The sequence below is a fragment of the Maribacter ulvicola genome, assembly GCF_900155985.1.
GTDB lineage: Bacteria > Bacteroidota > Bacteroidia > Flavobacteriales > Flavobacteriaceae > Maribacter > Maribacter ulvicola.
The window spans coordinates 57,672-115,342 of the sequence record NZ_FTMA01000002.1; the positions used below are offsets into that span (position 1 = coordinate 57,672).

59 protein-coding genes and 1 riboswitch (2 of these 60 cut by a window edge) are annotated in these 57,671 nt (G+C 34.6%); of the genes, 34 read left to right on the forward strand and 25 right to left on the reverse strand.

Going from position 1 to position 57,671, the window contains the following annotated elements:
* Window positions 1-1,144, forward strand: partial view of a tRNA (N(6)-L-threonylcarbamoyladenosine(37)-C(2))-methylthiotransferase MtaB gene (mtaB, locus tag BW936_RS08885; protein WP_076548049.1) — the 3' portion only. Its footprint begins 185 nt before the window's first position; the window shows 1,144 of its 1,329 coding nt (coding positions 186-1,329); the start codon falls outside the window, past its left edge; its stop codon occupies window positions 1,142-1,144.
* Window positions 1,145-1,178: 34 nt separating this feature from the next.
* Here mtaB and BW936_RS08890 read toward each other — a convergent pair whose 3' ends face one another.
* Entirely contained in the window at window positions 1,179-1,475 is a 297-nt protein-coding gene (locus BW936_RS08890) for a GNAT family N-acetyltransferase (protein ID WP_076548050.1), read from the reverse strand.
* A gap of 171 nt (window positions 1,476-1,646) precedes the next feature.
* On the opposite strand from BW936_RS08890, the gene BW936_RS08895 reads away from it, so the two are divergent.
* Together BW936_RS08895 and BW936_RS08900 are read left to right on the forward strand one after the other, a co-directional pair.
* On the forward strand, window positions 1,647-2,315 hold the full coding sequence (locus tag BW936_RS08895; RefSeq protein WP_244156195.1) for an alpha/beta hydrolase: 669 nt from the start codon (window positions 1,647-1,649) through the stop codon (window positions 2,313-2,315).
* A 64-nt stretch (window positions 2,316-2,379) separates the two neighbouring features.
* A complete protein-coding gene (locus BW936_RS08900) occupies window positions 2,380-3,336 on the forward strand; it encodes a lytic transglycosylase domain-containing protein (RefSeq protein WP_076548051.1) in 957 nt (318 codons plus the stop codon).
* A gap of 2 nt (window positions 3,337-3,338) precedes the next feature.
* Here BW936_RS08900 and BW936_RS08905 read toward each other — a convergent pair whose 3' ends face one another.
* Window positions 3,339-3,854, reverse strand: coding sequence for a hypothetical protein (locus BW936_RS08905; RefSeq protein ID WP_076548052.1), 516 nt, complete (start codon window positions 3,852-3,854; stop codon window positions 3,339-3,341).
* Between the two features lie 266 nt (window positions 3,855-4,120).
* Here BW936_RS08905 and rpmH point away from each other — a divergent pair, with 266 nt between their 5' ends.
* Together rpmH and carB are read left to right on the forward strand one after the other, a co-directional pair.
* Window positions 4,121-4,282 (forward strand): 50S ribosomal protein L34, encoded by a 162-nt coding sequence (gene rpmH, locus BW936_RS08910; RefSeq protein ID WP_036155072.1) that lies wholly within the window; start codon window positions 4,121-4,123, stop codon window positions 4,280-4,282.
* An 89-nt stretch (window positions 4,283-4,371) separates the two neighbouring features.
* Window positions 4,372-7,224: a carbamoyl-phosphate synthase large subunit gene (gene carB / locus BW936_RS08915; protein ID WP_076548053.1), complete on the forward strand. Its 2,853-nt coding sequence runs from the start codon at window positions 4,372-4,374 to the stop codon at window positions 7,222-7,224.
* 48 nt (window positions 7,225-7,272) lie between these two features.
* Here carB and BW936_RS19890 read toward each other — a convergent pair whose 3' ends face one another.
* On the reverse strand, window positions 7,273-7,896 hold the full coding sequence (locus BW936_RS19890; protein WP_244156196.1) for an AMP-binding enzyme: 624 nt from the start codon (window positions 7,894-7,896) through the stop codon (window positions 7,273-7,275).
* Entirely contained in the window at window positions 7,853-8,899 is a 1,047-nt protein-coding gene (locus BW936_RS19895; RefSeq protein WP_244156197.1) for an AMP-binding protein, read from the reverse strand. Before BW936_RS19895 ends, BW936_RS19890 begins: the two co-directional genes overlap by 44 nt.
* Window positions 8,900-9,183: 284 nt before the next feature.
* Between BW936_RS19895 and BW936_RS08925 the strand changes: the two genes are divergently transcribed.
* Entirely contained in the window at window positions 9,184-10,395 is a 1,212-nt protein-coding gene (locus BW936_RS08925; protein WP_244156198.1) for a hypothetical protein, read from the forward strand.
* A 39-nt stretch (window positions 10,396-10,434) separates the two neighbouring features.
* On the forward strand, window positions 10,435-11,655 hold the full coding sequence (locus tag BW936_RS08930) for a Pycsar system effector family protein (protein WP_076548055.1): 1,221 nt from the start codon (window positions 10,435-10,437) through the stop codon (window positions 11,653-11,655).
* A 10-nt stretch (window positions 11,656-11,665) separates the two neighbouring features.
* Here the strand turns inward: BW936_RS08930 and BW936_RS08935 are convergent, their stop codons facing one another.
* Together BW936_RS08935 and gndA are read right to left on the reverse strand one after the other, a co-directional pair.
* The gene (locus tag BW936_RS08935) at window positions 11,666-12,004 is read right to left on the reverse strand and encodes a GIY-YIG nuclease family protein (RefSeq protein ID WP_076548056.1); all 339 of its coding nucleotides are present in this window, start codon (window positions 12,002-12,004) and stop codon (window positions 11,666-11,668) included.
* 162 nt (window positions 12,005-12,166) lie between these two features.
* Window positions 12,167-13,567 carry an NADP-dependent phosphogluconate dehydrogenase gene (gene gndA / locus BW936_RS08940; RefSeq protein ID WP_076548057.1) on the reverse strand — a complete coding sequence of 467 codons (1,401 nt, stop codon included), beginning with the start codon at window positions 13,565-13,567 and terminating at the stop codon, window positions 12,167-12,169.
* 185 nt (window positions 13,568-13,752) lie between these two features.
* On the opposite strand from gndA, the gene zwf reads away from it, so the two are divergent.
* Window positions 13,753-15,285 carry a glucose-6-phosphate dehydrogenase gene (gene zwf, locus BW936_RS08945; RefSeq protein ID WP_076548058.1) on the forward strand — a complete coding sequence of 511 codons (1,533 nt, stop codon included), beginning with the start codon at window positions 13,753-13,755 and terminating at the stop codon, window positions 15,283-15,285.
* Window positions 15,286-15,319: 34 nt separating this feature from the next.
* On the forward strand, window positions 15,320-16,045 hold the full coding sequence (gene pgl / locus BW936_RS08950) for a 6-phosphogluconolactonase (RefSeq protein WP_076548387.1): 726 nt from the start codon (window positions 15,320-15,322) through the stop codon (window positions 16,043-16,045).
* Here the strand turns inward: pgl and BW936_RS08955 are convergent.
* From BW936_RS08955 to BW936_RS08980, 6 genes are all read right to left on the reverse strand, one after another.
* Window positions 16,026-16,571, reverse strand: a complete 546-nt coding sequence (locus tag BW936_RS08955) for an acyl-CoA thioesterase (protein ID WP_208611117.1) — start codon at window positions 16,569-16,571, stop codon at window positions 16,026-16,028. The genes pgl and BW936_RS08955 overlap by 20 nt on opposite strands.
* Window positions 16,572-16,601: 30 nt before the next feature.
* Window positions 16,602-16,967 (reverse strand): 6-phosphogluconate dehydrogenase, encoded by a 366-nt coding sequence (locus BW936_RS08960; protein ID WP_076548060.1) that lies wholly within the window; start codon window positions 16,965-16,967, stop codon window positions 16,602-16,604.
* Between the two features lie 38 nt (window positions 16,968-17,005).
* Window positions 17,006-18,349, reverse strand: coding sequence for a DNA recombination protein RmuC (gene rmuC, locus BW936_RS08965; RefSeq protein ID WP_076548061.1), 1,344 nt, complete (start codon window positions 18,347-18,349; stop codon window positions 17,006-17,008).
* Window positions 18,350-18,461: 112 nt separating this feature from the next.
* On the reverse strand, window positions 18,462-19,247 hold the full coding sequence (locus tag BW936_RS08970; RefSeq protein WP_317042886.1) for an ABC transporter ATP-binding protein: 786 nt from the start codon (window positions 19,245-19,247) through the stop codon (window positions 18,462-18,464).
* Between the two features lie 12 nt (window positions 19,248-19,259).
* Entirely contained in the window at window positions 19,260-20,288 is a 1,029-nt protein-coding gene (locus tag BW936_RS08975; RefSeq protein ID WP_076548063.1) for a FecCD family ABC transporter permease, read from the reverse strand.
* Window positions 20,289-21,461, reverse strand: a complete 1,173-nt coding sequence (locus tag BW936_RS08980) for an ABC transporter substrate-binding protein (RefSeq protein WP_317042884.1) — start codon at window positions 21,459-21,461, stop codon at window positions 20,289-20,291. It abuts the gene before it with no gap.
* Window positions 21,462-21,507: 46 nt separating this feature from the next.
* A riboswitch (cobalamin riboswitch) is annotated at window positions 21,508-21,714 on the forward strand.
* A gap of 34 nt (window positions 21,715-21,748) precedes the next feature.
* Here BW936_RS08980 and BW936_RS08985 point away from each other — a divergent pair.
* Both BW936_RS08985 and BW936_RS08990 read left to right on the forward strand, forming a co-directional pair.
* Entirely contained in the window at window positions 21,749-23,575 is a 1,827-nt protein-coding gene (locus tag BW936_RS08985; protein ID WP_076548065.1) for a TonB-dependent receptor plug domain-containing protein, read from the forward strand.
* 2 nt (window positions 23,576-23,577) lie between these two features.
* Complete coding sequence (locus BW936_RS08990) at window positions 23,578-24,996, forward strand: Calx-beta domain-containing protein (protein ID WP_084182037.1); 1,419 nt, start codon at window positions 23,578-23,580, stop codon at window positions 24,994-24,996.
* A gap of 191 nt (window positions 24,997-25,187) precedes the next feature.
* Here BW936_RS08990 and BW936_RS08995 read toward each other — a convergent pair whose 3' ends face one another.
* The gene (locus BW936_RS08995) at window positions 25,188-26,657 is read right to left on the reverse strand and encodes a S41 family peptidase (RefSeq protein ID WP_076548066.1); all 1,470 of its coding nucleotides are present in this window, start codon (window positions 26,655-26,657) and stop codon (window positions 25,188-25,190) included.
* Between the two features lie 27 nt (window positions 26,658-26,684).
* On the reverse strand, window positions 26,685-28,220 hold the full coding sequence (locus tag BW936_RS09000) for a S41 family peptidase (RefSeq protein WP_076548389.1): 1,536 nt from the start codon (window positions 28,218-28,220) through the stop codon (window positions 26,685-26,687).
* A gap of 212 nt (window positions 28,221-28,432) precedes the next feature.
* On the opposite strand from BW936_RS09000, the gene BW936_RS09005 reads away from it, so the two are divergent.
* From BW936_RS09005 to BW936_RS09030, 6 genes are all read left to right on the forward strand, one after another.
* Window positions 28,433-28,942, forward strand: coding sequence for an RNA polymerase sigma factor (locus tag BW936_RS09005; RefSeq protein ID WP_076548067.1), 510 nt, complete (start codon window positions 28,433-28,435; stop codon window positions 28,940-28,942).
* On the forward strand, window positions 28,929-29,366 hold the full coding sequence (locus BW936_RS09010; protein WP_076548068.1) for a hypothetical protein: 438 nt from the start codon (window positions 28,929-28,931) through the stop codon (window positions 29,364-29,366). Before BW936_RS09005 ends, BW936_RS09010 begins: the two co-directional genes overlap by 14 nt.
* Before the next feature lies 1 nt (window position 29,367).
* Entirely contained in the window at window positions 29,368-29,922 is a 555-nt protein-coding gene (locus BW936_RS09015; protein WP_076548069.1) for a DUF4252 domain-containing protein, read from the forward strand.
* A gap of 111 nt (window positions 29,923-30,033) precedes the next feature.
* Entirely contained in the window at window positions 30,034-30,576 is a 543-nt protein-coding gene (locus tag BW936_RS09020) for a DUF4252 domain-containing protein (RefSeq protein WP_076548070.1), read from the forward strand.
* A 68-nt stretch (window positions 30,577-30,644) separates the two neighbouring features.
* Window positions 30,645-31,184: a DUF4252 domain-containing protein gene (locus BW936_RS09025; protein WP_076548071.1), complete on the forward strand. Its 540-nt coding sequence runs from the start codon at window positions 30,645-30,647 to the stop codon at window positions 31,182-31,184.
* A 162-nt stretch (window positions 31,185-31,346) separates the two neighbouring features.
* On the forward strand, window positions 31,347-32,156 hold the full coding sequence (locus tag BW936_RS09030) for a mechanosensitive ion channel family protein (protein ID WP_076548072.1): 810 nt from the start codon (window positions 31,347-31,349) through the stop codon (window positions 32,154-32,156).
* A gap of 150 nt (window positions 32,157-32,306) precedes the next feature.
* On the opposite strand, the gene BW936_RS09035 is transcribed toward BW936_RS09030, so the two are convergent.
* The 3 genes from BW936_RS09035 to BW936_RS09045 form a co-directional block, all read right to left on the reverse strand.
* Window positions 32,307-33,188, reverse strand: coding sequence for a mechanosensitive ion channel family protein (locus tag BW936_RS09035; protein WP_076548073.1), 882 nt, complete (start codon window positions 33,186-33,188; stop codon window positions 32,307-32,309).
* A gap of 125 nt (window positions 33,189-33,313) precedes the next feature.
* A complete protein-coding gene (gene purB, locus BW936_RS09040) occupies window positions 33,314-34,657 on the reverse strand; it encodes an adenylosuccinate lyase (RefSeq protein ID WP_076548074.1) in 1,344 nt (447 codons plus the stop codon).
* A 130-nt stretch (window positions 34,658-34,787) separates the two neighbouring features.
* The gene (locus BW936_RS09045; RefSeq protein WP_076548075.1) at window positions 34,788-35,342 is read right to left on the reverse strand and encodes a hypothetical protein; all 555 of its coding nucleotides are present in this window, start codon (window positions 35,340-35,342) and stop codon (window positions 34,788-34,790) included.
* Between the two features lie 33 nt (window positions 35,343-35,375).
* On the opposite strand from BW936_RS09045, the gene BW936_RS09050 reads away from it, so the two are divergent.
* Complete coding sequence (locus BW936_RS09050; protein WP_076548076.1) at window positions 35,376-35,849, forward strand: heme-binding domain-containing protein; 474 nt, start codon at window positions 35,376-35,378, stop codon at window positions 35,847-35,849.
* Here BW936_RS09050 and BW936_RS09055 read toward each other — a convergent pair.
* Complete coding sequence (locus BW936_RS09055; RefSeq protein ID WP_076548077.1) at window positions 35,818-36,504, reverse strand: SIR2 family NAD-dependent protein deacylase; 687 nt, start codon at window positions 36,502-36,504, stop codon at window positions 35,818-35,820. The genes BW936_RS09050 and BW936_RS09055 overlap by 32 nt on opposite strands.
* 47 nt (window positions 36,505-36,551) lie before the next feature.
* Here BW936_RS09055 and BW936_RS09060 point away from each other — a divergent pair, with 47 nt between their 5' ends.
* Genes BW936_RS09060 through BW936_RS09070 form a run of 3 tightly spaced genes read left to right on the forward strand, consistent with a single transcriptional unit; the run spans window position 36,552 to window position 38,144 of the window.
* Window positions 36,552-37,208 carry a TrmH family RNA methyltransferase gene (locus BW936_RS09060; protein WP_076548078.1) on the forward strand — a complete coding sequence of 219 codons (657 nt, stop codon included), beginning with the start codon at window positions 36,552-36,554 and terminating at the stop codon, window positions 37,206-37,208.
* Window positions 37,209-37,248: 40 nt separating this feature from the next.
* Window positions 37,249-37,776 carry an SRPBCC family protein gene (locus BW936_RS09065; protein ID WP_076548079.1) on the forward strand — a complete coding sequence of 176 codons (528 nt, stop codon included), beginning with the start codon at window positions 37,249-37,251 and terminating at the stop codon, window positions 37,774-37,776.
* Window positions 37,777-37,778: 2 nt separating this feature from the next.
* A complete protein-coding gene (locus BW936_RS09070) occupies window positions 37,779-38,144 on the forward strand; it encodes a VOC family protein (RefSeq protein WP_076548080.1) in 366 nt (121 codons plus the stop codon).
* A 4-nt stretch (window positions 38,145-38,148) separates the two neighbouring features.
* On the opposite strand, the gene BW936_RS09075 is transcribed toward BW936_RS09070, so the two are convergent.
* From BW936_RS09075 to BW936_RS09095, 5 genes are all read right to left on the reverse strand, one after another.
* Window positions 38,149-39,840, reverse strand: coding sequence for an alpha-amylase family glycosyl hydrolase (locus BW936_RS09075; RefSeq protein ID WP_076548081.1), 1,692 nt, complete (start codon window positions 39,838-39,840; stop codon window positions 38,149-38,151).
* Window positions 39,841-39,891: 51 nt separating this feature from the next.
* A complete protein-coding gene (locus BW936_RS09080) occupies window positions 39,892-40,662 on the reverse strand; it encodes a carboxypeptidase-like regulatory domain-containing protein (protein ID WP_076548082.1) in 771 nt (256 codons plus the stop codon).
* Between the two features lie 74 nt (window positions 40,663-40,736).
* Entirely contained in the window at window positions 40,737-42,554 is a 1,818-nt protein-coding gene (locus BW936_RS09085) for a DEAD/DEAH box helicase (RefSeq protein WP_076548083.1), read from the reverse strand.
* A 158-nt stretch (window positions 42,555-42,712) separates the two neighbouring features.
* Window positions 42,713-43,357, reverse strand: a complete 645-nt coding sequence (locus BW936_RS09090; RefSeq protein WP_076548084.1) for a DUF4337 domain-containing protein — start codon at window positions 43,355-43,357, stop codon at window positions 42,713-42,715.
* The gene (locus BW936_RS09095; protein ID WP_076548085.1) at window positions 43,344-43,931 is read right to left on the reverse strand and encodes a non-canonical purine NTP diphosphatase; all 588 of its coding nucleotides are present in this window, start codon (window positions 43,929-43,931) and stop codon (window positions 43,344-43,346) included. The genes BW936_RS09090 and BW936_RS09095 overlap by 14 nt, the downstream gene beginning before the upstream one ends.
* A gap of 59 nt (window positions 43,932-43,990) precedes the next feature.
* On the opposite strand from BW936_RS09095, the gene BW936_RS09100 reads away from it, so the two are divergent.
* The 5 genes from BW936_RS09100 to BW936_RS09120 all read left to right on the forward strand — a co-directional run bounded on the left by BW936_RS09100 (window position 43,991) and on the right by BW936_RS09120 (window position 49,294).
* On the forward strand, window positions 43,991-44,443 hold the full coding sequence (locus BW936_RS09100) for a methyltransferase family protein (RefSeq protein ID WP_076548086.1): 453 nt from the start codon (window positions 43,991-43,993) through the stop codon (window positions 44,441-44,443).
* A gap of 97 nt (window positions 44,444-44,540) precedes the next feature.
* Entirely contained in the window at window positions 44,541-45,146 is a 606-nt protein-coding gene (locus tag BW936_RS09105; protein ID WP_076548087.1) for a SatD family protein, read from the forward strand.
* Window positions 45,147-45,148: 2 nt separating this feature from the next.
* Window positions 45,149-45,844, forward strand: a complete 696-nt coding sequence (locus BW936_RS09110; protein WP_076548088.1) for a DUF3307 domain-containing protein — start codon at window positions 45,149-45,151, stop codon at window positions 45,842-45,844.
* 566 nt (window positions 45,845-46,410) lie between these two features.
* Window positions 46,411-48,303, forward strand: coding sequence for a phosphoglycerate dehydrogenase (gene serA, locus BW936_RS09115; protein ID WP_076548089.1), 1,893 nt, complete (start codon window positions 46,411-46,413; stop codon window positions 48,301-48,303).
* Between the two features lie 172 nt (window positions 48,304-48,475).
* A complete protein-coding gene (locus BW936_RS09120; protein ID WP_076548090.1) occupies window positions 48,476-49,294 on the forward strand; it encodes a type IV pili methyl-accepting chemotaxis transducer N-terminal domain-containing protein in 819 nt (272 codons plus the stop codon).
* Window positions 49,295-49,319: 25 nt separating this feature from the next.
* Here the strand turns inward: BW936_RS09120 and rlmH are convergent, their stop codons facing one another.
* On the reverse strand, window positions 49,320-49,793 hold the full coding sequence (rlmH, locus tag BW936_RS09125) for a 23S rRNA (pseudouridine(1915)-N(3))-methyltransferase RlmH (protein ID WP_076548091.1): 474 nt from the start codon (window positions 49,791-49,793) through the stop codon (window positions 49,320-49,322).
* A gap of 65 nt (window positions 49,794-49,858) precedes the next feature.
* Between rlmH and nadC the strand changes: the two genes are divergently transcribed.
* From nadC to priA, 4 genes are read left to right on the forward strand one after another with little or no spacing between them, the layout of a single operon-like run.
* Window positions 49,859-50,716, forward strand: a complete 858-nt coding sequence (nadC, locus tag BW936_RS09130) for a carboxylating nicotinate-nucleotide diphosphorylase (RefSeq protein ID WP_076548092.1) — start codon at window positions 49,859-49,861, stop codon at window positions 50,714-50,716.
* Entirely contained in the window at window positions 50,716-51,684 is a 969-nt protein-coding gene (locus BW936_RS09135) for a YihY/virulence factor BrkB family protein (protein WP_076548093.1), read from the forward strand. The genes nadC and BW936_RS09135 overlap by 1 nt, the downstream gene beginning before the upstream one ends.
* Window positions 51,681-52,121, forward strand: coding sequence for a DUF2147 domain-containing protein (locus BW936_RS09140; protein ID WP_076548094.1), 441 nt, complete (start codon window positions 51,681-51,683; stop codon window positions 52,119-52,121). Before BW936_RS09135 ends, BW936_RS09140 begins: the two co-directional genes overlap by 4 nt.
* A 2-nt stretch (window positions 52,122-52,123) precedes the next feature.
* Entirely contained in the window at window positions 52,124-54,580 is a 2,457-nt protein-coding gene (gene priA / locus BW936_RS09145) for a replication restart helicase PriA (protein WP_076548390.1), read from the forward strand.
* A 56-nt stretch (window positions 54,581-54,636) separates the two neighbouring features.
* Here the strand turns inward: priA and BW936_RS09150 are convergent, their stop codons facing one another.
* A complete protein-coding gene (locus BW936_RS09150; protein WP_076548095.1) occupies window positions 54,637-55,329 on the reverse strand; it encodes a LytR/AlgR family response regulator transcription factor in 693 nt (230 codons plus the stop codon).
* A gap of 229 nt (window positions 55,330-55,558) precedes the next feature.
* Between BW936_RS09150 and rpsF the strand changes: the two genes are divergently transcribed.
* From rpsF to BW936_RS09170, 4 genes are all read left to right on the forward strand, one after another.
* Window positions 55,559-55,900, forward strand: coding sequence for a 30S ribosomal protein S6 (gene rpsF, locus BW936_RS09155; protein ID WP_076548096.1), 342 nt, complete (start codon window positions 55,559-55,561; stop codon window positions 55,898-55,900).
* Window positions 55,901-55,905: 5 nt separating this feature from the next.
* Window positions 55,906-56,202, forward strand: coding sequence for a 30S ribosomal protein S18 (gene rpsR, locus BW936_RS09160; protein ID WP_027067300.1), 297 nt, complete (start codon window positions 55,906-55,908; stop codon window positions 56,200-56,202).
* 13 nt (window positions 56,203-56,215) lie between these two features.
* Window positions 56,216-56,668 carry a 50S ribosomal protein L9 gene (gene rplI / locus BW936_RS09165; protein ID WP_076548097.1) on the forward strand — a complete coding sequence of 151 codons (453 nt, stop codon included), beginning with the start codon at window positions 56,216-56,218 and terminating at the stop codon, window positions 56,666-56,668.
* A gap of 103 nt (window positions 56,669-56,771) precedes the next feature.
* Window positions 56,772-57,671: the 5' portion of a TonB-dependent receptor gene (locus tag BW936_RS09170; protein WP_076548098.1), read on the forward strand. Its footprint extends 2,208 nt past the window's final position; the window shows 900 of its 3,108 coding nt (coding positions 1-900); its start codon is at window positions 56,772-56,774; its stop codon lies beyond the right edge, outside the window.

Consider the following 57,671-nt stretch of genomic DNA (forward strand, 5'->3'; position numbering starts at 1 on the left):
AAAAAAGGCACAAAAAATAAATCCTGATGCTTTTGTAGCGGCTGTAGGTTGTTATGCGCAATTGAAACCGGAAGAATTGGCTGATGTTGACGGGGTGGATTTGGTTTTAGGGGCTACGGAGAAATTTAAGATTACAGATTATATAAATGATTTAACCAAAAATGATCACGGTAGGGTGCACTCTTGTGAAATTGCCGATGCTGATTTTTATGTTGGTAGTTATGCAATTGGTGATAGAACAAGGGCTTTCTTGAAAGTTCAGGATGGGTGCGATTATAAATGTACCTATTGTACAATTCCATTAGCTCGTGGTATTTCTAGAAGCGATACTTTGGATAATGTTCTTAAAAATGCAGCAGATATTTCAGCGCAAGGAATTAAGGAGATTGTATTGACCGGGGTAAATATAGGAGACTACGGTAAAGGAGAATTCGGTAATAAAAAACATGAACATACTTTTTTAGATCTAGTAGAAGCGTTGGATGATGTAGATGGTATTCATCGTTTACGAATTTCTTCAATTGAGCCCAATCTATTAAAAAACGAGACCATTGAATTTGTTTCTAGAAGCAAAACCTTTGTACCTCATTTTCATATTCCTTTGCAAAGTGGAAGTGATGATCTTCTAAAATTAATGAAGCGTCGTTATATGACGAATCTTTATAAGGAGAGAGTAGAAAAGATCAGGGAGGTAATGCCACATTGCTGTATTGGTGTTGATGTTATTGTAGGGTTTCCGGGAGAAACCGAGGAACATTTTCTAGAGACGTATCATTTTTTGAATGATTTGGATATTTCTTATTTGCATGTTTTTACGTATTCTGAAAGAGATAACACGCCAGCTGCTACAATGGATGGTGTAGTTCCTAATAAAGTTAGAAGCAAAAGAAGTAAAATGTTACGTGGATTGTCTGTTAAGAAAAGACGTGCATTTTATGAGAGCCAGTTAGAAAATGAACTTTCAGTTTTATTTGAAGGAGAAAACAAAGAAGGGTACATTCATGGATTTACCGAGAATTACGTAAAAGTAAAATCACCGTGGAATCCTGAACTGGTAAATACGTTACACAAGGTAAGACTTACTACAATTGATAAAGATGGTCTAGTTCGTTTTAATTTTGTGAATGAAAAAGTAAAAGCATAAAAAAAAGCCTTTCAAATGAAAGGCTTTTAATTTTTTAGATTCGAATACCAATAGGTAACATTTCCTTGTATTGTCTTCTGTTCTTGCGAAGAAATCCTGCTATATGAGGACTTGTAGGAACAACTCTAAGATTTTTTTCTTGAATAATACTTAGAACGGCTTTGATAAAGTTTTCTTTAAAACCTTCATCTGTAATTTCTTCAGGAACAACTAATTTAGTAAGAAAAACTTTTCGCTCTTGAGAAGAATATTCAATTTTGGCCAAATGACCTTCTACGGTTGTCTCAAATTGGCGTAGAAAAGAATTGTCATTAATGATAACATCGTTCATATAGATAATTTTAATGTTGCTTTTAGACAAAAAAAATACGATGTTCTCATATCGTAATTAGTCTTTAGTAAATGTTGTATAGGATATAACACATAGAAATAGATGTGTTTTTCACATTCTTTTACAAAAGTAGTTAAAAATTACATAATTTCCTAGTTTTTACTACGTTTCATGGCTATACTAGCTATTATGATTCACGTGTATTGTATGCCGGGTATGGCGGCAGGTCCTGAAATTTTTGAGTATATAAAATTACCAAAAGAAAGCTTTGAGCTTCATTTTTTAGAATGGAATGTTCCTTTAAGGAATATTTCGTTTAGTGATTATGCTCTAGATATGAGTAATAATATACAGCATAATAATGTGGTGTTGTTAGGGGTGTCATTGGGCGGACTACTGGTTCAAGAAATGAGTAAATTTATTGATGTGAGAAAGGTGGTAATTGTTTCTAGTATAAAAACAAGATATGAGCTACCAAAACGTATGTTGTTTGCAAGATACACCAGTGTGCATAAACTGCTTCCTACAGGTTTAATTAATAATGTAGAATTACTTGCTAAGTATGCTTTTGGTGAAAGTGTAACGAAACGACTTTCGTTGTATGAAAAGTATTTATCCGTTAGGGATAAAAGTTATATAGATTGGTGTATACATGAATTAGTTAATTGGAAGCAAGAAGTGCCATGCAAGAAATTGGTACATATACAAGGTGAAAAAGATACTGTTTTTCCCATTGAAAATATTAATAATTGTATACCAGTAGTTAATGGAACACATACTATGATCATACACAGGGCAAGATGGTTTAATGAGAACTTGCCAACAATTATTTTGGAATAAGAAAGTTCTATATATATCTTTGGTAGACTTGAGAATTGATAGAAATAATTAAAAAATAAAATGCATGAAAACTATTAAAAATATATTGATGTTGTTAGGTGTTGTATTCGTTGCGGGTACTTTAATATTCGCGGTGAGAAACACTGATGATGCTGTAAATAGTGATAAGATAGTAGTCAATGATAGTGTTCAGAAAAACGTATCTAAATCATACAAGATTTCTTCAATAGATATACCTGAAAATTTAAATTTTGCAGGAGAGATAGTGCCTCAGTCCGATCCAGAAATATTAGAACGTATTGATCGTGAGTTTTTGGTAAACACCTATTGGCAATCAAATGCGGTTCTTTTGATAAAAAGAGCAAATAAGTTTTTTCCTATTATAGAGCCAATTTTAGCTAAAAATGGTATCCCTGATGATTTTAAGTATTTAGCCGTTGCTGAAAGTGCATTGACAAATGTAGTATCACCGGCAGGGGCAACTGGTTTTTGGCAGATAATGAGAGAAACGGGTAGAGAGTATGGCTTAGAGGTGAACTCAAATGTAGATGAGCGTTACCATTTGGAAAAGTCAACAGAGGTAGCTTGTAAGTATTTAAATAGATGGAAAAATAGGTATGGTAGCTGGGCATTAACAGCTGCAGCTTATAATGCAGGACCTGGTGCTATCAATAAATATATGGGCATTCAGCAGGTAGATAATTATTGGGACCTATTGCTAGGTAGTGAAACTGGTAGATATGTTTTTAGAATTATGGCGATAAAAGAAATCTTGTCTAACCCAGAGAAGTACGGTTTTCATATAGAGAAAGAAGATATGTATGAAGCCGTACCAACATTCAATGTTGAAATAGATAGGCCAGTTAGTGATTTTGCTGATTTTGCACAAGAATATGAAATCAACTATAAAATATTAAAGCGCCACAATCCATGGTTAAGAGAGGCGCATTTAAATAATAATTCTCGTAAAAAATACACTATTGAAATTCCTAATAAAGGATATTATAGGGAAACTAAATAAAATTAGATTTTCTTCATTTGTTGCTGCATCATTTTAATTTGATCGGTCAACATGTTGTTTTTATCTAGTTTCTTAGCTTCGTTAAGTAGCATTGTTGCTTCTCTTTTGCGGCGTTTTTGCATAGATATACCCGCTAAGCTTAATTTAGCCATAGCAACGTCATAATCCATAGTTAACCCAAGTTTTAGAGCTTTTTTAAAGAACTTTTCTGCTTGGGTTAAATTGGTTTGAGAGAAAATGATACCGTGTAAGTAGTTGTAGTACCCCTGTTGTTTAACCGTTAGTGCTGCTTCGGGATTTTTGATTTTATCTAACCAGTTCTTTGTTCCTGTTAAATCTTGCTTACGCATTTTTAGAAAGGCCAAAAGAATAATCTCGTTTCTAAAATAAAGAAAGATAAAAATTAAGGAGAATAGGATAAGAAAAATACCATTTCCTATATTGCCTTCAATAAATTGGTATATAGAATAAGCGATAATAAGTCCTGCTATTATTAATTTTAAATTTTTATTGAACATATTTTAATTTTTATATCTCTAGTGATGTGTTGGTAGTCTTTTTTGAAATAAATCGTAACCCTATATAAATAAAGCGTTTTCAGTACCAAATTTAAATTTGGGCAAAATTAATCAAAAGCTTCGTTTTGTGGCGTACGGATTTATAAAAATATTTTTTTTCATAACCCTTGCTAAAGCAAAAACTCTTTGTATATTTGCGCCCAGTTTTACCCGTCCAAATAAAAGGGCACATATCAAATAAATACAAAGCATTTAATATATAGGCGATGAGCAAGAGAACGTTTCAACCATCAAAGAGAAAAAGAAAGAACAAGCACGGTTTTCGTGAGCGTATGGCTTCCGTTAATGGAAGAAAAGTTCTTGCAAGAAGAAGAGCAAAAGGAAGAAAAAAGTTAACTGTTTCCTCTGAACCAAGCCATAAAAAATAATGATTTCATTGTTTTAAAAATTTTTAGGTGTTACTTTTTTGAAAGTAGCACCTTTTTTTTGTCCAATTCCCAAAATATACAGTTTTAAAATGCCAAAAAGAAAAGATTTAAACTCAATTTTATTAATAGGGTCAGGTCCTATTGTTATCGGTCAAGCATGTGAATTTGATTATGCAGGTAGTCAATCGTTACGTTCATTACGAGAAGATGGTATAGAGACTATTTTAATAAATAGTAACCCTGCTACGATTATGACAGATCCTACAATGGCGGATCATGTTTATTTAAAACCATTAACTACAAAATCTATTTTAGAGATTTTGAAAGCTCACCCTCAGATTGATGCGGTTTTACCAACTATGGGAGGACAGACGGCATTGAATCTTTGTATTGAAGCAGATAAAAAAGGAATTTGGGAAGATTTTGGTGTAGAATTAATAGGTGTTGATATAGATGCCATTAATATAACTGAAGATAGAGAGCAATTTAGAGAACTAATGTTGAAAATTGGTGTTGGCATGGCACCGCAAGCAACGGCAACATCATTCTTAAAAGGTAAGGAAATTGCTCAAGAATTTGGTTTTCCATTAGTAATACGAGCTTCATATACACTTGGTGGGGCAGGGGCATCGATTGTTTACAAGCCAGAAGATTTTGATGAGCAATTAAGTTATGGTCTAGAGATTTCCCCAATTCATGAGGTGATGATCGATAAAGCCTTAATGGGGTGGAAAGAGTATGAGTTAGAGTTGCTTAGAGATAAAAATGATAACGTTGTTATTATCTGTGCTATTGAGAATATGGACCCTATGGGTATTCATACCGGAGATTCTATTACTGTTGCTCCGGCAATGACACTTTCAGATAGAACGTATCAGAAAATGCGTGATATGGCTATACATATGATGCGTAGTATAGGTGATTTTGAAGGCGGATGTAACGTTCAATTTGCTGTTAGTCCAGATGAAGAAGAGGAAATTATAGCAATTGAAATAAATCCTAGAGTGTCAAGATCGTCAGCATTGGCTTCAAAAGCAACTGGTTATCCTATTGCAAAGGTGGCAACTAAATTAGCTATTGGTTATACGCTTGATGAGTTGGATAATCAAATTACCAAATCAACTTCGGCATTATTTGAACCAACCTTAGATTATGTAATTGTAAAAATACCACGTTGGAATTTTGATAAATTTGAAGGTTCTGACCGCACTTTAGGTTTGCAGATGAAATCTGTAGGAGAGGTAATGGGTATTGGGCGTTCTTTTCAAGAAGCCTTGCATAAGGCCACGCAATCTTTAGAAATAAAACGTAACGGCTTAGGAGCTGATGGAAAAGGCTACCGTAACTACGAGCAAATTATTAGTAAGCTTACCATACCTAGTTGGGATCGTGTATTTGTAATTTATGATGCTATACAAATGGGTATACCATTAAGTCGTATTCATGAGATTACAAAGATAGACATGTGGTTCTTAAAACAATATGAAGAATTATATAGCTTAGAAAAAGAAATTACAAAATTCACGATAGCCACTCTTTCAAAAGATTTATTATTGGAAGCTAAGCAAAAAGGCTTTGCGGATAGGCAAATAGCGCATATGCTAGATTGTTATGAAAGTGAAGTGTATAACAAACGCACAGAACTTAATATTAATAGGGTTTACAAACTGGTGGATACTTGTGCTGCAGAATTTAAGGCAATGACACCATACTATTATTCTACTTTTGAAGAAGAAATAGAAAAACCAGATGGTACGCGTTATGTTGAAAATGATAGTATAGTTACTGATAAGAAGAAAATTGTAGTGCTTGGATCAGGACCAAATAGAATTGGTCAAGGTATTGAATTTGACTATTGCTGTGTACATGGGGTACTGGCTGCTGCGGAATGTGGTTATGAAACCATTATGATCAACTGTAATCCAGAAACGGTCTCTACAGATTTTGATACCGCAGATAAATTGTATTTTGAGCCAGTTTTCTGGGAGCATATTTATGATATTATTCGCCATGAAAAGCCAGAGGGCGTAATTGTTCAGTTAGGGGGGCAAACCGCACTTAAACTTGCTGAAAAGCTATCTAAATATGGTATAAAGATATTAGGAACAAGCTTTGAGGCATTAGATCTAGCAGAAGATAGAGGTAGTTTCTCTGATCTTTTGAAAGCTAATGATATTCCGTTCCCTCAATTTGGAGTAGCGGAAACCGCAGACGAAGCCTTGACACTTTCAGATGAACTGGATTTTCCTTTATTGGTAAGACCATCATATGTTTTAGGTGGTCAGGGAATGAAAATTGTGATCAATAAAGAAGAGTTAGAAGAGCATGTAGTAGACTTATTACGTAAAATACCGAATAACAAGTTGCTATTGGATCATTATTTAGATGGGGCCATAGAGGCAGAGGCTGATGCTATTTGTGATGGAGAAGATGTGTACATTATTGGTATTATGGAACATATAGAACCTTGTGGTATACACTCTGGAGATTCTAATGCAACTTTGCCACCGTTTAATTTAGGCGAATTTGTTATGCAGCAGATTAAAGATCATACCAAGAAAATAGCCTTAGCACTAAATACAGTTGGTCTTATTAATATACAGTTCGCTGTTAAGGATGATATTGTATATATTATTGAAGCTAACCCTAGAGCATCACGTACGGTTCCTTTCATTGCAAAGGCATATAAAGAACCTTATGTAAATTATGCCACTAAGGTGATGTTAGGTGAGAAGAAGGTTAAAGATTTTAATTTTAATCCTCAATTGGAAGGCTTTGCCATTAAACAGCCAGTATTCTCTTTCAACAAATTTCCTAATGTCAATAAGAATTTAGGTCCTGAAATGAAGAGTACAGGGGAAAGTATCTTATTTATAGATAGTTTAAAGGATGATGAATTTTATAACCTTTATGCTAGACGTAAAATGTATTTAAGTAAATAGTCTGTATATTGGACTACTGTTGTAGGTAGGAGGGAAATTTTAATGAAATTAAAACTTTCCTTCTGCGTATAACTTCCTTATTTCTTTCTTGTCAAATTTACCAACACTTGTTTTTGGTACTTCATTAATCGTTACATATTTATCGGGAATTTGATAATTGGCAAAATCTTTGGATAAAAATTCTTTTAGTTCTTCAGAAGACACAAGTTCATTTTTATTAGCTAATACTAATGTAGCTAGAGGTCTTTCAGACCATTTTTTATCAGGTATGGAGATAACTGCGGCCTCCTTTATTTTTGGATGAGACATTAATGCCAATTCTAGCGAGACACTGGAAATCCATTCGCCTCCACTTTTTATTAAATCTTTAGTACGATCGGTTATTTCCATATAACCGTTAGCATCAATAGTACTAACATCTCCAGTTTTAAACCAGCCATCTTCTGTGAAATTGTCTCGGCTATGGGTTTTAAAATAAGATGCAATGACCCAAGCACCTTTTACTTGTAGTTCTCCCATTGTTTTGCCATCTCGTGGCGCTATTTTTCCATCATCGCCAACAATACGCATTTCTATGCCGGGAAATTCGATTCCCTGTTTGGCACGTATTTTAATTTGATCTTTTTGATTAAGGTTTTCGTGTTTTTTTTTGGAGTCTGCTTGCAGTTCCAAGTGGAGATGTCTCTGTCATTCCCCAAGCTTGAACTCCTTTTATACCAAAGTCCTTTTCAAAATTTTCGATGAGACTTGCTGATAATGCTGAACCTCCTACTAAATATTCTTCTAAGGCTAATTTTTTCTTTGGTGGATTTTTTTTCATTTCCTCATAAATACCTCTCCAAATAGAAGGTACGCCGTTAGCTTTATTAATATGCTCGCTTTCTAGAATTCTAATAATAGCATTTGGTTTAAGGTGTAAAGATGGCATCACCATATCTGAACCAGTTAACAGGCACATGTACGGAAAACCCCAGGCCATAACGTGAAACTGCGGTACAATAAGAAGAATAACATCTCTATTGCTATAATTTCCGGCATTAGGGGTAAGAATGGTCATAGCATGCAAATAGGTAGACCTGTGTGAGTATAAAACCCCTTTGGGCATACCTGTGGTACCACTAGTATAGCACATGCCGCTGGCGTCGTTTTCTTGTAGTTCAGGCCATGCTATAGTGTCTAATTGCTCTCCTATTAAATCTTCATAATGTATGGTATTTGGTAGTGTAGTGGTAAAACCTTTTGGGGCGTTGATAATTATGAACTTTTCAACGGTCTCTAGTTTTGGTGCAATTTTTTCCAGAAGCGGAACTAATGTAGCATCTACAAAAATGACCTTATCTTCAGCATGATTTATTATAAACTCTATTTGTTGAGATGACAACCTAATGTTTATAGTATGGCAGACCGCCCCTATACCAGGAATTCCATAATACAATTCCACGTGCTGATAGTGGTTCCAAGCAAAGGTGCCTACCATATCACCTTTGGTGATGCCAAGTTTATTTCTCATTGCATTGGCCAATTGACAACATCTTTTGTATAGTTGACCGTATGTATATTCATGTCTGCTTCCATCGGGCAGATAAGAGATTAACTTTTTGTCAGCAAAAGCACTCCTTGCATAGTTTAATATGGTAGTAGTGGTTAGTGGGTAGTCCATTATTAATCCTTTCATAAAAACATAGTTTAGGTTGAAAAAAAATGGTATTTCATTAAAAATAATCAAATTAGTGTAGTAAATCGTTAAAGTTTTAACATAAATAAGAGAGGCGTGTACGTAGCGGGTCAATAGATTAGTGGAGGTGCTTTTAGGTTAAAAAAATAATTTATCAGATAATAGACTGTAGCTCTTTATTCCTAATCTTGTTTCATTAAAAATTTAGAAGGGTAATGGTGAAGCGGATTGTGACAATTGTGGTTATTTTAATGTTGTTTTTTCTAGGATTAACCTATTGGTCAATGTCAAGCACTAGTAAAACTTTTGATACATGTGAAATTTTAGGACTATCTGATATTAAGGACATAGATTTTAATAAATATGATTCAGTATTAGTTGCTGCAAGTACATTATATGAGGGTAATAGTATTAAAAATGTCATGCAAGGCCAACAGTATAGGCAAGCTTGGTCTACACCTGTAAACGTACCTATTTTATACCTACAAGAGATTGGTGGGAATGCAAAAATTTTAGAAGAAGGGGGCGGAAAGCAGACCCATTCATTGAAATTACAAAAAGATGATGGTACCTTGTTGACCTTGCGTAGTGTCTCTAAAGATCCTTCACCACTAGTACCAAAAGTTGCCCAGATTTTAGGTTTAGAAAATATTATTGTAGATGGTATTTCTGCTCAGCACCCTTATGCGGCTTTGGTAGTAGCTCAACTTTCAGAGAAAGCTAAAGTATTGAATACCAAACCTAATTTGGTGTTTGTGCCTAAGCAGGATGAGTTGTTAAATTATAACGATAAATACGGAAACCGCCTTTTTCTTTTAGAATTTGAAACAAAGGGTAATGCAAATTGGATGGGTCTTAAAAATGTTGATTCATTGGTGGATACGGATAATCTGCAGAAGCTAAAATTAAAATATCCAGATAAAGTTGGTATTGATGAAAATTCATTGGTAAGAGCACGGTTATTTGATTTGTTGATAGGTGATTGGGATCGTCATTCTAAACAATGGGGTTGGGCAATTGAAAATATTGGAGATTCTATACAAGCAATTCCATTGCCATGTGATCGAGATAATGCATTTTTTAATATTGAAGGTGTATTACCAGCTATTATTACGAACAATTCATTTTTACCAGAAGTGCAATCTTTTGAAAAAGAAATTGATTTTTTACCAGGTTTGATCGCTCCCTTCGATGTTTATTTTATGAGAGATATACCCTTATCCGTATTTGAGAAAGAAGCAAGGGAATTACAATTATTATTAACAGATGAAGCTATTGAGTCTTCTTTTTCTGTTTGGTCTGATGAGATTTTTAAGTTGGATGGAAAAGAGCTAATTGCAAAAATTAAGAATAGACGAAATGCTTTACTTGATTATGCTGTTTTATTTCAGCAAGAATTGGCTAAAAGTGAAGAATTGACCGAAGCACTTAAAGGATCTGAAGATGTAAAAATGAATAATGAACAGAAAGCATGTTTTAACTGTGCCAGTGAATAGTTGCCGTTTTGAATATTGCAAATCAATGAACTTGAAATTATGAATGAAACTATAGTAATAAAAGCTGAAAAATATATTAAAAACTTGTTATCTGAGCAGATGAACAAGAATTTTCTCTTTCATAGTCAAGGTTATGCGAGTAAAACCTTTAGCAAAACCAAAAATATATTAGAATCTTCAAATTATGAAAGTGTTGAAATAAATAACGTGTTAATAGCTACATGGTTCATTCATGCCGGCTTTGCTGTAGATTATGAGAATCATATAGAGGAAAGTGTGAAATTTGCTACGGCTTTCTTAAAAGAAAATAATATCTCCCAGCCCAATGTTGAGGCTATAGTTCATCTAGTAGAGAGCGCCTGGCAAAGTGATAGGCCTAAGAATGATTCTGAAGCCATTATAAAGGATGCGGGTACATGGTTTTATGCATCTGAAGACTTTGAAGAAATGCTTCAATTATTAAGGTTAGAGTTAGAAAATTTTAACGAAACAGTTCCTGATTTAGATACATGGAGATTAGAGTATGTGGAAAAGCTAAGGATAAAACATCGCTATTATACCGACTATGCCAAAGAGAACTGGCAAGAACGAAAAGAAGATAATATTCTTTCTCTGATTTCTAGATTACAGAAAGCAGAAAAAACTGAAAAGAAAGAAATATTAAAAGCAAAGTTGAAAGATGAGAGTCCGCAACGGGCCATTCAATCTTTATATCGTATAGAACTTAGAAATCATATAAAGTTAAGTGACATTGCAGATACCAAGGCTAATATTCTACTTTCTGTAAATGCCATAATAATATCTCTTTTATTGGCAAATCTTATACCAAAACTAGATTCACCATCAAATTCTTATCTCATTTATCCTACGGTGATTTTTGTTCTATTCAGCATTGCGTCAATGATCATGTCAGTTTTAGCGACAAGACCTAAGGTAGACAATACAGATGTGGTAGAAGAAGAAATTAAGAAGAAGGATACTAATTTCTTGTTCTTTGGAAATTTCCATAGCATGGAGTTGAGCGACTTTAAATCTAAATTAAGGGATATTATAAAAAATAAAGAATCTATTTATGATTCATTGAGTATGGATTTATATTATCTAGGGAAAGTACTGCAAGAGAAGTATAGATTATTACGGTGGACGTATACCGTGTTTCTTATTGGCGTAATATTATCTGTTATAGCATTTGGCTTTGCATTAAAGTACTACGGTATGGAAGAAGAGCTACTAGATGCGGTAACACCGGTACCTAAATAAATATAGGTAGTTAATTAAACCAAACCGCATATTTTTTACGTCTAAGTTCAAGTGCCAACTGCTTTTCCATTTTCAAAGCATCCACTCTTGATTTTATAGGATCTATATGATTAAAAAGGCTACCGCGTAAGTACAAGCCGTATTTCTGTACAATTTTAGAAGAAATGCTGTGTCCTTTCTTACTCAGAGCACCATTTTTATGTTGATCAAAACGCTCTTTAGGAGTTTTGCTGGTCATGCCAACATATAAACATTCTAGTACACCGTTGAATTGTGGATTTGCTTCTCTAAATTTTCTGTTTTCGGAGAATACCTTTTTGGACAATTCTATGACATAAATAGCGTACATTGTATTTACAGTATGAAATATGGACTAATGCTCTGGGTTGCTATATTTTAAACTATAGCGATAAAAAAAAGTATTTGTCTTTTGAGCCTTTAAAAGTTGTGTAAACACTAGCTTATCAGAAAACCATAAAAAGACAAATACTGTTATGTACTTATAAAGGATTTAGTCTTCCCATTCTGTATGGAAAATACCATCACGATCTAAACGCTCATACGTGTGAGAACCAAAGTAGTCTCGTTGCGCTTGAATAAGGTTTAAAGGTAATTTACTGGACGTGTAGGCATCAAAATACGTAAGTGAGTTTGATAATCCTGGTAACGGAATTCCGTTTTGAGCACCAAAAGCTACTAACTCTCTAGCAGCACCTACCGTTTCTTTTACCTTATCTACAAAATTTGGAGAAAGCAAAAGGTTAGGTAATGTTGGTTCGGTTTTGAAAGCCTCCGTGATATCAGCCAATAAACCGGCACGTATAATACAACCTGCTCTCCATATTTTAGCAATTTCTGATATATCTAAGTTGTAACCGTATTCTCTTGAGGCATCGGCTAATTGATGTAATCCTTGAGAATAGGTGATAATGAATGAAAAGTAAAGTGCTTTTTCTGTAAGCTCCTCTAGCTTCTCTTTGTCCATATGGGTTACCGTTGGTCTGTCATATAGGGCATCAGCCTTAATTCTTTCGTCTTTCAATGCAGAAAGTTCACGCATACTTACAGCCACATCTATAGACGGAACGGGAATACCAAGATCCATTGCATTCTGGCTTGTCCATTTACCGGTACCTTTCTGTTTTGCTTTATCTAAAATCTGATCAACCAATCTTCCTTTGGCCAAGTCATCTTCTTGTTCGAATATTTCAGAAGTAATTTCAACTAAGAATGATTGTAATCTTCCAGCATTCCATTTTGCAAATGTGCTGTGTAATTCATCATTATTGAAATCTCCTCCTTTTTTAAGAACATCATAAATTTCAGAAGTCAACTGCATTAATCCGTATTCTATACCATTATGAACCATTTTCACATAATTCCCGGCAGATTTAGGACCTAAATAAGCAACACAAGGTTCTCCGTTGTACTTAGCGGAAACTGCTTCAAAAATAGGTTTTATGTGCTCATAAGCAGATTTTGAACCACCTGGCATAATACTAGGTCCTTTACGCGCACCTTTTGCGCCGCCAGAAACTCCTGCACCAAAAAAATTAATGCCTTTTTGTTGTAAATAAGCTTCTCTTGTATCCGTATCGGTAAAGAAAGAGTTTCCTCCGTCAATGATAATATCACCCTTGTCCATATGTGGTAATAGCGATTCTATAACACCGTCTACAATTTTACCTGCAGGTACCAACAGCATTATTTTGCGTGGTTGTTTTAGGTTTTTTACAAATGTTTTAATGTTACTGGAAGCACTTACTTTATCTAAATCTCCACCTAAAGTTTTTAAGGCCTCAACTTTTTCATCGTCTAAATCATATCCATAAGCAGAAAATCCGTTATCAGCTACATTAAGGATAAAATTTTGTCCCATTACTCCAAGACCTACTAAACCAAAATCATACATAAATTGAATGTTTTATAATTACAATACATTAAAATGTTACAATTCTTATTTTTTTACTATTAGTAACAAAATGTGAACCAAAAATAATTTAAAATATTGACTTTAAATCCAAATTGTATCTTAATAACGCCCAATAATGGCTTACTTTTTAAGATATTTGAACAATAAAAGAATATCATCCTAAAATGAAGAAGACAGAAAATCAGATGCTCGTAATATTCGGGGCATCTGGAGATTTAACAGCAAGAAAACTTATACCAGCTATATTCAATTTATACAAGGGAAATGATTTACCAGAAAATTTTGTAGTTCTTGGAGTTAGTAGAAGTGATTTAGGCGATTTAAAGTTTAGAAGTAAGGTAGTTTTAGAAAGCCCCTATTTAGAAAAAGAGCGAAAAGAATTTGATGCCGATTATATTCAAAAATTTGCTGACAAACTGTTTTATGAAGATTTAGGCTCAGATTATGATACCTCATATGAACGTTTAGAAAAAAGGATTTCAGACTTGGATCAGAAATATGGGACTGCAGGTAATCATATGTTTTATTTATCTACACCGCCAAGTTTATATGAGCCAATAGCAAAGAATTTATCTGATCAAGGATTAAATGATGAATCTACAGGCTGGAGAAGGATTATAGTAGAAAAACCATTTGGGTACAGTTTAGAATCTGCCAAGGAATTAAATAACGGTTTACATACTTATTTTAAAGAAGGTCAGATATTTAGAATAGATCATTATTTAGGAAAAGAGACAGTTCAAAACTTATTGGTAACACGTTTTGCCAATAGTATTTTTGAACCACTTTGGAATAGGAATTACATTCACCATGTAGAAATTACCAATGCAGAAAGTGTAGGTGTAGAAAAAAGAGGAGGCTATTACGACAAATCAGGAGCATTGAGAGATATGTTTCAAAGTCACTTATTGCAGATAGTTGCTTTAATAGTAATGGAGCCACCTTTGAGTGCCGATGCGGAAGAAATTCGTAATGAGAAGCTTAAAGCTTTAAAGTCTCTTAAGGTCATGAATGATGAGAAGACGCTTTATGAGAATACTATTAGAGCGCAATATGTATCTTCTAAAATTGACGGTCAAGAAGTTCAGGGATACCGTGAAGAAGAAGGGGTAGATAAAAACTCAACAACAGAAACTTTTGCTGCTGTTAAGTTCTTTGTAGATAACTGGCGTTGGGCAGATGTACCTTTTTACGTGAGAACAGCGAAAAGAATGCCAACCAAAGTAACTGAGGTAGTTATTCATTTTAAAACGCCTCACCATCAAATTTTCAAAGAATCTGGCATTAGCAATAAGGATAACAAATTGATAATTCGTATACAGCCAGATGAGGGTATATTATTGAAATTTGGAGTAAAAGTTCCGGGGCAGGGGTTTGAGGTAGAACGTGCAAATATGGATTTCTACTATTCTAGCTTAACAGAGACACATGTAATGGAAGCTTATGAGCGTTTATTGTTGGATGCCATGCAAGGTGATGCAACTTTATATGCAAGAGCAGATGAAGTGGAGGCTGCTTGGGCATTTGTGGATCCTATTTTAAATTATTGGGAAAATGGAGAAGAAGTGAAAATGTACGGCTATGCAGCGGGCGTTTGGGGACCTGAGAATGCTAATGAGCTTTTTGAAGGAGAAGGAGAATGGAGAAATCCTAGTGAGAATTTAGCAGATGAATCCGGTTACTGTGTAATTTGCTAGTTAAGTAGAAGGTTAATAAAAGTGTGAAATGAAAATGGAATTAAAAGTTTATCAAAATAAAAAAAAGGTAGCGGAAGAATTTTCAAAATATTTAATTGAAAAATCAAATACGCAAAAAGAGTTTCATATTGCCTTATCTGGTGGTAGTACACCTAAAATTGTATTTGATGTTTTGGCAGAAGAGTTTACCAATGATGTAGACTGGAAGAATATTCATTTATATTGGGGAGATGAAAGATGTGTGGATCCCACAGATGCAGAGAGTAATTATAAAATGACGGTAGAACACCTCATTTCTAAAGTAGATATACCAGAGGGGAATATTCATAGAATAAAAGGAGAGCATGATCCTAAGGAAGAAGCGGAACGTTATGGCGAGTTGTTAGATAAGGAACTACCAAAGGAATTGGGTTTGCCTCAGTTCGATTTAGTGATTCTTGGCATGGGAGATGATGGCCATACCGCATCTATTTTTCCGCATGAAATCAACTTATGGGTTTCTCCGGATAATTGCGAGGTAGCCATACATCCAGAATCTGGTCAACGCCGAGTTTCTCTTACAGGAAGAATAATAAATAATGCCAAAACCGTTGCTTTCTTGGTAACTGGAGAAAGTAAGGCGGAAAAAGTGAAGATAATTGTAGATAGGGAAGAAGGATATTTAGAATTTCCTGCAAGTCACGTAGCACCTAAAACAAAAGACTTGGTCTGGTTTTTAGATGCTGCCGCGGCAAAACTTCTTACTTCATATCAATCTTAATATTTTCAGATTGTAATTCCTTAATATATTCTTCTGAATTAAAAGATTTAGATTCAAATTTAGTATCTCTTTCTTGAGCCTCTAATTTGCGGTATTTGCTACGGGCAAATCTTCTAATACCTTGGTCGTCAGAAATAATTAAACCTGGTACGGGAACATTTTTACCATCTGTTCCCTTAGCTACCATGGTAAAATAGGATGAGTTACAGTGCTTTTTTGTGCCTGAAGTAATATTCTCAGACTCTACACGTACACCAACTACCATAGATGTTCTACCTGTATAGTTAATACTTGCTTTCAAGGTCAATAATTCACCTACTTCAATGGGGTTCAAGAAGTTTACACGGTTTACAGATGCAGTTACACAATACTGTTGAGAATGTTTAGAGGCACATGCGAAGGCAATTTGATCCATTAAGTTCAGTATATGGCCGCCATGTACTTTGCCCCCAAAATTAGAATGGGACGGAAGCATTAATTCTGTTATAGAAACTCTAGATTCTTTTGCACTTTTATACTTTTCCATAATCTTGTTCTTATATAATTTGGCGGATTTCTAATTTCTAAAATGAGGTGATTTTTCTGCGTGTACCTCGGTTATGAAGTATTTAGTGTCACCTAACCAAAAGAAGGTGGTGTAACGTTCTACGTAACTCACTTTTACGTATTGACCTTGATACTCTTTTAGTTTTTCAATTACCTCTTTATCCTTGTCCAATACAGAAAAAGAGAAAATTTGAGCACCTGAAATTCCCTGACTAATTTCTCCTTCCCAAGTTTTCACTAATACACCTTTATGGCTAATTTTTATAAGCTCTCCGGATCTAACTCCTTCACTAAAAGTAACAAAATATATAAAAGCATAATATAGTGCGCAAATGACAACAATGCTTAATAAAAATACCGATACTATCTTTTTCATAGATTTGTTTTTAATATACTTAATAGTTGGGTTTTTAATTAAAATTTAGGTGCTTCATCAAAGTCGTCATCTTCAATCGCCCGATTGATTAGCGATTCCGGAATTGATTTTTTTGCTTTCGCACCCATCTTTTTTAGTTTTTCAATTGATGTGATAATATTGCCACGGCCATCAACTAATTTATTCATAGCGCCGCGGTATTCATCTTTAGCATCGTCCATTTTTTTGCCTACTTTCATTAGGTCACCAACAAAGCCTTCAAATTTATCATAAAGTGCACCAGCTTGCCGTGCAATTTCAATAGCATTTCGTTGTTGCTTCTCATTATTCCACATACTATCTATGGTGCGTAAGGTAGCAAGAAGTGTTGAAGGTGTAACAATAATAATATTTTGCTCAAAAGCTTTATTGTATAAAGAGCTATCTTGATTTATAGCCAAAGCGAATGCAGGTTCAATAGGGACAAACATTAAAACAAAATCTGGACTCTCCATTTCATACAAGTCTTCGTATTTCTTAGCGGACAATTGGTCTACATGCCTTCTTAATGAATTGATATGGTCTTTTAAAAACTTCTCTTTAAAATCATCTTCGGCATTGACATAGCGCTCGTAATCGGTTAAGGATACTTTAGAATCTACCACCATTTTCTTACCATCTGGTAGATTGATGATAACATCTGGTAGAACCCGACTACCATTTTCACGAGTAAAGCTCTGTTGCACAAGATATTCGCGATCCTTCTCTAATCCTGATTTTTCTAGAACGCGCTCCAAAACCAGCTCGCCCCAATTTCCTTGCATTTTACTGTCACCTTTTAAGGCTTTGGTCAAGTTCTCTGCTTCTTGGGTAATTTTTATGTTTTGGGTTTGTAGATTTAGTAACTGTTCTTTTAAAGCAGAATGTATACTAATGTTTTCTTTCTGGCTTTCTTCAACCTTTTTTTCAAAAAGAAGAATTTTTTCATTTAACGGCGTAAGAATATTTTTAATGTTCTTCTCATTGCGCTCGGTGAATTTTAAACTTTTTTCTTCCAGTATTTTATTGGCAAGATTTTCGAATTCCTTGGTGAATTTCTCTTGAAGCTTTTCAACTTCTTCTTTCTGTTCTCTATTCTTAAGTTGCAAATTTTCTACATTTGCTTGATAACGAACAATCTGATTGCCTAATAGCTCTTTATCTGACTGTAGTTGTACTTTTTGTGTCTCACTCTCTTTTAATCTATCTTGAAAAACAGAAAGATTATTAAGCATTTGCTGCTCACGTTCCTCTAAAGTGCTTTGCCGAGATTTTGTTTTTAAGAGTTGAATATAATTACCCAAAAAATATCCTATGGCAAGACAAAGGATTCCGATGATGAAGTACATATAAATTTCGTTCATTGGTGTTTAAAAGTAATCTGGTAAAGATACTTGATTGGGTATTAAAGTTTAAATGAGCCGGTCTGTTTTTAATTATAATTACAGATGGCGTCTCGTATAATTATCAGAATCTCTACTTTTTTATTCTAAAAGAGCCGGTATTTGCATCAAAAGAAATAGTATCGGCAGGGAAGAGGGAATCAAAATTTTTGTTTTTTATTAATTTGCATGGCTCATTGAATGCATTCTCACTTCCATCTAAAATCAGCATTTTATCACATAATTGGATAGCAAGTTCAATTTCATGGCTTGTAAACAAAATTACTTTGTTCGTCTCGTGTGCAATAGATTGCAACAGTTTTAAAATTTGAACCTTGTGGTACAGATCTAAATGGGTAGTAGGCTCATCAAGCAAAATAACATCTGTATCTTGAATTAGGGCACGTGCAATGAGTACACGTTGTAATTGACCATCGCTAAGCTGAAAACACTTTTTATCTAAAAATGGTGCTAATTCTAAAAGCGTTATACTATTGTTGATAATGGAAATATCTTTATTTGCCAATGTACCTATCCAATTGGTATAGGGTTGTCTGCCCAAAGCCAACAACTCAAACACCGATAGATTTTTAGAAGCAATAGGTTCCGTAAGAACTACGCTTATTTTAGAAGCTATTTGTAATTCATCATAAGAAGATAATTCTTTTCCATCAATTTCTATAGAACCGGAAATCTTTGGTTGAAAGTTACCTAAGGTCCGTAATAAGGTAGATTTTCCTATTCCGTTGATACCAACAATAGCACCAAGTTCTCCTTTCCGTAATTCAAATGAAATATTAGGTACAACAAGGTTATCATCATACCCAACGGATAAGTTGTTGATGAAAAGGGTACTATGTGATGTGCTTTTAGCGATGATGTCAGTTTTAAATTAAAATATCATTTTTCTTTTACGAATCAACAGCCAAATTACCACCGGTGCACCAAAAATACTAGTAATTGCGTTAATTGGTAAAACACTTACCGAGCCAGGTAACTGCGCAATAGTATCACACAGTAACATTAAAATGGCGCCACAACAAAGTACAGCAGGTATTTGAATTTTATGATCTGTGGTATGAAATAGTTGTTTGGTAATGTGTGGCACGGCTAAACCTACAAAAGCAATAGGACCGGCAAAGGCGGTTATAGATCCAGCAAGTAAGCCTGTGGCTACTATGATTATGTACCGTGATTTTTGTAAACCTACGCCTAAGCTCTTAGCGTAATTTTCACCTAGTAAAAAAGCATTCAAGGGTTTTATGGATATAATGCTGAGAAAAATTCCTATTAGCGTGCATAAAACTACTATGAGTAATTGCGTCCAAGATAAATTACCCAAGCTCCCAAAAGACCAAAAAATGTATTGCTGCAGTTTTTCAGCTTTGGAGAAATAAGAAAGTACGCTAACAATAGCAGCGGTAATACTCCCAAACATAAGCCCTATAATCAATAATGCCATGGTATCTTTAACTTTAGCGGCAACTACCAGAACTAGTGATAAAACCAAGAATGAACCAAGACTAGATGCTATGGCCAGTGTAATGTCATTGAAGGTTGAAAAAGCAAACGCTCCAGAAAATAGCGAAGTCCCCATAATTAAGAGCGCTGCGCCTAAACTTGCACCAGAACTAATACCAAGTACATAGGGCCCGGCTAATGGATTTCTGAATAGGGTCTGCATAAGCAGTCCACTCAGAGATAACCCGCCACCAACCAATATGGCAGTTATTGCTTTTGGTAGTCTATATTCCCAAATAATATAATAAGAAGCATCTTCAGTAACCGTTCCAAATAATGCTTTTAAGGTTTCAAGAAACGAAATGCTAACAGAGCCTAGACAAATATTTAAAATAAAGCAAAGAAGCAATACTGCCAGCAAGGTTATAAAATGAAAGCTATATGTAGATTGTTTTGACAATTAAAGCAGTGGTTTAAAAAAATAAGGTTCATAATTGGGTAATAATCCAGGGTGTAAAATATGGATTAAATCTTTTAGAACAAGATCTGGTCTTTGAGGTCCTAGCTCATAGTATAAAGTTCCTCCAGTTTCTCCTTTTGTATTTGCGGTGGTAAATATGGTTCTGTTTTTAAAGGCATCGAACTGTATATAATGAAGACTTGATGCTTCCATTTCTTGGTAAGTGGCGAATTGTGCAGGTCCGATCCAAAACTCTGCATTTTGCCCAACATCAAGGACACTCTCCCAGCTTAAAGAAAGACTTCCGTTTTCATCCGTAGAGCTCCATAGGTAATTTGCATTGGCATCTTTTAGAAAATTTGCAGCCCAACTTTTTCCACCGGGTAAATACCAAACATCATTGTACATGGCTCCACTTAATACAGTGGGTTTGTTTTCAACTTCAGCAGCTAGTTTTTTGGCTTCTAGGTAAGCTGTTTCAATTTTATTAAAAATAGCGTCGGCTTCTTTGGTTTTGTTAAAAAAAGGAGCAAAGAATTTAATCCATTCCGCTTTTCCCAAGGGAGTTTCTTCTATCCAATCGCCATTATATATTACAGGAATATTAGCCCTTTGTATAGTTTCATAGGTACTATTGCCATCATTAATGGCGAAGCCGAAGATGAGGTCTGGTTGCAATTCCAAAACAGCTTCTATATTTATATTTTCGTTGACGCCTAATTCCTTAATTTTTCCGTCGTCTATTAATTTTCTTGCTGCTAAAGAAGAAATGTATTTGGTATCAGGAAAGCCAATAAGCTGATGTAAAACACCCAATTCTTCTAAAGCGGGAATATGCGTAGTAGAGGTTACCACAATATTTTCAACAGGGGTGGAAATTATGGCATCATATTCATTTTTGTCTAAGGTAACACTTGCTAGAATTTCTTTAGGAACCAAAGCATATGTATGGGTAGTTTCTGCATTTGCCCATGGTTTTAAGATGTTGATGATGGTAATGCCGTTACTTTGGGTTTCTATGGTAAAACCATTGGCATATTGTATTGCAGTAGTGCTAACATTGGCATCAATGAATGTGGTTTCCTTTTTCTCTTGCTTGCATCCGCATAACAAAACAAGGTAACTAATAAGTAGTAGGCGTTTAAACATGGTGGTATTTCGTCTATTTTTCAAAAGTAGTATTATAAAAGTTTACTTAGAAAGATTAAACTAAATGTTTACTTTCGTCGTGAATTTTGGTTTTCATTGCTTTTGCTGATGAGATTAAAAGGGAATCTAGTGAAAATCTAGAACTGTTCCCGCAACTGTAAGCTTAGTCTTTTTTATAAAGATGGCTCCTATTTCTTCAATACCACTGTTATTAGTTTAATGGGAAGGTAAATAGTAGTACGTAAGTCAGGAGACCTGCCAAATTATTAATATAGATTCGATAGACTTTCGGGTAAAAAGTCTTTGTTGTGATGAAAAAGTTAATTTCAATAGTATTAATATTTTGTGCTACTGTAGGTTATGCACAACGAGATTCCATTTTAAAGTTGGATGAAGTTGTTGTGTCTGATACTAGAGTTAAACAGTATGCTGAGGGGTATAAAGTAACTGTATTGCAAGATAGTATTATACAGCGTACTAACGGCCTTCTTACTTCATTACTGGCTTTTAATTCTAACATTTATTTTAAAGAGAATGGATTTGGAATGGTTTCTTCTCCTGCCTTTCGAGGAACCAATGCTTCGCATACCGTGGTAGTATGGAATGGTATTAATATAAACTCACAGTTAAACGGACAAGTAGATTTTAATACAATAAACCCATTTAACTACAACTCTGTAAGTATTCGTAGTGGTGGTGGAAGCGTACAGTTTGGTTCAGGTGCTATAGGAGGTAGTATACATTTAAATAGCGATTTATTATTTAAGGAACACTTTGATAATCAGGTTTCTATTGGTTATGGAAGTTATAATACAAAAAAGCTAAATTATAATCAGAGTTATGGTAGTAAATCAATTTCTTACAGTTTAGGGGTAAATTATAATGCATCGGATAATAACTATAAGTATTTAAATACAGACGAAGAGAATAGGAACGGAGCGTTTGAAAATCTAAATTTAAATTGGAATATAGGTTATGTTCTTTCTCAAAATCAAGTGTTGAAATTATATCATCAAACTTTTATCGGTGATAGAAATTTGTCGGGAACTTTAGTGTTTTTAGGCAGAAGTAAGTATAAAGATAACCATTACAGAACGCAAGTAGAGTGGGGGCATTTTGGGGCAAAAGCGACATCTAAAGTAAAACTAGCCTACTTGCAAGAAGAATTTAAATATTTTGAGAATAAAGATGTAGCTATTAATTCTTTAGGGAAGGTGTCTAATTTTTTGGCAAGATATTCTTCAGATTATAAACTTTCTAAATTCTTTAGGGTCAACTATTTTTTAGAGTATAATAACTATAAAGGTGCGGGAGATAGTTTTGGAAGTCCAAAAAGGGATGATTTTTCTGCAACAGCACTTATTAAGCATACTATTTCTTCTGATCTTGTTTACAACTTGAGTGTTAGGCAAGATTTTTCTTCAGATTTCTCAAGTCCTTTGATTTTTTCGTTTGACGGTAAATATAGTCTTACCGACAATTACAAGGTTAAGATAAATGCATCAAAAAATTTTAGGACCCCTACTTTTAATGATTTATACTGGCAACCTGGTGGAAATTTAGATCTTAATCCTGAAAAATCATACCAAGTAGATTTTGGCAATATATTAAATATTGGTGGTGTTTCTTTGCAATACAATGGTTATTATATTTCAACTAAAGATATGATTAAATGGTTGCCTAATAATGAAGGATTTTGGTCTCCGATTAATATAAACGATGTTGAAATTTATGGGGCAGAGGCCAAATTAGAAGTAGATTATCCTTTAGGTAAAAACCAAGAGGTAGGCATTAAGGCAAATTATGCCTATACTGTCTCAGAAGATAAAAGTACTAATGAGCAGTTAATTTATGTGCCATTCCATAAGGCAAATGGTACATTAGAATATAGAATAGCGGACTTAAATTTATTTTACCAACATTTGTTTAATGGTTCTGTATCTATTATCGGTGGGGAATTAAAAGAATATGAGGTTTCTAACCTTGGAGTAACTTATTCGGCTGATATATTGAAGAAAGATTTAAAATACACCATAGGAGTTACGATTAACAATGTGTTTAATACGTATTACGAAAACGTAGCATTGCGTCCAATGCCCAACAGGAATATACAAACACAATTAATACTAAATTTTTAAAAATGAAATTGAAACACTTTATGCTAACAGCGGCTTTGGCCTCATTTATACTCATATCTTGTAGTGATGATGACGATATGCCAACACCAGGAACAATAGGAATATCTACAACAAACGATAGTTATGATGAGGGGGATGGAACGATCGGAATAACAATCAGTACATCTAGCGTATATGCTACAGATGTAACCATTAATTATGAATTAACAGGAACAGCGACTGAAGGGGAAGATTATCAATCTTTGGCCGGGTCAGTAGTTTTACCAGCTGGAGAAACAACAATAGTAGAAAGTTTAACTCTAATTGATGATACAGAGGTAGAATCTTCTGAAGAGGTAATTTTAACTATTACATCTACTAGTAATGATGAGGATATTATAGGAGCTAATAATTCCTTAATAATAACTATTACGGATAATGATTCTTACCCTTTTGAAAATGGAATATTGGTTTCTCATGAAGGCAATTTTTCGCAAGGAAATGCTTCTATTTCTTTTGTTTCGGGTGATTTAACGACAGTGGAAAACGGTATTTTTAAAACTGTAAATGATGTAGATGCATTAGGAGACACTGCACAAAGTATTTCTTTTCATGAAAATATGGCTTATATCGTAATGAATGGTTCTCAAAAGATAGAAGTTGTAAATCGTTATACCTTTGAATCTGTTACCACTATTGGAGGTCCAAACGAGACGGATTTTTTAAACCCTCGTTATATGGCTATAGCTAATGGTAAAGGGTATGTTACGAATTGGGGAGACGGTTCTAATCCTGACGATGATTACGTTGCTGTGATTGACCTAGAAACAAATACCGTTGAGTCTACTATATCGGTAGCTGAAGGACCAGAGAAAATTATAACGAAGGATAATACGATTTATGTAGCGCTCCAAGGAGGTTTCAATCAAAATAACGGAGTTACTGTAATCGATGCTACAACAAATTCTGTTACTACGACCATTACAGTGGGTGATCGCCCTAATTCAATGCAAATAGATGATAGTGGAAACCTTTGGGTATTATCAAGTGGAAATCCAGCTTGGACCGGAAATGAGACTGCCGGACAAATAGATAAAATTAATACTTCAGATAATACAGTTACAACAACAATGAATTATGCGGTTACAGAACATCCAGGTAGTTTAGAAATTGAAGGAGCTACGCTTTATTATTACTCTGGAGGGTCTGTATATGCTATGGATACTACAGCTAGTGTATTGCCAACGACTGCAGAAATTGAAGGTCTTCGCTTTTATGACATGGCTGTTATTGATGGTAAACTTTATGGCGTAGATGCTAAAGATTTTGTTAGTAATGGATCTTTAGAGGTTTATGATTTATCGGATAATACCTTGTTCGCCTCTAAAACACTTTCTATCATTCCAGCAGGAATATATTATAACGAAACAGCAGCAAGATAAGTTGTAATTAAAAAAATGTACGATCCAAAATAATCGATATAAAAGATTATCATAAGATTTAATTAATTAAAAAAAAGCTGAACAATGTTATTATTGTTCAGCTTTTTTTAATCCTTTAATGGCTTCAAGAAAACTTGTATTCATTAGCGCAATATTGTAGCCTTCTTTCTAAATAAAGTATTCAATTAAATTTAAAACGCTAAGTCATAAACCGTGTCATCAATCATTTTATCGCTCATAAGGCTGTTTTCTTTAGAGCTGCTTATAATATTGATTGGGTATTTAACGGTAAAATCGCGTTTACCTGTAGCTCCTGTTATAATTGCTATTGCTTTGGCCAACAAGGGTTCATTTTCTTCGCCTAAAATACCCAGGTTGCTATAATCTTCTTTTAGCTCATGATCTGGCTGTAGGCCGCTAGTAAAATCATAAAAACCATCGGCGTTTTCATTTCTACCTATTAAAGGCTGTATGGCCCATTGATTATCAGAATTAATATTGTTTACTCTTGAAGGTGTGTATAGATAGGAATTGTCACGATCATCAACTAGTGTAGTAGAGAATTCATTTTTCCCCCTAGTTACATCACCAATTTGAATTACATCCATGTATGGTTCTAAGCTGTTGATCAACAGTTCACTTGCCGATGCGGAACTTGCCGTGGTAATTACATACAGTTTCGTTAAGCCTAATGAATTTATAGTTTCTCCATTTATCTTATCTGCAAAATAAACCTCTAATTGATTGTCGTTGAACTGTTCTTGCAGCTTATCGTTATAACGCTTTCTTAAAAAGAGGTCAGAGGTGTTTGTACCGTAAATCATACTAGCTAACAAGCGCGTTGTATTTACAGAGCCGCCAGGGTTATAACGTAGGTCCATTATTAAATTGGTAATGCCTGCAGATTTTAAATCCTTTATGGCAGAATAAAGATCATCATCATACTCGTTGGTAAACTGATTGTATAGAATGTACCCAATGTTTTCACCACCAATTGTAAATGATTTAGAAAGATATACAGGGTTTTCAGCTAAACCTTCTTCTTTGGTAAGTGTAACTTCAACATTGTTTGGAGTTATATTTCCATTGTTGAAATCTGCCATATTTAAGGTGTATGTGTCATTTTCACCAAAAAGCAAATTAGTATAATTAGTAGAAGTCAGGGTTTGGCCGTTAACACCGGTAAATAAGTCGCCACGTTGAATTTCTACCGTAGCTGCGTTTGAGTTGGGTACAATGTAACGGACAAAACCAAAAAGTTCTTGACTGTCTTGAAAACGCACAAGTCCAAATTCTAAGCCATTACTTTTAGAAATGCCTGCTAGTGAATTGGTTAGTTCACGATAGTCTTCATTGTAGAAGCTGAATCTATCTTGAATATACTGTAGTTTATTCTCAAAAAAGGCTGCTGGATTATCTTCGGAATCAAGAAAGGAAGTATATGCCGCTCTACCTGCTGGTGTATTTTCAAAACGGTCGTCAGCTAAATCATCAACATTTTCTTGCCAGAAATACCAAAAGTTCATGGCTTTCCACATAAAATCCTGGACAACTACATCTGCAGATCCATCTGGGTCAACCGTGTTAGGTAATGACAGGTTATCATCTTTAGAACATGAAAATACAATGGCAGCAACAACTAATATTAATATCTTTTTCATAATTAGGGAAACTGAAATGTTATAGATTTATTTCTTTTCAACTAAAGGAATTTTAGTACTTGGAACACTATTGTTCAATAGTAAAGTAGCATTTCTTGGGTCATGAAGCTTGGAACTAGAAACTAAATTTGCGGGAATCAGTGCTTCAGACTTGCTTTTTCCACTAATTCCAGTAATCTCTTGTATAGCTCTTTTAAATAAAGGTTCGTCGGCGTTGCCTAAAATACCTAAATTGGTAATATCCTCAGAAAGTTCAATATCAGGCACTAAACCATCAACATAATCAGAGAAACCTGCACTATTTTCAACTCTACTAATAATAGGTTGTAAGCCCCATTGTACATTTGGGTTAATGTCATCAACATTTTCTGGGCTATAAATATTCCCGTTTTCCGGATCATCCACAAATAGAAGCGACCCTTGATTTTTACCCACCGTAGTACCACCAATGTGTATGACATTCATATACGGAGCTAAACCTACCATAACTAGTTCACTCGCAGAAGCAGAACCTTCTGTAGCAATAATATATACGCTGTTTAAATTTAATGTATTTAAGGCAGCGTTAGAATTATTATCATTGGTACCTGTTGTACTGACAAAAAAGTTATCAGTAAAACTACTATCAAACTCAGCTTGTAATTTAGCATTATAAATCGTTTTGAAAAGTAAATCTGATGTATTTGTACCTTTTATTAAACTGGCTAACACTGCTGCGGTAGAGCCTCTACCACCTAGGTTATATCTTAGGTCCAATACCAATTCATTAACGCCTTGCGACAAAAATTCTGCAAATACAGCATTCATTTCGTCTTCAGAGCCAGCAATAAATTGATTATACATTAAATAACCAATTTTTTTATCACCAGAAGTAATAACATTGCTTACATGAATGGGATCTTCTACCAAACCTTCAAATTTGGTCAGGGAAACATTTTTGTTATTAGGGCTAATACCACCATTGACAATTTCTGCCATATTCAAAACATAGGTGTCATTATCTCCAAAAAGTAAGTCTAGATTATTGTCATCGGGGTTGTCTCTGTCAGAATACAAGGTTTGACCATCAACGCCAACAAATAAATCTCCTCTTTTAATATCCTTGCCAGAGGCGTCAGAATTTTTAACAATGTATTCTACAAAACCAAAAACTTCGTCGGTACCTTCAATACGGCCTAAACCAAATTGAAGTCCGTTGCTTTTAGATACACCCGCAGAACTGTTTACAAGTGTTGTGTAATCATCGCTATAAAAAGTAAAACGGTCTTCAGAAAACAATAATTTATTCTCTAAAAGGGCTTCAGGGTCTTCATTTTCTGAAAGATATTCTTCATATGCTGTTTGTGTATCAAAACGATCATCTGCCAAATCTGGCACATCACCTTGCCAGAAATAATAGAGATTTAAGGTTTGCCAAAAAAAGTTTTGAACCTCAATATCTACTTCTACGATCTCTTCATCAGGAGTTTCAATTTCTTCTTCTTCAATGACGGTATCATCATCATTATTACAAGAAGTGATCATAACTCCTAAACAAAGGAGGGACAGGAAAAATTTTTTCATAGTTTTTTTAATTATAATTATCAGCATTTAGGTATTTAGAATGCATATGGGTACACTGAAAATAAACATTTAAGTAAGTACGTATATAATTAGTATAAGGATGTTAAATTTACTTACAAGAGATTTAAATAAAAATTATCTGTAACAAAATTAGTTTAGTATCGTCTTCATTTTGTAAACCGTTAAGAAAGTTTACGAACAGCCAAACCAAAATGAAACAAACAGAGTTTTTAAATATTGTATTGCCTTTTAAAGATAAGTTATTCCGCATGGCCAAAAGATTGTTGGTCTCTACGGAAGAAGCTGAAGATGCAACACAAGAGATTTTAATAAAGTTGTGGTCTAAGAAGAGTAAGATGGAGAGCTATAAAAATGTAGAAGCTTTTGCCATGACAATGACCAAGAACTTTTGTTTGGATAGACTAAAATCCAAGCAAGCCGGGAATTTAAAATTGGTACATAGTAATTACACAGACTCCAGTACTTCTTTGCAAGGTCAATTAGAAGCAAAAGATAGTATTAATTGGGTAGAGCGAATAATGGCAGAATTACCTGAGCAACAAAAAATGGTATTACAATTGCGAGATGTTGAACAGTATGAGTATGAAGAAATAGAAAAACTATTGGATATGAAGCCTACGGCTATAAGGGTAACTTTATCAAGAGCACGAAAAACCGTGAGGGAAAAATTAATGGAAAAGCATAATTATGGAATTGCATAACATAGAAAAATTAATAGAAAAGTATTTTGACGCGACCACAACAGTTGCTGAAGAAGAAACGCTTAGAACGTATTTTTCAGGGGATGAGATTGCTCCTCATTTAGAGCAACACGCGCCTTTGTTTAATTACTTTAAAAAAGCAAAAGAAGAACGCTTTACAAAGCAGGTACCATTAAAACCTAGAAAAAACTATTTGAAATGGGTATCCGTTGCTGCTATAGCAGTCTTTATGGTAGGTCTTTATTTTTATCAGCCTACATCAGTTCCGGAAACTTTGGCAGATGAGTATACACCAGAAGAAATAGAATCTGCAAAAGAGGCATTGGCCTTATTGGCAATGAACTTTAATAAAGGTACGGAGCAATTGAACCATTTAGAAGAATTTGAAAAAACAACGAATAAATTTTTAACGAAAAATAATTAAAATGAAAAAGATACTTGTATTAACACTTTTGGTGTTAGCCCCAATAATTAGTAATGCTCAAGATATATTTGAGAAGTATGAGGACAATGATAAAGTGACCTTTGTTGCCATGCAGCCTAAAATGTTTCAAATGTTGGGTAAAATGAGCGTAAGTTCAGATGATCCAGAAGCAAAAGAATTTTTTGAGCTTGTAAACTCTATTACTAGTTTTAAGGTAATAACCACGGAAGACCCCGCAATTTCTAAAGATGTGGATGGTTGGGTAACGAACAGACTTAAAAGCTCATCTTTTGAAGAACTGATGAGGGTTCGTGACGGTAGTTCTAATGTGAAGTTTTATGTTAAGGAAGGCAAGGACAGTGACCATGTAAAAGAGCTCTTAATGTTTGTAACCGGTTTAAAGGACATGGATATAGATGTAAATGGTAAAAAATTAGAAACGGTGTTACTGTCTTTAACTGGTGATATCAATTTAAGATCAGTATCTAAATTGACCGATAAAATGGATTTACCAGGAGGTAAACAGTTAGGTAAGGCTTCAAAGAAAGGGAACTAAAAACATATTAAAAGTGCGGACCCTCTAATTCTAGAAGAGGTAAGAAAATAAGTATTCATCAAATCATCAATCGCCGAAACCTTATAATGGTTAGGCACAAAAACAACAATCATGAAAAAAGTAGCAGTAGTAATTTTAATGGCAATTTTACCCGCATTGGGTTTTTCACAATCTGTATTTGACAAGTATGAAAATATGGATAACGTAGGTGCGGTCATTGTAAACAAGGGTATGATCGATCTAGTTTCTAAATTAGGTAGTATAAGTGACGACGCAGAGGCGAAAGAATTCTTGGAAGTGGCTAGCGGATTAAAAAACGTAAAGGTATTTATGACAGAAGATTCGTCAGTCTCGGCAGACATGTCATCAACAGTTAAGAAATATCTTAAGTCTTCTAAATTAGAAGAATTAATGCGCGTAAAAGATCAAGATGTCAATGTAAAGTTCTATGTTAAAGATGGTAAAAAGAAAGACCATGTATCAGAATTACTAATGTTTGTTAGTGGTTTGGAAAATGTAGAAGTAGGGCATAATGGAAGAAAGCTAGAAACCGTTTTGGTCAGTCTTACCGGCGATATCGATTTAAATAAAATTGGGACTTTAACCAGTAAAATGGATTTGCCTAAAGATCTCAATAAAGCATCAGGGAAATAATAATTATTCTAGAAAAAGGGTTTTCCATACCATTGGAAGGCCTTTTATCTATTTTTAAAAAACATCATATGAAAAATGTATATTGGGCATTACTCTTGGTAATTGGTTTTATGATTTCCTCGTGCTCATCAGAACAGAGCTTACAGCAGTATTATATTGCCAGTGCGGAGAATCCTAATTTTATGTCTTTTGATTTGCCTTCTAGTCTTTTAGATATAGAAACAGCAAATTTGACCGAGTCTGAAAAATCAGCGGCTTCATCTTTGAAAAAGTTGAACATTTTAGCATTTCAAAAAAAACCTGATAATGAGGAAGATTATTTTGTTCAAAAAAAAATGATCAAGACCATTCTTAAAGGAGATGACTTCAGTGAGTTAATGAAAATGAACACGCCCTATGGAAAAGCGACTATACAGTTAAAGGGAGATGATGACACCATTGACGAGCTTGTTATATATGGAGATAATGATGAAAAAGGGTTGGTTTTAGTTAGGGTGTTAGGTGATGACATGAATCCTGCGAGTTTTATACAGCTAATTAATGCAATGGAAAAATCTGATTTTGAAGGAAAGGGACTTGGTAAACTTGGGGACCTAATTAAAGGTTAGATAAGGATATACATGTTTTAAAAACAACCCGTTACTTAATTGTAATGGGTTTTTTTATTTGTATAAAATGTGGTTTGCCCTATTTTTTTGTGACCATTCAAGAAAACTGGTGTCATAATAAATGAGCACATTTAAATAACAACCTAAACAAACAAATTACAAATGGAAAATGCACAAGTATGGATTGACAAAGGAATTGAATTAGCAATGGAGTTTGGTCCCAAAATTATTTTAGCACTTTTAATCTACATAATTGGTTCTTGGATTATTAAGAAAATAATTGGAGTTGTAAATAAGGGAATGACCAAACAACGGTATGATGAATCGTTAAGAAAGTTTTTGCTAAATCTGGCAAAATGGGTTCTGACCGTATTTTTAATTATCACGGTTATTTCTACATTAGGAGTTGAAACTACAAGTTTTGCAGCGGTTATTGCAGCAGCAGGCTTGGCAATAGGTCTTGCATTGCAAGGCTCACTTTCAAATTTTGCAGGAGGTGTTTTACTGATCATCTTTAAACCTTATAAAATTGGAGATTTAATTGAAGCACAAGGTGTCCTTGGAAGTGTAAAGGAAATAGAAATATTTACCACGAAATTAGTAACACCAGAGAATAAGTTAGCGATAGTACCTAACGGAGCTATGGCAAACGGCAACATAGTAAACTATACTGCCGAAGGAAAAATTAGAGTTGATACTACAGTTGGTGTAGATTATGGGTCTGATCTTCAAAAAACAAAAGAAGTATTATTGGCAATGTTAGTGGCTAACCCAAAAGTATTACAGAATCCTGCTCCATCTGTTAACGTTTCTGAATTGGCAGATAGTTCGGTGAATTTAGCTGTACGTCCTTTCTGTAAGCCAGAAGATTACTGGGATGTGTACTTTGCTACTATTGAAGGAACTAAGAAAGCGTTGGATAGCGCATGTATTGAAATTCCTTACCCACACGAAGTGCAAATTAATAAATAAATTAGTCTAGTTAGTTGATTAAAAGCCCGTTGAATTTGCTCAACGGGCTTTTTAAATTTTACGTGATAATTAAGATTCTGTGCTTGTGCGGCATTTCTCTAAAATAAAGCCAAATCTTGCGTACGTATCTTAGATTAGTCCTGTGAAATGTTATTCTTTTATGAGCTGTAAATTATTTTTTCCGAAATCCATTGTTCTAATTGGAAATGGAATATTGATATCACGTTCGTCAAAATGTTTCTTAATGATTTTTATAGCTTTATGTCTTGCGGCATGTTCTTGTTTCACATTGACGCAATCTGTCCAAAAGCGAACCATAAAGTTTATGGAGCTATCTCCAAATTCGGTAAAAAAGAATTCAACATCTTCGTGATCGTTCTGCTTAAAATTATCAGTAATGATTTTTATTGTTAAGTCTTCTACCATTTGTAGGTCACTTTCATAACCTACACCACAGTTTACAAAAATTCTATTTCTATCATTCATGGAGTAATTGGTGAAAGACCCATCTATAAATTTTGAGTTGGGTATGACCACCACATTATTGTCTGGTTTTTTTATAATAATGTTTCGTAGACTTATTTCGGTAACAAAGCCAGAAACACCATCAGCAGTGATAAAATCATTGATTTTAAGCTGTGGCATGAAAGAAAGTATAAGCCCGCCAAAGGTATTGCTTAAGGTTCCTTGCAACGCCAAACCAATTGCTAGCCCCACAACACCTGCACCTGCTAGTATACTAGTTAATACTCTATCTAGGTCAAGTACGCCTAAGGCAATAAAGAATCCGATCAAAATAATAGCTACAAATACAACTTTTGCAATTATTTCTTGAATAGAGACTTGGGATATTTTTCTTAGAATGGTTTTTTTAAGAATTTTACGTATACCTCTTGCCAGAAAATAAAACAAGAACATGACCAAAATCGCCATAGCGAAATTTGGTAATTTTAAGATGATAGATTCTAACCAACCATCTAATTTATCCCATAGATTACTTACAGATTCTTCAACTGAGAAATTTGTTTGCATACAATTTTAGTTTTGTGTTCATGGTAATATATATGATGAGAAGCACAATCTAAAATGCATATCGCCCAAAACGGGCGATATGGAGTATATGAACTAAATAAAAGTTTTTATGCATTAAAACTGGATTAAATACCAGTGTAATTACTAGGCGAAATTTGTTTTAATTCTTTTTTAATCTCGTTAGAAACTTCTAATGTATCTATAAAGTTAGCAATAGAGTTCTGGTTAATTTTTTCATTAGTACGTGTAAGTCCTTTTAAGGCTTCATAAGGGTTTGGGTAACTTTCACGTCTTAATATGGTTTGAATAGCCTCTGCCACAACCGCCCAGTTATTCTCTAGGTCTTGTTCAAATTTCTCTTTGTTTAAAAGTAATTTGTTCAATCCTTTTAAAGTAGATTGAAAAGCTATAATAGTATGTGCAAAAGGTACACCAACATTTCTAAGAACTGTACTATCGGTTAAATCTCTTTGTAGTCTAGAAACCGGAAGTTTAGCTGCCAAGTGCTCAAAAATAGCATTTGCAATTCCAAGGTTACCTTCAGAGTTTTCAAAATCTATAGGGTTTACTTTGTGTGGCATAGCTGATGAACCAACTTCGCCAGCTTTAATTTTTTGCTTAAAGTAATCCATGGAAACATAGGTCCAAAAGTCGCGGTCAAGATCTAAAATGATCGTGTTTATACGTTTTAGGCCGTCAAATAAAGCGGCTAAATGATCGTAGTGTTCAATTTGAGTAGTGGGGAATGAGTGTTGAAGCCCTAATTTCTCTTGAACAAAGTTTTGACCAAAGGCTTTCCAGTCTATAGTAGGGTATGCAACCAAGTGCGCATTGAAATTACCGGTAGCTCCACCAAATTTAGATGCACTAGGTATATCGTTCAATAGATTAAATTGTTCTTTTAAACGGGTTACAAAAACCATGATTTCTTTTCCCAATCGGGTAGGAGAGGCAGGTTGACCATGTGTTCTTGCAAGCATTGGTATAGTTGACCATTCTAAAGCGAGAACATCTAATTTTTCTAATAATTCAAAATACTGAGGAACATACACATCATTCATAGCTTCTTTGATAGAAAGCGGAACAGCGGTGTTGTTAATGTCCTGGGAAGTTAATCCAAAATGAATAAACTCTTTATATGCAGAAATACCCAAGGAGTCAAAGGCCTTTTTTATGAAGTACTCAACTGCCTTAACGTCATGATTTGTGGTTTTTTCTATTTCTTTGATCTCTTGTGCATCGGCAGTAGAAAAATCCGTATAAATTTTTCTTAGGGAATCAAACTTTGAGGTGTCAAAAGAAGAAAGTTGAGGCAGTGGTATTTCGCAAAGCGCAATAAAGTACTCTATTTCTACTCTTACTCTATATTTTATTAAGGCTTCTTCGGAAAAATAAGCAGATAACGATTTTGATTTAGAGCTATAACGACCATCAATAGGTGATATGGCATTTAGTGCATTAAGAGACATAGTCAACAGTTAAATTAGTAAGGGGCAAATATACCTAAACGCGCCAAAGTTTAAAACCTAAAAAGCTTTAAGTTGTAGTCAAAAATAGCATTTAGTGAATAAGGATATAGGGTTTTAAATAATTTGAGGCTTATTTCTCTAAAGCCTTTAATGTTATTCTAGCACGCGCCTTATATGCAGAACTTCCGTTGTCATAATTTTGTTTAAGAATTAGGCCAAGTTCCGGATGAATCCATTTTATTTGTTTTCCTATCAATAGTAGTGTGGTCATTGCATATGCTTTAGGGGCAACTTTATGTTCACCAATTAGCCAATCAAAAGCAGCTTCTGTAATGATGTTTAGTTGATTGTCAGATAATCTTTTTTTTGAATTTTTAGAGAATTCGTTTAATGCTAAGAGTTGACAAATTTTTGCAGCCGGGCGAATAGATGATTCTAGTGTAATATGCTTTAAGGTTTTTAGAAATGGGTGAATATTAAAATAAATAAACTGTAAATCTCTTTTTGCAACATTTTCCAATACCCAGGCTGCTTTACATGAAACCGGGTCTTTATCTTCTTTTATTATCTCAACAAGTTTAGGAACCAGCTCCGGAGATTCTTCAATTTTTGATGCCATTTTATTTCGGTTTTCTCTAGCAGCGCTTACATAATTCAGAGCTTCGTTAAGTTCTTCCTTTGTCATAAAATTGTATCTTTATTTTTTATTTCCCCAAATATGAAATTACTAAAAAAAATTAGCCTAGGTATAGTCATTATATTCATAACCCTGCAATTTTTCAGTCCTACAAAAAATATAGCCGCTGGTAACCATACAGAGGCTTTTATAGACCAAACCAATCCTACTCCAGAACTTAAGCGTTTATTTGAGTCCTCTTGTTATGATTGCCATAGTAATCATACAGATTACCCTTGGTATAATAATATAGCGCCTATTTCATTTTGGCTTGCAGATCATGTTAAAGAGGGTAAGGAGCATTTAAATTTTTCTGATTGGGCTAATTATTCTTTGGATAAAAAGGATAATCTATTAAAAGAGATAGAAGAAGAGGTGGTTAATGGTAATATGCCATTATCCCAATACACTATTTTTCATAATGGCACGGCTATTTCTGCCAATGAAGTGAATAAATTGGTAGAATGGGTAAGGCAGACTAGAATTATTTATCAATTAGGGAAGCAACCAAATTAGGGGTTCCTTCCACTGCAGTTTTGGCTATAATGGTTACATTTCTTTTATGAGATTTTGAGATGGCAGGTTTTGGATCGATGAAATAAATTGGCGTTGCAAGGTCGACAAAATCAATTAAACTTGCTGCAGGGTACACTTGCATAGAAGTACCTATAATAATCAAATAATCTGCTTTTTCAGTAATTGCAATCGCTTTTTCCAAAAGAGGTACAGCTTCACCAAACCAAACAATGTGCGGTCTTAATTGAAATCCATTTTTACAGGTGTTACCCAATAAAATATCATTCTTGCACTCAAAGATTTCATCAGTAGAATTAGTACTTCTAGATTTAAGTAATTCACCATGTAAATGAAGTACATTGGAACTGCCTGCACGCTCATGGAGATCATCTACATTTTGGGTAATTATATGAACATTGAAACTTGCTTCTAAATGGACCAAGGCGTTGTGGGCAACATTGGGCTCAACAGTTAATAATTGTCTTCTTCTTTGATTGTAAAATTCTAAAACTAATTCTGGATCGTTTTCAAATCCTTCAGGTGTGGCCACTTCCATAACATCATGACCTTCCCATAACCCATTGGCATCTCTAAATGTTTTTAGACCACTCTCTGCTGAAATTCCGGCTCCCGTTAAAACGACAATATTTTTCATAAAAAAATTAAATATGTATAAAAATATACTTTTCTTATCTTGGGGGCATGATTGATTTGAAGCTTTTGAGCTATTTAGAAGAATTTATTTCAGAAAACAGAAAGCAGCGTTTTATAGATATATTGGAACAACGTACAAATTTTTTAACGGTTGCGGTTGAAGATGTATTTCAAATGCACAACACTAGCGCGGTTGTAAGAAGTTGTGAATCTTTTGGTGTGCAAACTGCTCATTTAATAGAGGATAGAAACGGTCAACATTTAGATGCGGAAATTGCCATGGGAGCTCAGAAATGGGTAGATATAAAAAGATATCAAAATTCAAAACAGGTAATAGATTCGTTACGAGAAAAAGGATATAAAATTGTGGCTACTAGTCCGCATGCAGATAGTTCACTATTACAAGATTTTAAAATAGAAGGTAAAACAGCTGTATTTTTTGGTACAGAGAAAACCGGTTTGAGCGATTATGTATTAGAAAATGCAGATGCCTATTTAAAAATACCCATGGTAGGTTTTACCGAAAGTCTTAATATATCTGTTTCCGCTGCTATTATTTTGCAACATTTAACGACACAATTAAAAGCTACAGATGTGGCGTGGGAATTAACAGAAGAAGAGATCTTGGAAAAGCGGTTAGATTGGACAAAAAAATCCATTAAAAGTATAGATGATATTTTACAACGGTATACTACTGTTAACTGAAAAATAGCTAACTTGTTAATCAACAAATATTTAACAAAATATGTATACGGTATTAATAATTTTCGGAGTAATTGTAATCTTGATTATTTTTCTAGGATTAATAGCGCCCAAAAGTTATCAAGTATCTAGAAGTATAGAATTGGATCATCCGCCAGAACAAGTGTGGGGTCATTTAAAGTTTTTAAAGAAACAGCAAGAGTGGTCACCATGGGCAAGAAAAGATCCCAATATGAAGATTACTTTTACGGGGGTTGACGGTGAGATAGGGGCTATAAGTCACTGGAACGGTAATAAAGAAGTAGGTGAAGGGGAGCAAGAGATTACCAGAATTATAGAAGGAGAGCGCATAGAGCAAGATTTGCGGTTTTTAAAGCCGTATAAGTCCCAGTCAGATTGCTACATGAATTTAGATGCTTTGGATGGAAATAGGAGCAAGGTTACTTGGGGGTTCACTGGTAAGAATAAATTTCCCATGAGTATTATGATGCTGTTTATGTCAATGGATAAAATGGTGGGTAAAGATTTTGAACAAGGATTGCAGAATCTTAAAGCTAATTTAAATAAATAGATATGATAGCATGGTTTGAAATTCCTGTAGCAGATATGGAACGGGCTCAAAAGTTCTATAAGTCCATCTTAGATGTCTCTATTACGGTAAATAATTTTGGGGAATTTGTAATGGGGTTGTTCCCGGACAAACAAACTGTTGGTCAGGCAAATGGTGCTTTGGTACTACATGAGCAGTTTGTGCCTAGTTTAACTGATGGCTTTCTGGTGTATTTGGCTTGTGAAGATGCTGCAAAAGTACTGGATAAGGTTGAAAAAGCAGGCGGACAAATAATACAGCCTAAAACCGAAATAGGAGAAGGGCATGGATTCATGGGAATTTTAAAAGATACGGAAGGAAATAGAATAGCCGTACATTCCAATTCTTAGTAAGTTATTTTTTTAGTTCCAATAGGACAATCTCGGCATCATTTTCTAAAATAACTGTAGAGTTTGCAACTGTAACTTCTGTGTTGGAGTAGCGGTCATACAACTTTGTGCCATCGCCAAAAATACCTTTTACTGATATTGTCTTTTTCCCTTTTGGAAGATTCAGTCCAATAACTACTTTATCTACATAGTCATCTTTAGTGAAATATCTGCTAAAAACGTAGGGCGCTTTGGTAATTCTTTTATGTATACCGGCACCTATAGCTGGGTGGTCATTTCTGAATGTTCCTAGCTTCTGCCAATGGGCTAGCGTTTCCTTTGTTTTGGGCAAGCTGTCCAATTCTTCCCAATTCATAAAGGAGCGTAAGGTAGCATCGCCCTCCGTGCCTTCAATGGTTAAACTACGGGCAGTTTCATCACCATAATATATTTGTGATGCACCAGGGGTTAAAAGTAACACATTGGCAGCCCTTTTAGGATCAGTTCTAGTTTGGTCATAAGGTTGGCCATCGTCATGCGAAGTAAGGTAATTTAAAATACTCTTGTCTTTAAAGGTAGTGTGCAGTAGTTTGCTGTATTTGGAGAAAATAGTTTCATAGTCCTTTTTAGCATCGGTCTTTAGTTCAAAATTGATAAGACTTTTGAATCCGTTATCAAAGTAGTTTACTTTTTTGTCCCCTAGGTCAAATTCTTGTCCGCCAGAAATTCCATAATTATATACTTCACCTACCATATAAAAAGGATTATTATCCAAGACCTTGTCCTTATTTTTCTTTTTCCAAAGTTCAAATGCCAAAGAAGCTTCCTTGTATAATTCTGACCAGGAATTTTCATTAACATGTTTTACAGTGTCCACTCTAAAGCCATCTACTCCGTATTTGTTAACATAGTCCGTAAGCCATTTTATAATATAAAAACGGGGAGCTCTGGGGTAACCTGTTCGGTCAAAAAACAATTCAAGCTCATCTAGCTCTTCGCTTAGTCTGCCTTCGGCTTTCCATTTGGCAAGTAAGGCATCGGGTAAGTTTACTGTAGCATCAGACTCCGTCAATATATCCGGTAGGTTTTCAACCAATGTGCATGCCGTAGTATTGTCATAAGTAGTGAATTCGCAAGTGGGAGAGGTACGTACCCATTCTTCTGGCCATACCGGGTCTTCTGCGGTAACAGGGCCAGTGTGGTTCAAAACAACATCCAACAAAATTCTAATTCCGTTTTCATGAGCTGTTTTTATGAGGATGTCTAAATCTTTATTAGTTCCAAAATTTGGGTCAAGGGCCGTCCAATCTTTTGCCCAATAGCCATGATATCCATACGTATTTCCGGTACCCTCATCTGTAGCTCCATGAATTTGCTCCACTACAGGAGTAAACCAAATAGCATTTACGCCAAGGTCATTGAAATAGCCCTCTTTAATCTTATCGGTAATCCCTTGAATATCTCCACCTAAAAAGCCTCTTAGTTTACCGGTTTCTTTATCACGGTTAAAATTTAGGTCATTATGGGTATTTCCGTTATTGAAACGATCGGTAAGCAGAAAATATACGGTAGCGGCTTCCCATTGAAAATTGGGATTTTTTTTAGGAACTTCTAGTGAATCTTCAACAGGATCAGAAGTCTCTAATTTTTCTTTGCTCTTGGGTTGGCAAGAAATCAATGCTATAAAGAATAGCCCAAATAAGAATACGTTTTTCATTTCCCGGTTATTTACAATAAAACTATAACAAGGATCTCACTTTAAAAAATATTATTTCTTTCTATTGAGAACTTTGTACTCTTCATAACAACTGCTTATGGCGTCCAATATCTGAAGGTCATTAGCCGTGGTGATAAATGATTTGGAATAATTACAATTGTTTAGGATATCTTGAATATCTACTTTTTCTAATTGCAAGAATTCAGTAAGTGTTTCCCTGTCAAATTTAGAAGCAAGTAGATTTCTAATTTCATCATCTTCTCTCATTTGCCTTAGTTTGCGCATTTGCGCAGGTTTCTTTCCAAAGAGGTTTCGTAATAGATCGGCCGGGTTGAGAATGGCGCCTAATACTTTAGTTACGGCACTTGGGTTTTTATTACCGCCTTCATAACTTACGCCTAAGCCAGAAATGCTGTATTGGTAAGCGTTGTTGATAGGTAAATTCTTTACATCTATTTCTAAATAGCCAGTGAGCTGATAAGGTCTAACAATGACTTCCTCTAACGCATATGCTAGTTCTGTCAACGCAATTTCGGTACCTTCAAATTTGAACATATCATTGGTTACCCTTATTTTTTGTGACTTAAAGCCTAAAAAGGAAAAATACAAGGTATCATTAACTGTTGCGGTAATGGAAAACTCGCCTTTCTCGTTGGTTATGGTCCCAAAAACTTGATTTAGGTTTACAACGTGCACACTTTCTAGCGGTTCATCAGATTGTGCATTTATGACAACAGCTTTAAGGCGTTGACCATCTGTTGTTTCTTGAGAGAAACCAATAAATGAAAGTAAGATAAGTGTAAAGAATAAAAAGTTTTTCATTATACTGACAGCGTAATTAGGTTGCAAACAAAACAAAAAAAATACGCCGAAGCGTATTTTTAATATACAATTAACTAAAAGAAATCTCCCTTTCTTTTATTGCTGCGTCTTTTTCCAGAGTTGGGTGAGCTAGATTCGCTACGCTCGCGTCTTCTGCCTTTAGACTCGCGATCGCCGTCTTTTCTACCTCTTCCGCCACGGTCATCATCTCTTCTACCGCCGTTTCTTTTTCCTCTAAAACCGCCACCGCCGCTTCTGCGTTTACCGCCGCCACCGCCAGGGTTTTTGGAAACCTCAACGTTTACAAATCTGCCGTCAACCTTAAAGTCCGTGAATTTATTTAGGATTTGTTGTGTTACTTCAGCCTCTGTGTTAAAGAAAGAAAAGCTCTCTTTTACATCAACTTTGAATACATCTTCTTGTCCTAAGCCTACTGTGTCTCTAATAAAGTCTTTTAAAGACATCCAATCATAACCATCTCTTTCACCAACGTTTACAAAGTAACGAACCGCTCCACTTGTTGGTATTTCAGCTCTATCTCTTCCTTCACCACGATCTCTACCGTTGTCAGAAGAGTTTAAATCTTTGGATTTGTTATAGTAATTAAAGAATCTTGTAAATTCAACAGAAACAATTTTTTTAATTAATTCTTCGCGATCTATACCTTCAAGGACATCATTGATAGCAGGTAGATAAGCATCTACATCTTCATTGATCTCAGTATCTTTAATCTTATTTGCTAAGTGATATAATTGAATCTCACAGATTTCCATTCCCGTAGGAATTTTTTTAACTAGAAATTTCTGATTGATTTTATTTTCAATGGCTCTGATCTTACGTTGTTCACTACGGGTAACAATAACCATAGAAATACCAGATTTACCAGCTCTACCAGTTCTACCGCTACGGTGTGTGTAGGTTTCGATCTCATCTGGTAATTGGTAGTTGATAACGTGTGTAATATCATCAACATCAATACCACGTGCAGCAACATCAGTTGCTACAAGCATTTGAATTTGCTTTTTACGGAAAGAGTTCATTACCAAATCTCTTTGATTTTGACTTAAATCTCCGTGTAATGCACCGGCATTGTATCCGTCTTCAATTAATTTTTCGGCAACTTTTTGAGTATCGCGTTTTGTTCTACAGAAAATAACCGAAAATATATCTGGGTTGGTATCAGCCAATCTCTTTAATGCAGGGTAACGGTCTCTACCACCAACAATATAATATTCGTGTTGTACGGTAGATGCACCAGAATTTTTGGCTCCCACAGTAATTTCTTGTGGCGAGTGCATAAATTTCTTGGCAATAGTTGCAACCTCTCTAGGCATTGTTGCAGAGAACAACCATGTAGATTTATCATTAGGCGTACCAGAAAGAATATCTTTAATATCTTCCATGAAGCCCATATTCAGCATCTCATCTGCCTCATCAAGAACACAATAGTCAATTTTTGAAATATCAACAAGACGCCTGCTGATCATATCTTTCATTCTACCAGGTGTTGCAACAATTATTTGTGCACCTCTCTTAATTTGTCTTGCCTGTTCCGTAATGCTTGCACCGCCATATATGGCAACTACATTGATATTACGTTCGTATTTTGAATACGCTTGCATTTCTTTCGTAATCTGCAGGCAAAGCTCACGGGTAGGTGATAATATTAAACCTTGTGTAGTTCTGCTATCACTATCAATTTTTTGAATTAATGGAAATCCGAATGCGGCGGTTTTACCCGTACCTGTTTGCGCTAGGGCAACTAGATCGGTTTCACTTTCCAATAAAATAGGGATTGCTTTTTCTTGAACTTCTGAAGGGGTTTCAAAACCCATATCAGTAATAGCATCTAATAAGGACTTTTGTAGTCCCAGTGCTTCAAACTTTATCATAAATATGTTATACTAAATCGCAAATATGAATGTTGCATAGAGCGATTATCGTTTATAACCTATTAGACTCGGCGCAACACATGCTATACCAGCGGCGTTAATTAAGCGGCAAAGATACTACGAATAATTGAATCCATATAATTTTAAGTGAAGTAATATTACGGGGCCAATGTATAGCCATATATTGACAGGGAAGTACCTATAATACCAAAGATAACCATTAAGATAATAAGTGCTTTTTGTAGCCTAGGACTGTCATAGATTATTATACATACGGCACCAAGAACAATACATATTTGATAGAATAGTAAAGCGTAATCAAATCTTTTTGTGGCATAATCGTAGGTTTGTGTTAATTGTTCCCATTGTTTAACTCCGGTAATAATACCCATTTCTCCTTCTATATCCTGAGCCCAATTTTCTTTACCAACAAAAGAAGAACCTAAAAGAAGTTCTGTTTTTTCAGATTCATATTTGGTTATTTTTTTTTCAACCTCTGCCACTTTATGTTTAATGGTTGCAATTTTATCGTCTGTAACAATGCCACTTTCTATTAATGCCTTTAAATAGTCAAGTTCACTTTCTTTTAAACTTTCTTTGATACTTTTAGCCTGGTACCAACTAGAGTAGCTTACAACATTGTTGTGGGCGATCATCATTTCTTCTTCTAACTCGCCGTTCACCATTTGTGATATAGCCATAAGAGCGGCAAATAATGCTATTAGTACGCCTCCTATAGCTTCTGCACGTTCTGATGCAACTGATACTTCTACGGTTTCATTATCTTTTTTACCCTGCAGCATGAATACTATTTAAATGTGCTATCAATTTTTTAAATGCCTGTGCCCTGTGGCTTATTTTGTTTTTAATGGATAAAGGTAGTTCGGCAAATGTCTCCTTATATCCATTTGGCTGAAAAATTGGGTCGTAACCAAATCCCTTTTCACCTTTTTTTGTCTGGGTAATGACTCCTTCAATTTTCCCTTCAAATATATGTGTTTTACCATTTAGGTTTAGAGCAATAACTGTTTTGAAGTGAGCGGATCTATCTTTTTTACCTTTAAGGTTGGCCAATAGTTTGTCCATATTGGCGTTAGAATTGTTTTGGGGTCCTGCATAACGGGCAGAGTACACGCCGGGTTCTCCGTTTAGTGAGTTCACCAAGAGCCCTGTATCATCTGCAAAACATGATAATTGATAGTTTTTGGTTACGAAGTTTGCTTTTAGTTTTGCGTTTCCCTCAAGCGTAATTGCGGTTTCGGGTATATCTGTGGTGCAACCTATTGTTTCTAAATTTATGAGTTCTATTTGGGATGGAACCAAAAGTTGAACTTCTTTTAATTTGTTAGGGTTGTGAGTGGCAAATACTAGCTTCATAGGAACAATTTGGAGTCTGGTTTGTCAATTTAAATCATCAAAAGTAGTAATTTTATGAAATGGAGTTAAAAGTACCACCGGTTTTAGTGTTTTTATGTTTTGGATTGATGATGTTCCTATTGGCAGAGTTCCTACCTATTGGTTATTTCGATTTTTTGGGCAGATTGTTATTGGCAAAGCTCTTGATCGGTATTGGTGTTTTCACAGCGCTCTTTGCTTTAGTTCAATTTAGAAAAGTAAAAACGACCATAGATCCTTTAAACCCTGACAAGGCTTCTAATTTAGTGGTAGGCGGAATTTTTAAATTTTCTAGAAACCCTATGTATTTAGCGTTGCTGCTTCTATTGTTGGCGCTAGGTGTTTTTTTAGGTAATGCTTTTAATATACTGATCGCTGCTGGTTTTGTAAGTTATATGAATCGATTTCAGATAATTCCTGAAGAACAAATTCTATTAGGTAAATTTGGGCGTTCCTTCAAAGATTATTGTATATTAACAAGGCGCTGGTTTTGAGTTGATTATGCTTAATGGTATTGCTATATGTGCTAATACTTATATATATTAACTAATTAGCTTATAATTTAATATATTAGCGTTTTAAATAATAATCATGATAGCTATAATTACTGGAGATATTATTAATTCTGAGAATCATCCTAGTGATCAGTGGATGGATCTATTAAAGAATTATTTAAAACAATTTGGTGCATCGCCAATGAATTGGGAGATTTATCGCGGTGATGAATTTCAGTTAAAGCTTACCGAAAAAAATGCATTGTTCACCGCTATTCGCATAAAAGCAATGTTAAAAACTATAAAAGGTTTAGATGTAAGAATGGGTATCGGTATAGGTTTAGAGACCTATGTTGGTACAGGGGTGACTGAATCTAACGGTCCAGCATACCAGCGATCAGGACGTAATTTTGAAACACTAAAGGAGAGTAAGGTAAATCTTAGTATTGCAACCGGAGAAACAGCACATGACCGCACATTGAATTTAATGTTGCGTTTAGCTTTAAATTTTATGGATGATTGGAGCGTTGTTTCTGCAGAAATTGTAACCTTGTCCCTAGATTACCCTCATTACTCACAAAAAGAAATTGCACAGCAGTTGGGTATAAAACAATCTGCCGTAAGTCAGCGTTTAAAAAGAGCAAGATTAGATTTAGTTTTAGATGTATTGTCCTATTACAAAGAATTAATTACCAGTAAATAAATATGTTGATTTTCATAAAACTAGTTTTAGCTCATTTAATTGGAGACTTTGTTTTACAACCTACAAGATGGGTACTTCACAAGCAAGCGAACAAGATAAAATCTAAATTTTTATACGTACATGTGTTATTGCATTTTTCATTGTACATGCTCCTTCTTTGGGATCTATCCCTTTGGAAAATAGCAGTAACGGTAACTATTGCTCATTTTTTCATTGATACACTAAAATTGTATTCAAATGAATTGTTCAAGAATAAAAGTGTTCCGTTTTTCATAGATCAAGTATTGCATATTTTGGTCATTTATGGTTGTGTTTTTTATACCAATTTATATGCTCATACCTTATTGTTGTTCGAAAATTTAGATTGGTACTTGGTAACGGCAATTGTATTTGTAACCTATCCGGCAGCAATTATTATGGGTATGATTTTAGAGGGGATGTCCAATCAGATAGAAACGGATCATAAATCGCTCCCCAATGCAGGTAAGTACATAGGTATTATAGAAAGATTATTTGTTCTAATCTTTATAGTACTTGGTAGATGGGAAGTTATTGGTTTGCTAATAGCTGCAAAATCTGTTTTTAGGTTTAATGATCTTAAAGAACGTAATAATAGAAAATTAACAGAGTATATTTTAATAGGAACTTTAATAAGTTTTGGGCTGGCTATCTTGGCAGGGCTTCTATATATTTCTTAAATAATAGGGCTTTATATGATAAGCGCAGATTAAATGTTTCTTTGAATGCGTTGAAACCCCAAAAAAAATCAATGTTTTGTGGGCTTGCCCCTAGGTTGTTTGTGAAAGCAAATTTCAGTAGGGTGTTTTTTTGCAGGTAATTGGCAGTTATGTGTTTAAGATATGTAAAAGGATGGTGGATGATGTAAAATGTATGAATGTAAATCTGCTTTGGTATGTTGTAAAATAGCAATCTATAGTATTTACCGGTAAGTAGATTTGAACTGAAAATCTGATGTTTTGCTATGCTGAAATAAAAATGGTGCCAATGCTCACGAATTAGGTAATACCATAAAAAAAGATAGTTTTAAAAGAAAGGTTGACTGGGGTAACGTGGTTTAAAAGAGAGTAACCATTTCATTGTCTGTTCTTTAATTTTTGAACTAAAAGATATTGATTTTATCAATTTACATCATTACATAATCTTTTTGTTTTATTTATAGGATATCATATATCAGCATAAATTAAATTTTTACTTTTGCTACTTATTTTAATAACAAAAATTCTTATCCAACCAAAAGAGAATAATGGTAGAAGTTAGTAGAAAATACGTTTTTGATTTTGACAGTACGTTGACTAGGGTAGAAGCATTGGATGTTCTTGCCGAAATGACTTTAGAAGGAAGATCCAACAAAGATGAAGTTATTAAAGAAATTCAGAAAATCACCAACTTAGGAATTGACGGTGATATTTCGTTTACCGAATCTTTGGAACGTCGAATTCAGTTATTACATGCTAAAAAAGAAGATTTAGACGGGTTGGTAGATAATCTTAGAAATAAAATATCTAAGTCTATAGCCGCCAATAAAGATTTTTTTGAAAAGTATGCAGATGATATTTATGTGATATCCTGTGGATTCAAAGAGTTTATTGATCCTATTGTAGAAGAATACAATATACCGTCTGATCGAGTGTATGCAAATACGTTTAAATTCGATGAAGAAGGGAGTATCATCGGTTTCGATGAGAAAAATGTGCTATCTCAGCATAATGGCAAAATAGATTGTCTTAAGCAAATGAACTTGGATGGAGAAGTCCAGGTTATAGGAGATGGTTACAGTGATTATGTAATGCGTGAAGCAGGTATAGCCGACAAGTTTTTTGCATATACCGAAAACGTGCATAGAGAAAAAGCCGCTAATAATGCGGATTATGTTACACCAAGTTTAGATGAATTTTTATTTGTGAACAAGTTGCCAAGAAATATTTCGTATCCAAAGAATAGAATTAAGGTTCTATTATTAGAAAATGTGCACACAGCTGCATTCGATAATTTATCAGAAGACGGTTTTTCCGTTGAATTGATTAAACATAGCTTATCAGAGGAAGAACTGCTAGAAAAAATCAAGGGCGTTCACGTTCTTGGTATTCGTTCTAAAACCCAGGTAACGCAAACAGTTTTAGACGCTGCCGACAAATTATTGGTGGTCGGTGCTTTTTGTATAGGTACCACTCAAATAGATTTAGATGCTGCCAAGAAAAAAGGTGTGGTAGTTTTTAATGCTCCGTACAGCAATACTAGGTCAGTAGTAGAATTGGCAATTGGTGAGATTATTATGTTAATGCGTAGTGTATTTGACCGTAGTAGGGAAATTCATGAAGGGCAATGGCAGAAAACAGCTGCAGGGTCTAGAGAAGTTCGTGGTAAGAACTTGGGCATTGTTGGTTATGGTAATATAGGTAAGCAATTATCAGTTTTGGCAGAAGCCATGGGTATGCGTGTGTATTACTATGATGTAGATGATAAGTTAGCTTTGGGCAATGCGGTAAAATGCAATTCATTAGAAGATTTGTTGAATGTGTCTGATGTGGTAACATTACATATAGATGATAACAAAGCAAACAAGAACTTTATTGGTGAGCGTGAAATACAGCAAATGAAGAAAGGTGCTATGTTGATAAATCTATCTAGAGGTTTCGTTGTAGATATTGATGCTCTGGCAAATGGATTAAAGGAAGGTCATGTTGGTGGTGCCGCAGTAGATGTTTATCCAGATGAGCCACGTAGTAATGGTGAGTTTAAAACAAAATTACAAGGTTTTCCAAATGTAATTTTAACTCCGCATGTGGGTGGTAGTACAGAAGAAGCTCAACGTGATATTGCTGATTTCGTTCCTAATAAAATAATGGATTATATCAATTCCGGTAATACGGTAGATGCAGTTAATTTTCCAAATATCCGTTTGCCAAAACAAAACAAATCACATAGATTCTTACATATACACAAGAATGTGCCGGGTATAATGGCCAAAATAAATAAGGTTTTGGCAGAGTATGAATTAAATATCTCAAGTCAATACCTTTCTACCGATAATGAAGTGGGATATGTAATTACAGATTTGGACAAAGAATATAATAAAGATGTAATCAAGGCTTTAAGAAAAGTTGAAAATACAATCAAATTTAGAGTATTATACTAGTGTACGGTGATCTAATATGAGTCATTACCAGTAAAATCATATAGAATGTGAAGTGCAAGTTAAACGACTTGCACTTTTTTTTTATCCAATTTTCATTGTTTTCTACAACATTTTTAATTCTTAAAAGTTATGGTATTGATACAATTATAGTTTGTAGGAAATATCTCTAATTATGTGGAATAAGATTTTATTGAAATTAAAATCTGGTAAAAGTTTCAATAACTATTATCTGTTGGTTTTTACTGTAATTGTATTGACCATTGTGATACAGTCTATAATACAGTATTCTTTAGCACGACAACGACAAGATGCATTGAGAATAAATGTTGCGGGTAGGCAAAGAATGCTTTCGCAGGCAATTGTTAAGAATGTGTATGAGTGTAGGTTTGGTACATGTGACTATGGTCAGTTGCGTTTGGCAATGACTAAATTATCAAATACAAACACAGCTTTGCAAAAAGGGAATGCAGCAACGGGGATTTTAGAACTTGATAATGATGAAATTCAAAAAAACTTTAATAGTTTACAGCCGCATTTAAATTTCATTTTAGAATCAACAAATGACTTTAGTAATCTAAAATTAATAGATTTAGAGAGATTGTCATCTGAGTCGGACAAATTTCTTTTGATTATGGACGACATTGTCAATCAATTTCAAAAAGCTTCAGAAGAAGATATAAGGGCATTAATGATTGTAGAGTTGGAACTAGCAGTTTTTTCTTTGATTATATTAATAATAGAAATATTTTTCTTTATTAATCCGTCCATAAAAAAGATGGCGATTCAAAATCAGAAATTAAAAGAAATAGCTTGGCATCAAACACACGCCTTTAATTTGCATATGAAAAATATCAAGAACTACCATCGTGTTCTTAAAATTGAAAAAAAAGTGGAGCATAAAGAAGAGCTTATCTCTTTTTTAATGGAAGAACTTGTAGATTTAGAAGGTGTTTCTCAGAATATGGTGAAATCACTTAAAAAGCAAGCATAAGCAGAAATAATGTTTCTTGAGCATTCTAATGATGGTGATAGGGCTCATTTTTTAAAATAGTATATGCCCTATAAATTTGTTCAGTTATAAATAAACGTACCATTTGGTGTGAAAAGGTCATTTTGGATAGGCTTATTTTCCCAGAAGCCTTAGCATATATCTCGTTGCTAAAACCGTAAGGTCCTCCTATTAAAAATACCAATTGCTTTATACCAGAATTCATCTTTTTTTGTAAAAAATTAGAAAACTCAACAGATGTATACTGTTTTCCTTTTTCATCAAAAAGAATTAAAACATCTGTAGAGGCTAGTCTTTTAAGAATAAGTTCTCCTTCTTTGTCTTTTTGCTGATCTTCAGAAAGGTTTTTCGTCTTTTTTAAATCAGGTATGAGTTCAATTTCAAAATTGATATAATGTTGTAATCGCTTTTGATATACCTCAATGAGTTCCTGTAGTTGAGAACTGTCGGTTTTGCCAATGGCTAAAAGTTTTATAGTCATATGTCAAAAGTAAATCAATTTCGCAAATGGATTTGTAATTTAGCAATACAATAGATGATATACATATGATTTCAGAAGAGCAATTTAAAGAAGAGATAACATTGATCATAGCAAATGCCATTCGTGAAGATGTGGGTGATGGTGATCATAGTTCATTGGCATGCATTCCAGATACCGCTACGGGTAAGGCAAAATTGTTGGTAAAAGACGAAGGAATTATTGCTGGGGTAGCTTTTGCTGAACTTGTATTTTATTTTGTTGACCCAAATTTGAAGATAGAAGTATTGATAAAGGACGGTACTCCGGTAAGTCATGGAGATATTGTTTTTTATGTGGAAGGTAGTTCTCAAAGTATATTAAAAGCAGAGCGTTTGGTGTTAAACGCCATGCAGAGAATGAGTGCAATAGCTACAAAAACCAATATGTTCGTTAATCTTTTAAAAGGTACGGGCACAAAGATTTTAGATACTAGAAAAACTACACCAGGTATACGCGCACTAGAAAAATGGGCTGTAAAAATTGGTGGTGGAGAAAACCATAGGTTTGCCTTGTATGATATGATCATGCTTAAGGATAACCATATAGATTTTGCTGGCGGTATTACCAAAGCAATAGATAAGACCAAGAACTATTTAAAAGAAACAGGGCGTGATTTAAAGATTATCGTTGAGGCTAGAAACTTAGAAGAAATCAAAGAAATTTTAGAGTCAGAAGGCGTATATCGTATATTGATCGATAATTTTAATTATGCAGATACGCGCACCGCGGTAAAATTAATAGGTAGTACCTGTTTGACGGAATCTTCTGGTGGTATTAATGAGAAAACAATTCGGGAATATGCAGAATGCGGTGTAGATTATATTTCTTCAGGGGCGTTAACACATTCTGTTTATAATTTAGATCTGAGTTTAAAAGCGGTTTAATGTCTTTAGAGGTCGAAGAAAAGCTAGAAAAGATCCCCATTGTAAACTGGTTGGTCAGGTTGTTAAAACAAATTAGGCTTCCCGGTTTTGAAGGGCTTTCAATTTATGATCTTTTAGAAATGTATGTGCTTGGTATTTTAAGGGGTACATTGTCTACACGTGCCAGTGCTATTGCGTTTAGCTTGTTTATGGCGCTATTTCCGTTATTGATTTTTATGGTGACTTTGGTTCCGTTTTTAGTGTCTTACATCAGTATTGAGCATGGCGATTTTGATGTACAGTTTCAGCTATTTTTAGAATCTTTTTTACCGAGTGCCACGGGTGACTATTTTGGTGATGTGTTTCAGCAAATAAAGGATCAAAAACGAGGAGGCTTGCTTTCATCTGCATTTTTACTGTCCATATTCTTAATTGCCAACGGGGTTAATTCCATATTTGGAGGTTTTGAAACATCATACCATATAGACCTAACACGCCATTTCTTTAGACAATATCTGTATGCTTTAATGGTAGGTCTCATTTTGGCTATTTTAATAATAGTGGGCTTTGTAGCGTATATATACTTTGAATTTTATGTGTTGGGGTATTTATCTGAGTTTGCAGCAAAGCAAGGCGGGTATATTTTGGGTGACGATGAAGTTATTGGTGTTCAAATAGCAAAGGTGCTGTTCTTTATAATTCTGTCGTATTTTACTACCGCGATACTTTATTATTTTGGTACAAGAGAAGGTAAGCAGGCAAAATTTTTTTCTTTTGGGGCATTAATGACCACCACATTGTTTTTATTAACCTCATATCTTTTCGGAATATATGTTGAAAAGTTTGCTAGATACAATGAATTATATGGAGCATTGGGGGGATTATTGATTTTAATGGTCTACATATGGTTAAATTCTAATATATTGCTACTTGGGTTTGAGCTGAATGCCTCCCTTAATACTTTACGTAAAATCACTAAAAAAGAATGATAAATAAAACTGTACAATTAAGTATTCTCTTTATATTTTTTATTTCTATGAACATTTCTGCGCAATCAGTTTTTGGCACATGGAAAACTATTGATGATCGCACCGGTCTGCCCAAGGGTCTAATTGAAATTTATAAAAAAGACGGATTAATGTATGGTAAAGTCGTTAAGATTTTAGAAGACGGACAAGAAAATAGAATCTGTGATAAATGTGACGGAGATTTAAAAGATAAACCGGTAACCGGTATGGAGATTATTACCGGTGGTGAGTTGCATGATGATGGGGAATGGAAAGGAAAGCGATTATTTGATCCAGAACAAGCGATGACGTTTCGTTTTAAAATATGGTTGAATCCAGATAATCCGGATGAGTTGAAAGTCCGTGGTTATTTGGCATTTATCTATAGAACACAAACATGGCTACGGGTGGAAGGGTAACTATGGCAAACTTTATTAATGTAATATTACCAATTCCGTTAGAGAAAAGTTTTACCTATAGTATAACTGCTGAAGAGGCGGCGTTACTGCAACCAGGTATGCGTGTAGCCGTACCTTTTGGTAAATCAAAAATATATACCGGGGTTGTTCAGTGTATTCATCAGAATCCGCCAGAAGTCTATGAGGCAAAGGAAATCCACCAATTATTAGATGATTATCCAATTGTAAATACGACTCAGCTAAAACATTGGGAATGGATTGCTTCTTATTACATGTGTACCTTAGGGGAGGTAGTGCGTAGTGCCTTGCCTGGAGCATTTTTATTGGAGAGTGAAACATTGGTGCTTCGTAATAGAGAATATGAAATAGACGAAAACACCCTCTTGGACGATGAATTTTTGGTGTTTGAAGCTTTGCAGCATCAAACGATCTTAAAGGTACAAGAGGTTTCTGCAATTGTAGAGCGTAAAAATGTATTGCCAATTCTTCAACGATTATTAGAGAAAAAAGTAATCGTTTTAAAAGAAGAGGTGTATGAGCAATACAAGCCAAAGTTGGTCAGGTACGTAAAGTTGGGTACAGAACACGCATCAGATGAAAAGTTAGAGGAGCTTCTAAAAACTTTGACCAGGGCACCAAAGCAAAGTCAAGTAGTACTTACATTATTTCAATTACAAGGTAAAAGTCAGCACCCAATAAAAGTTTCTGAATTAGAAGCATCTAGCAATACCTCTAAAGCGGTTATAAAATCACTTGTAGACAAAGGAATTTTAGAGGAGTATTTTATAAAGACCGATCGGGTCAATTATGATGGTGATGCAGATAATTCAGAAACTAAAGATTTAAATGAATATCAAAAGGCTGCGCTAGTAGATATTAAGGCTTCGTTCCAAACAGGAAAAGTAACCTTGTTGAAAGGGGTGACATCTTCAGGTAAGACCGAGGTGTATGTAAAATTAATAGAAGAATGTTTGGAAAAAGGTTTACAAGCATTGTATTTATTGCCAGAAATAGCTTTGACAACACAGCTAATAAGTAGGCTTCAAGAGTATTTTGGTGAGAAAATAGCTATTTACCATTCTAAGTATAATGTGCAAGAACGTGTAGAGGTTTGGCAAAATGTTTTACAGGAAAAACCTAAAGCACAATTGGTCATAGGGGCTAGATCGGCAATGTACTTGCCCTTTAGTAAATTAGGTTTGGTCATTGTAGATGAGGAGCATGAGAGTTCTTTTAAACAATTTGATCCGGCGCCAAGATATCACGCCAGAGATGCAGCAGTAGTTTTAGGACATTTACATAAGGCGAATATTCTATTGGGTTCTGCGACACCAAGTGTAGAGAGTTACCATAATGCACAAACAGGTAAATATGGGTTTGCTGAAATAACAAGGCGCTATGGTAATGTGCTGATGCCGGAGATGGAATTGGTAGATATCAAAGAAGCTTCTAGAAAAAGAAAGATGAAAGGTCATTTTTCTGAACGTCTTTTTATGGAAATGGAAGAGACGCTACAAGAAGGTGCGCAAATTATACTTTTTCAGAATAGAAGAGGTTTTGCTCCATTAATGGAATGTTTAACATGTGGTCATACGCCACAATGCCTTAATTGTGATGTAAGTTTAACCTATCACCAATATAGAAATCAATTACGTTGCCACTATTGTGGGCACCATACCGCATTGCCAGAAATATGTTTTGCATGTGGTAGTCCAGATTTAGATACCAAGGGTTTTGGTACGGAACAAATAGAGAAAGAAGTATCTGGTTTATTTCCTGAAGCCAAAGTAGGTAGAATGGATTTAGATACTACCAGGGGCAAGCATGGCTACGAAAAGATAATCACGGCATTTGAGCAAAAGGAATTGGATATTTTGGTAGGAACGCAAATGTTGACCAAAGGACTGGATTTTAGAAACGTGAATTTGGTAGGTGTAATGAATGCAGATTCATTATTAAACTTTCCAGATTATCGTGCTCATGAAAGAACATATCAATTGTTAACACAAGTAGCGGGTAGGGCAGGACGTACCAAAAAAAGAGGTCGTGTAATTATACAGACGTATAATCCGTATCATCAGATATTGAAGCAAGTGACCACAAGTGATTATAAAGGTATGTATACAGAGCAGTTATATGAAAGGGAGCAATTTAAATATCCGCCGGTCAATAGAATTATCAAAGTAACCTTTAAGCATAAAAACTACCAAGTACTAAATGAAGCCGCAGATTGGTTTGCCGGTGCATTGCGTACTAATTTTGGTGGTACCGTTTTAGGACCTGAATATCCGCCTGTTGCGAGAATCAGAAATCAGTATTTAAAACATATTGTAATTAAAATTAGAAAAGCACATTCTCTTGCGCAGACTAAAGCTAATATTAGGCGAATAGAAAAGACGTTTAAAGCTGTGGCTATGTTTAGAAGTGTTAGGGTAATATATAATGTAGATCATATATAAATTTAAAAAAGACCGCTATTAAGCGGTCTTTTTTTAAAGTAAAATTATGCCATATATTATACGTTACTTAGCGCTTCGGCTAGTTCTGTCTTTTTGTTTCTACTGAGTGGAATAGATCTACCACTAACTTCAACATTTTTACTGTTGAATTTTTCAACCTTTTCTAGGTTAATGATATATGATTTGTGAATTCTTAAAAATTTATCTTGAGGCAATTGCTTTTCAAAAGACTTCATTGTTGATAAGATAACGATATTAGCTTCGTCGGTTACTAGTTTTATATAGTCGCCAAGTGCTTCTATCCACTTAATATCATTCAAAATAACCTTTCTTTTCTTAAGGTTGCTCTTAACAAAAATATGCTCTTCATCTTCGTTGACTCTGTGCAGTTGTTCATAATTTGCTACGGCTCTTTTAACAGACGCGTCAAAACGTGCCATGGTAATGGGCTTGTGCAAATAATCTGTTACATCATAGTCAAATGCTTTAAGTGCATAATCTGGTTTACCGGTAATTAAAATTACCTGAGGACTGTTTTCTAGGGACTCCAGTAGGTCGAATCCTGTAATGATTGGCATCTCAACATCAAGAAAAATAAGATCGATTTCATGGTTCTTGATTCCGTTTTTAGCCTCAATAGCATTACTGTACTCAGCTACCATGGTTAAATTGGGATGATTGTTTACCAACTTGGCAACGGCCATCCTTTGCATAGATGAGTCGTCAACGATGATACTTCTTAACTTCATAAGGGTTGATTTGTGGGGTTAAATCATCGACAAAGAACAGGAAAAACAAGCTGAACTGCAACAAAAGATGTGAACAATGCACTGTTGATCGTGTAATTGGTAATGATGATATATTTAAGATTTGGTCTAATTTTAACGTTGTTACCCTTCAATAACGAAGAATATTCGTATTTCTTATATTTATTTTAAAAAAATATCTATTTTTGCACTCCTTAAAAACAATTATAATATGAACCATTACGAAACTGTTTTCATTTTGAATCCCGTTCTATCTGATGTTCAGATAGAGGAAACAGTTAAGAAATTCGAAGATTTCTTAATTAACAATGGCGCCAAAATGGTAGCTAAAGAGAATTGGGGGCTAAAGAAATTAGCTTATCCTATTCAAAACAAAAAAAGTGGATTTTACCACTTGTTTGAATTCACTAACTCTGGTGAGGTAGTAACACCTTATGAGCAAGAGTTTAGAAGAGATGAACGTGTTATGCGTTTCTTGACCGTTAAATTGGACAAGCACGCTGTTGCATGGGCAGAAAAAAGAAGAACAAGAAACAAAACCGCTAAAGCTTAAGTATTATGGCAACATTACAACAACAGGCAAAAGGAAAGAAAGATGGAGAGATCAGGTATCTAACTCCGTTGAACATTGAAACCAACACTAAGAAGAAGTATTGTCGTTTTAAAAAATCTGGTATTAAGTACGTAGATTATAAAGATGCTGATTTTTTATTGAAGTTGGTAAACGAGCAGGGTAAATTATTACCTAGAAGACTTACTGGAACTTCATTGAAGTATCAAAGAAAAGTGGCACAAGCCGTAAAAAGAGCTCGTCATTTGGCGTTAATGCCATATGTTGCTGATTTATTAAAATAATAAGAAAAGAATCATGGAGCTTATATTAAAAGAAGACGTACAAAATTTAGGTTTTAAAGACGATGTAGTAAATGTTAAGAACGGTTACGGAAGAAACTTCCTTATACCTCAAGGCTTAGCTACTATGGCTACTGTTTCTGCTAAAAAAGTTTTAGCTGAGAATTTAAAGCAAAGAGCACATAAAGATAAAAAAGTTGTTGACGCTGCTAAGAAAGTAGAAGAAGCGTTAAAAGCTTTAGAGTTAAAAATTACTGCTAAGACAGGTGCTGCCGATAAATTATTCGGTTCTGTTACTAATGGTGATTTAGCTGATGCAATTGCAAAAGAAGGTCATTCAATTGACAAAAAATTCATTAGCATTCAAGGTGGGGCAGTTAAAAGAACTGGACCTTACAATGCACAGATTAGATTACACCGTGAGGTGATTGTTGATTTTGGTTTCGAAGTAGTTGGAGAACAAAAATAATTAATTACTTGCGTTTAAAATTAAAAAGAGCTATGTAAACATAGCTCTTTTTTTTATTGGTATTTTTGTTAGAGAACCCATAAATAACTCAAAACCAATAAAAATGAAGAACAAAATGTTTTTTCAAGTACTGTTGTTACTTTTCATAAGTGCAACTTATGGTCAGGTTACCACATCTAATATTAGAGGTTTGGTAATGGATGACCAAAACCAACCACTTTTTGGCGCAAATATTGTCGCTGTCCACACACCAACAGGTACAAAATACGGGGCAATTACCAATGAGGATGGTAGGTTTAACCTGCTTAACCTTCGAGTTGGAGGTCCTTACCGTGTTGAAATTTCTTATGTAGGCTTTAAGCCTTACAAACTTACCGATGTTAATTTGTCATTAGGGCAAACGTTCAATGTAGATATCAAATTGGCAAGTGAAAGTCAGGCATTGGACGAAGTTACTGTAGTCTCTGATCGTTCAGGTACGTTTAGTAGTGACCGTACAGGAGCTGAGACCAGTGTTGGTAGAAGAGAATTAACGCGCTTACCTACTATCTCACGTTCAGCACAAGATTTTACGCGTTTAGAGCCAACGGCAAGTGGTAATTCTTTTGGCGGTAGAAATGATCAGTTCAATAACTTTTCTTTGGACGGTGCAATTTTTAATAACCCTTTTGGCTTAGATGCGGCAACACCCGGTGGACAGACAGATTCGCAACCAATTTCTTTAGATGCAATTGAGCAAATTCAAGTATCTACAGCGCCATATGATGTTACACAATCTGGTTTTACGGGAGCTTCTGTAAACGCTGTAACCAAAAGTGGTTCTAATGAATTTCATGGAACGGTTTACGGTTTTTTCAGAAATGAAGATATGACCGGTGGTAAAATTAAAGGTGACGATATTGTTAAGCCTAAATTAGATCAAAGTCAATACGGGGTAAGTATCGGCGGACCAATTATAAAAAACAAATTATTTTTCTTTGCGAATTTTGAAAGAGATGAACGT

Coding starts and splice junctions, on each gene's coding strand:
- BW936_RS08890 (WP_076548050.1), bottom strand. CDS start 1,475: ATGAACGATGTTATCATTAATGACAATTCTTTTCTACGCCAATTTGAG.
- BW936_RS08895 (WP_244156195.1), top strand. CDS start 1,647: ATGGCTATACTAGCTATTATGATTCACGTGTATTGTATGCCGGGTATG.
- BW936_RS08900 (WP_076548051.1), top strand. CDS start 2,380: ATGAAAACTATTAAAAATATATTGATGTTGTTAGGTGTTGTATTCGTT.
- BW936_RS08905 (WP_076548052.1), bottom strand. CDS start 3,854: ATGTTCAATAAAAATTTAAAATTAATAATAGCAGGACTTATTATCGCT.
- rpmH (WP_036155072.1), top strand. CDS start 4,121: ATGAGCAAGAGAACGTTTCAACCATCAAAGAGAAAAAGAAAGAACAAG.
- carB (WP_076548053.1), top strand. CDS start 4,372: ATGCCAAAAAGAAAAGATTTAAACTCAATTTTATTAATAGGGTCAGGT.
- BW936_RS19895 (WP_244156197.1), bottom strand. CDS start 8,899: ATGAAAGGATTAATAATGGACTACCCACTAACCACTACTACCATATTA.
- BW936_RS08925 (WP_244156198.1), top strand. CDS start 9,184: ATGTCAAGCACTAGTAAAACTTTTGATACATGTGAAATTTTAGGACTA.
- BW936_RS08930 (WP_076548055.1), top strand. CDS start 10,435: ATGAATGAAACTATAGTAATAAAAGCTGAAAAATATATTAAAAACTTG.
- BW936_RS08935 (WP_076548056.1), bottom strand. CDS start 12,004: ATGTACGCTATTTATGTCATAGAATTGTCCAAAAAGGTATTCTCCGAA.
- gndA (WP_076548057.1), bottom strand. CDS start 13,567: ATGTATGATTTTGGTTTAGTAGGTCTTGGAGTAATGGGACAAAATTTT.
- zwf (WP_076548058.1), top strand. CDS start 13,753: ATGAAGAAGACAGAAAATCAGATGCTCGTAATATTCGGGGCATCTGGA.
- pgl (WP_076548387.1), top strand. CDS start 15,320: ATGGAATTAAAAGTTTATCAAAATAAAAAAAAGGTAGCGGAAGAATTT.
- BW936_RS08955 (WP_208611117.1), bottom strand. CDS start 16,571: ATGGAAAAGTATAAAAGTGCAAAAGAATCTAGAGTTTCTATAACAGAA.
- BW936_RS08960 (WP_076548060.1), bottom strand. CDS start 16,967: ATGAAAAAGATAGTATCGGTATTTTTATTAAGCATTGTTGTCATTTGC.
- rmuC (WP_076548061.1), bottom strand. CDS start 18,349: ATGAACGAAATTTATATGTACTTCATCATCGGAATCCTTTGTCTTGCC.
- BW936_RS08985 (WP_076548065.1), top strand. CDS start 21,749: ATGAAAAAGTTAATTTCAATAGTATTAATATTTTGTGCTACTGTAGGT.
- BW936_RS08990 (WP_084182037.1), top strand. CDS start 23,578: ATGAAATTGAAACACTTTATGCTAACAGCGGCTTTGGCCTCATTTATA.
- BW936_RS08995 (WP_076548066.1), bottom strand. CDS start 26,657: ATGAAAAAGATATTAATATTAGTTGTTGCTGCCATTGTATTTTCATGT.
- BW936_RS09000 (WP_076548389.1), bottom strand. CDS start 28,220: ATGAAAAAATTTTTCCTGTCCCTCCTTTGTTTAGGAGTTATGATCACT.
- BW936_RS09005 (WP_076548067.1), top strand. CDS start 28,433: ATGAAACAAACAGAGTTTTTAAATATTGTATTGCCTTTTAAAGATAAG.
- BW936_RS09010 (WP_076548068.1), top strand. CDS start 28,929: ATGGAATTGCATAACATAGAAAAATTAATAGAAAAGTATTTTGACGCG.
- BW936_RS09015 (WP_076548069.1), top strand. CDS start 29,368: ATGAAAAAGATACTTGTATTAACACTTTTGGTGTTAGCCCCAATAATT.
- BW936_RS09020 (WP_076548070.1), top strand. CDS start 30,034: ATGAAAAAAGTAGCAGTAGTAATTTTAATGGCAATTTTACCCGCATTG.
- BW936_RS09025 (WP_076548071.1), top strand. CDS start 30,645: ATGAAAAATGTATATTGGGCATTACTCTTGGTAATTGGTTTTATGATT.
- BW936_RS09030 (WP_076548072.1), top strand. CDS start 31,347: ATGGAAAATGCACAAGTATGGATTGACAAAGGAATTGAATTAGCAATG.
- BW936_RS09035 (WP_076548073.1), bottom strand. CDS start 33,188: ATGCAAACAAATTTCTCAGTTGAAGAATCTGTAAGTAATCTATGGGAT.
- purB (WP_076548074.1), bottom strand. CDS start 34,657: ATGTCTCTTAATGCACTAAATGCCATATCACCTATTGATGGTCGTTAT.
- BW936_RS09045 (WP_076548075.1), bottom strand. CDS start 35,342: ATGACAAAGGAAGAACTTAACGAAGCTCTGAATTATGTAAGCGCTGCT.
- BW936_RS09050 (WP_076548076.1), top strand. CDS start 35,376: ATGAAATTACTAAAAAAAATTAGCCTAGGTATAGTCATTATATTCATA.
- BW936_RS09055 (WP_076548077.1), bottom strand. CDS start 36,504: ATGAAAAATATTGTCGTTTTAACGGGAGCCGGAATTTCAGCAGAGAGT.
- BW936_RS09060 (WP_076548078.1), top strand. CDS start 36,552: ATGATTGATTTGAAGCTTTTGAGCTATTTAGAAGAATTTATTTCAGAA.
- BW936_RS09065 (WP_076548079.1), top strand. CDS start 37,249: ATGTATACGGTATTAATAATTTTCGGAGTAATTGTAATCTTGATTATT.
- BW936_RS09070 (WP_076548080.1), top strand. CDS start 37,779: ATGATAGCATGGTTTGAAATTCCTGTAGCAGATATGGAACGGGCTCAA.
- BW936_RS09075 (WP_076548081.1), bottom strand. CDS start 39,840: ATGAAAAACGTATTCTTATTTGGGCTATTCTTTATAGCATTGATTTCT.
- BW936_RS09080 (WP_076548082.1), bottom strand. CDS start 40,662: ATGAAAAACTTTTTATTCTTTACACTTATCTTACTTTCATTTATTGGT.
- BW936_RS09085 (WP_076548083.1), bottom strand. CDS start 42,554: ATGATAAAGTTTGAAGCACTGGGACTACAAAAGTCCTTATTAGATGCT.
- BW936_RS09090 (WP_076548084.1), bottom strand. CDS start 43,357: ATGCTGCAGGGTAAAAAAGATAATGAAACCGTAGAAGTATCAGTTGCA.
- BW936_RS09095 (WP_076548085.1), bottom strand. CDS start 43,931: ATGAAGCTAGTATTTGCCACTCACAACCCTAACAAATTAAAAGAAGTT.
- BW936_RS09100 (WP_076548086.1), top strand. CDS start 43,991: ATGGAGTTAAAAGTACCACCGGTTTTAGTGTTTTTATGTTTTGGATTG.
- BW936_RS09105 (WP_076548087.1), top strand. CDS start 44,541: ATGATAGCTATAATTACTGGAGATATTATTAATTCTGAGAATCATCCT.
- BW936_RS09110 (WP_076548088.1), top strand. CDS start 45,149: ATGTTGATTTTCATAAAACTAGTTTTAGCTCATTTAATTGGAGACTTT.
- serA (WP_076548089.1), top strand. CDS start 46,411: ATGGTAGAAGTTAGTAGAAAATACGTTTTTGATTTTGACAGTACGTTG.
- BW936_RS09120 (WP_076548090.1), top strand. CDS start 48,476: ATGTGGAATAAGATTTTATTGAAATTAAAATCTGGTAAAAGTTTCAAT.
- rlmH (WP_076548091.1), bottom strand. CDS start 49,793: ATGACTATAAAACTTTTAGCCATTGGCAAAACCGACAGTTCTCAACTA.
- nadC (WP_076548092.1), top strand. CDS start 49,859: ATGATTTCAGAAGAGCAATTTAAAGAAGAGATAACATTGATCATAGCA.
- BW936_RS09135 (WP_076548093.1), top strand. CDS start 50,716: ATGTCTTTAGAGGTCGAAGAAAAGCTAGAAAAGATCCCCATTGTAAAC.
- BW936_RS09140 (WP_076548094.1), top strand. CDS start 51,681: ATGATAAATAAAACTGTACAATTAAGTATTCTCTTTATATTTTTTATT.
- priA (WP_076548390.1), top strand. CDS start 52,124: ATGGCAAACTTTATTAATGTAATATTACCAATTCCGTTAGAGAAAAGT.
- BW936_RS09150 (WP_076548095.1), bottom strand. CDS start 55,329: ATGAAGTTAAGAAGTATCATCGTTGACGACTCATCTATGCAAAGGATG.
- rpsF (WP_076548096.1), top strand. CDS start 55,559: ATGAACCATTACGAAACTGTTTTCATTTTGAATCCCGTTCTATCTGAT.
- rpsR (WP_027067300.1), top strand. CDS start 55,906: ATGGCAACATTACAACAACAGGCAAAAGGAAAGAAAGATGGAGAGATC.
- rplI (WP_076548097.1), top strand. CDS start 56,216: ATGGAGCTTATATTAAAAGAAGACGTACAAAATTTAGGTTTTAAAGAC.